The sequence below is a fragment of the Promicromonospora xylanilytica genome, from assembly GCF_054782895.1.
The window spans coordinates 1-55,580 of record NZ_BAAGRP010000012.1 but is presented as its reverse complement, the minus strand read 5'-3'; the positions used below and the strand labels follow the sequence as shown (position 1 = coordinate 55,580).

The following is a 55,580-nucleotide window of genomic DNA, read 5'->3' as shown; positions in this document are numbered from 1 at the left end:
CTGGATCCGCGACTACGAACGACTCTGGCGAACCCCCGGCACCGACGGCCTCACCCAGCTCTTCACCCCCCACACCACCTACCGCACCACACCCTGGGCACCACCCATCAACGGGCTCCCGGCGCTCGCGGCCTTCTGGGAGGAGGAGCGCGACGGGCCGGACGAGCCGTTCACGATGGACGCCGAGATCGTCGCGGTCCAGGGCCCGACGGCGGTCGTGCGGGTCAGCGTCGAGTACGGCGACTCCGGTGACCGGTGGCGCGACCTCTGGGTCCTCGAGCTCGACGACGACGGGCGCTGCACCGCCTTCGAGGAGTGGCCGTTCGCACCACGGCCGGGCGGTACCGGTCAGTAGCCGCGCTCGCGCGCGACCGCCGACGTCGGGCGTTCGCCGGCCTGGATCTGTGCGAGTGCGGCGTCCAGGGCCGTGACGACGTCGGACGGCAGCGTGAGCCCGGAGATGTGGGGCGTGATCGTGACGTCACGTCGTCGCCACAGGGGAGAGGCGGGGGAGAGGGGCTCCTGCTCGGTCACGTCGAGGGTGGCGTGCCGTACGCGGCCGGTGTCGAGCGCGTGCAGCAGGGTGTCCGTGCGGACGGCCGACCCGCGGCCGATGTTGATCAGGTGCACGCCTTCGAACGCTCGCAGCACCTCCGGCGTGATCAGCCCGGACGTCTGTGCGGTGTGGGGTAGCGCGAGCACGACGACGTCGGTGTGGGACCAGTCGAGTGCGGGGGTGGCGGTTCCCGGCGTGTCCCGTGCCGCCGTGTCGCGCACCTGTGGGTCGCGGGGGAGCAGCGCGTCAGCGAGCGGGAGCACCGCGTCGAAGGCGGCGTCGGGTCGTCCGCTTCTGTTCAACCCCGTGACACGGTGACCCACGGAGGCGAGCGCCCGGGCGATCCCTCGACCCATGGCGCCCGTGCCGATCACGACCGCCTCGCCGCGCCCGGTCGGTGCGGGCGGGTCGGTCGGGTCCCAGGTACCCGACGCGGAGTCGGCGAGATAGCGGGCCGTCTGCCACCGTTCCGCGAGGACCCAGGCAAGCACGTACTCGGCGATGCGTTGCGGCATCGCGCCGGTGGTGCGGGTCAGCAGCACGTCGTCCGGCAGTGCGGAGACCAAGTGCTCTATGCCTGCGAACGGTGAATGGACCCAGGCGGCGCCGGCAGCGTGGTCGGGACGGGTCGTGATCGCGAGCGTCGCGTCGCGTGAGGTGATCTCCAGGCGGTGGGTGTCCACCCAGGCGGTGAGGGCGTCACGCCAGTTCGGCTCGACGTCGTCGCCGAGCCGTACGGTGGGGTTGGTGCGTAGCGTGCTGGCAAGATCATGGACTGCGGGCTGTGCGGGCATCAGTGTGATTCTGCCTCGTGCTCGCCACCGCCGACCGCGTCTCCGCCCGTCCCGTGCCAGAGGCATCTCGAACCGATAATGCACATTATGTCATTTCGCATGGAAGAAGGCCCTGGATGCCCCGCCCCGGGCAGCGCGTCGCGCGCTCTGTGCTCGTCGGTTCTGCGCTCGCGCGCTCTGTGCTCGCACTAGAACACGAGCGTTCTGTGACGCCCCTGCCGCCGGGCGCTCCTGCGTGGACCTCCCTGCGGGACTGCCGTGCGCGCGGCTCGGGGCCGGAGTCGCGCCGGGTTGGTCCCTCGCACTGGGTTCGGTCACTTGTCGAGCTGGTTGTCAGTGACTTCGGTCCGTTGACCTGAGATCGGTCGGTTGATTGACCGATCTCAGGTCAACGGACCGAAGTCACCACTCGGTGCCGTGCAACAGACCGAACTCGCGACAACAGACCGACTCAGGCCGGGCTCACAAAGCCCCACGATGCGCATCACACCCGCGGGCAGCCACTGTGAGCCATCCAGCCAGCCACCCAGCACCACAGCACACCCCTACCCCGCTCGAGCCCTACCCACACCCCTAAAGCAGTGTGTATAGCGCAACACAACGGTTAGCCAACGACACGTAAGGCCGCCACGGTAGCAGGCGGAAAACCTGCGACCGTGGCGGGCCCAGGGGCATACGATCCGGGGATCATGAACCTCGCAGGACTCCTCGCCGCCTCCACGAGCACCGCCGTGCTGGTGGAGGGCGAGAGCGACCGGGTGGCCGTCGAGACCCTCGCTGCCCGGCGAGGCCTCCCCCTGGCCGATCTCGGCGTGCAGGTCCTCGCGATGGGCGGGATCACCAACGTCGGGCACCACCTCGTCGCGCTGCGCGACCAGGAGGTGCGCCTCGGCGGCCTGTACGACGCGGCGGAGGAACGCTTCGTCGTAGCCGGCCTGGACCGGGTGGGGCTGCGCCCCTTCGCGGCCACCACTCCCCTGGCCGACCTGGGTTTCTTCCGTTGCGACCGGGATCTCGAGGACGAGCTCATCCGGGCGGTCGGCGTCGACGGGTTCCTGGCCCTGATCGAGGCCGAGGGCGAGCTGCGCAGCTTCGAGCGCCTGCGAGGCCAGCCCGCACAGCGGGAGCGCACCACCACCCAGCAGCTGCACCGCTTCATCGGCTCCAAGGGTGGCCGCAAGGAACGTTACGGACGCCGGCTGGCGCAGGCACTACCCCTGGACCGGGTGCCCGCCCCGCTCGACGCGCTCCTGCGCTGGGCCGCCGGAACGTTCCGGGCCGCCGGAACAGCCTGAGCCGCAGCTCGCCCGGCCTGCGCCCCGGCCGCCCCAGACGCGTCGGGACCTCACGCCGTCCGCGGGTCCAGCACCACCATCCCGGCGCGTGGCGTGGAGTCCATCGTCGGCAGCAGTGCCGCCGCCTCCTCCAGACCGACCACGCGGTCCAACAGGTCCTGGGGCCGCAGGGCACCGGACGCGACCAGCTCGAGCATCTCGGGGTAGTCGGCGGCCGCCATGCCGTGGCTGCCCAGCACGTCGAGCTCCCAGGCGATCACACGGCCCATGGGTACGCGTGGGCCGCCGTCGACGGGCGCGAACAGACCCACCTGGACGTGTCGCCCTCGCCGGCGCAGGCTCTCGATCGCGTCGGCGCACGTCCGTTCGCTGCCGACGGCGTCCACCGTGACGTGCGCGCCGCCGTCGGTCAGCTGCCGCACGACCGCGGGCACGTCGAGACCGTCGGCCAGCACGGTGCGCTCGGCCCCCGCACGCCGGGCGGCCTCCAGCGACACCTGCGACCGGTCCACCGCGACGACCCGTGCCCCGCGCGCCACGGCGATCATGACCGCGCTGAGACCGACCCCGCCCGCCCCCACGACGACCACCCACTCCCCTGCCAGCACCCGGGCACGCCCTGCCACGGCCCGGTAAGCGGTGGCGAACCGGCAACCCAGGCTCGCGGCGGCATCGAAGGAGACGCCGTCGGGGATCGCGACGAGGTTCGCGTCGGCGGCGTGCAGCGCGACGAGCTCCGCGTACGAGCCCCAGTGCGTGAAGCCCGGCTGCGTCTGGTCGGGGCAGACCTGCGCCTGACCGCTCCGGCACCACGAGCAGACGCCGCAGCCGCTGACGAACGGCACCGTGACCCGGTCACCCACCTGCCAGCCGGTGACACCCGCACCGACCTGCGCAACGGTGCCGGCGAGCTCGTGACCGGGCACGTGCGGGAGGTCCGTGATGTCGGCGTCGTGCCCCGCCCACGCGTGCCAGTCGCTCAGGCACAGACCGGTGGCATGTACCCGCACCACCACTCCCCCGTCCGGCACGCCCGGATCGGGCACCTCGCGGACCTCGGCGGGGCTCTGGAACTGGTCGAAGACGATGGCACGCACCAGCGGATTCAACCACGCGCACCCTCGCCCGTTCGACCATGCCCGGGCCACCCCTGCCGACCTGTCGAGAGGTGCCGGTCGCGCCGCAGGTCAGGGACGCATTCCGGCATATCGGGAGTGTCAGTGGTGGCGCCTAGGGTGGCGGTCATGGTCGCTCCCCCGCGCCTCGAGCGCATCACCGTCGCCGAAGCCACCCGCCGCTACCTCGCGGCGGTCGAGGTCGAGACGATCCGCGGCGTGCTGTCACCCGCCACGGCACGCAGCTACACGCGCGACGTCACCGAGTTCGGCCGCCTGACCGGACGCGACCGCATCCTCGACGACGTGACCGGCGCGGACGTCGACAGCGTGCTCGTGCGCTACCAGTCCGCACCCGACGCCCGGTACACCGACCCGCACCGCAAACCCGGCCCCGGCCGCAGCACCGCCACCGTCAACCGGTTCCGGCAGTCCGTCACCCGGTTCTTCGCGTACGCAGCCCGCGAGTGCTGGGTACAGGCCGACCCCATGCAGTGGGCCGCCCCGCCCGCCAAGGTCCGCGGCACCCTGCGCACCGCCCGTACCGCCCTGTCCGCCGGCGCGGCCCGCAGCCTGCTGACCACACCGCCGTCCGACACACCCGCCCGCACCGACCAGGACCTCGCCCTGCGCGACCGGCTCGTCGTCGCCCTCCTGCTCGTCCTCGGCCCACGCGTCTCCGAGCTCGCCCGTACCGACGTCGACGACGTCGCGCGAGAACCCGAACGCACCACCTGGCGCATCCGCGGCAAGGGCGGCAACACCCGCACCGTGACCCTCTCCCCACCCCTGGCCAAGGCCCTCGAGGACTACCTCACCCACCTGCGCCCCACCCTCGCCACGAAGCGCCCCCAGGACACCGACGCACAACGCGCCCTCCTGCTGTCCTGGCGCGGCCGCCGCATCGACACCCAGGCCATCCGGGCACTGCTCACCCGCGCCGTCGCCCGCATGCCCGCCCCCTACCAGCGCGAGGCCACCCCCCACGCCCTGCGCCACACCACAGCGACCCTGCTCGTCGCCGACGGCTGGGACGTCAAGGTCGTCGCCGAGCTCCTCGGACACGCGTCGATCGCCACCACCGGCGTCTACCTCGACCGCATCGAGGGCGAGCTCACCGCCGCCATCAGATCCCACCCCCTGGCCACCGCGATCGACTGAGCGATCCACTGAGACGCCGTAGAAATCCGATGCCAAAACTGCGATACCGGGTACCGTGAGGCCCGTGGCGTCTCGCAAGGTCCCCAGCAACCTCCCCAAGCTCACCCTCGACATCCCCACCGACTTCATGGCGCGCGCCCGCACGCTCGCGACCCGGGCCGCCGTCGTCGCGGCTGCCGTACCCGTCGCAGCGGCGGTAGCACTCACCGTCACCGACATGGTCCGACGGCGCATGCACCCCCTCACCGCGAAGTTCCCCACGGAGAAGCCCCTCACCGAGCACATCGACCAGACCGCCACCACGGTCTACACCTACGGTGCCGACCTGTTCGACGCGATGCTCGAGGCGATCCGCGGCGCTCGCAGCACGGTGATGCTCGAGTCGTACATCTGGAAGAACGACCACGTGGGCCAGCAGTTCAAGCAGGCGCTCATCGACGCGTCCGCCCGCGGGGTCGAGGTCTACGTCATCGTCGACGGCTTCGCCAACCTCGTGGTCCCGTACTCGTTCTACCGCTTCCCGCCCGCCGTGCACGTGCTGCGCTTCCCCGTGCTGCGCCCCGGCATGGCGTACCTCAACATCCGCACCTCAGGACGCGACCACCGCAAGATCCTCGTGGTCGACGACGAGATCGGGTTCGTCGGCGGCTACAACATCGGCTCCCTGTACGCCACGCAGTGGCGCGACACCCACGTGCGCCTCGCCGGCCCGTCCGTCTGGGAGCTGCGCAACGCGTTCGTCGACTTCTGGAACCGGCACCGCAAGCCGCGCCACCCGATCCTGCCGGACGTCGGGTCCAAGTCCTGGCTGCCCCACCTCAGGGCCGCGCGCAACGCACCGTCCGAGCTCGTGTTCCCCATCCGCGGGCTCTACCTCGACGCGATCGACCGCGCCACGGACCACGTGTACATCACACAGGCATACTTCATCCCGGACCACGATATCCACGCCGCGCTCCTCGCCGCCTCCGCCCGCGGGGTCGACGTGCGTGTCCTGGTCCCCCACCGCTCCAACCACGTCGTGGCGGACTGGCTCGCCCGCGGCCAGTACGCGTCCCTGCTGCGCGGCGGCGTACGGATCTTCCTGTACCAAGGGGCCATGGTCCACGCGAAGACCGCGACCATAGACCGCCGCTGGACCACGATCGGCACCGCCAACATCGACCGGCTCAGCCTCACCGGCAACTACGAGGTCAACCTCGAGATCGTCGACCCCGGCCTCGCCGACCGCATGGAGGACATCTTCGACATGGACCTGTCCAACGCGCAGGAGCTCACGCTCGCCCAGTGGGAGGAACGCGGAGCGCTCGCCAAGATCGGGGAGTACCTCCTGATCCCGCTGCGCCCGCTGCTCTAGGACGCCGACAGCCGCTAGGGCGTCCCGCCCGTGCCCCGAGCCACCGCCGCCGGCACACCGGGCGTCACGGCCGCCGGCACCACCGCAGCGCTCGTCTCGTGCTCCCAGCGCGTGCGCGGCAGCGCGTCCGGCGCCTCGCGCTGCAACCACGTCACCAGCTCCTCACGCACCAGGCACTGCAGGTTCCACAGCGCGGAGCTGTCCGCCGCGCTGATCGTCGCCCGTGCCCGCACCACCCCGGAGAGCGCCGAAGTGACCTGCAGACTCACCACCCGCCCGTCCCACAGCGGCGACTCCACCACGACACGCCGCAGCTCCGCCCGCATCGCCTCCAGCGGAGCCCGGAAGTCCACATCGATCTCCACGATGCCCATCACCTCGGTCGACTGCCGCGTCCAGTTCTCGTACGGCGTCGACGTGAAATAGGTGCACGGCAGGATCAGCTTGCGCTCGTCCCAGATCGCGACCACCACGTACGCGAGAGTGATGTCCTCGATGGTGCCCCACTCACCCTCGACGACCACCACGTCACCCACCCGCACCGCGTCACTGAACGCGATCTGCAGGCCCGCGAACACGTTTCCCAGCGACGACTGCGCCGCCAGGGCCGCGACCACGGACAGCACGCCCGCCGACGCCAGCAGGCTGGCGCTCGCGGCCCGGGCCTCCGGGAACGTGAACAGGACCGCGGCGCACGCCACGACCGACACGAGGCCCATGGTCAGGCGGCGCACGACCAGGATCTGGGTGCGCAGCCGGCGTGCGTCCCGGCCCACCATGCTGTGCCCCACGCGGTGCAGCGCCCGGTCCTCGACGACGAGGGCGATCGTGGCGACCATCCAGGCCGAGCTGAGGATCACCGAGACGACCACGACGTGCTGCAGCACGGGGAACCAGTGGTCGCCGCGGTTCGCCGTCGCCCACACGGCGATCCACATGCCCACGACCATGAAGGTCGCGTGGGCGGGCTTGCGCAGCCGTACGGCGATCTCCCGGACCGTCTCGTTGCTGCGCGCGGCGTAGCGCACCACCTTGGAGGCGAGCAGCACGGCGAAGAAGGCGACGGTGACCGCGAGGACCACCCATCCGAGGGTGACGGCGAGGTTCGTTGCCTGTTCGATCTCTTCCTCTGCCACCCGCACAGCGTCGCCCACCCGAGCCACACGCCGCAAACTCCACAAGCCAGACAATGTGGTTTTCACCCGACTGGTGGGTCGGCAGGGTGACCCACCAGCCGGTCAGCCGGTCAGCCGGTCAGGCGGTCAGCGATTCTCCGGCGTGGAGGTGCGCGTACCGGTACCCGCCGCCCAGGCGGGCCGTGTCGAGCCAGCGTGCGGTCAGGGTGTGCCCTACCTCGGACAGCAGCGCGTCGTGGATCGGTACGACGACGGCCGCGGGGACCGACCGGGCGAGGTCGATGGCGTCGGCGAGCCTGGCCCAGGGCCCGGAGACGGGGACCAGGAGCACGTCCAGGCCGCCGTCGGGGACGTGCTGCGGCGCGGTGTAGGAGTCGCCGGGGTGGTAGAGGCTGCGTCCGGACGTCTCGATCCGGTAGGTGACGTTCATGGCCAGGCGGGGCGCGTCGGGGTGGATCTCGGCGTGGGTCCCGCCGCCGACGGTGACCTGGGCGCCCGCGACCTCCAGGACCTCGCCGGGCGCGACGGCGTGTACCCGGTCGGCGGGCGCGCCGGCGGAGGTCAGCTCGTCCAGGGCGGAGGGCGGCCCCCAGACGTGGGTGTCGGCGGACGAACCGAGGTGTTGGAGCACGGCTTCCGCGTCGAGGTGGTCGGCGTGGTCGTGCGTGATCAGCACGGCGTGGGCGCCGTTCAGTGCGGCGTGGGTGTCGGAGAACGTTCCGGGGTCGATGACGAGGCGTCCGCCGGGCACGTCGACGGACACGCACGAGTGTCCGTGGAAGGTGAGCTGCATGCTGGCACCTTACGCTCGCGCGGCGGGCGTGCTCAGACGGCGGAGCGGGCCGCTCTGCGTCGTGCGAGCTCGTCGCCCTCGACGACGGGGACGTCGTCCGGTTGGCCGGGGTCGAGGGTCTCGGTCGGCATCTGGGCGAGGGTGCCTTCGATCTCGCGCCATACCCGGCCGACGGCGATGCCGAAGACGCCCTGGCCGCCGGCGACGAGGTCGACGACCTCGTCGGGCGAGGTGCACTCGTAGACGCTCGCGCCGTCGGACATGAGGGTGATCTGCGCCAGGTCGTCGACGCCCCGCTCACGCAGCGCGGTGACGGCGGTGCGGATCTGCTGCAGGGAGACACCGGTGTCGAGGAGGCGCTTGACCACCTTGAGCACCAGGATGTCGCGGAAGCTGTACAGGCGGTGCGTGCCGGAGCCGGTCGCCGGTTTGATGCTGGGCTCGACGAGTCCGGTGCGGGCCCAGTAGTCGAGCTGACGGTAGGTGATGCCGGCGATGTGGCATGCCGTGGTGCCGCGATAGCCGGTCGTGGCGTCCTGCTCCGTCAGGTCCTCACCGAAGAGGAGACCCTGCGCGCCGTGCGGGACCGTAGCGCGTGTGGCTCTCTCACCGCTGGTGTTCACTGTGCCTCCTGGGGTGTCGTGACCACGCTATGGCGCGTCGAAGGTGATTTCAAAGATGCGCGCCGTGAAAGGTTCGGCGTGTCGCGAGTTGGTCCGTTTTCAGCCGGTTCGGCCACCGCCGCCCTGGCCGCCGCCGGGCGGTCCGAGGAAGTCCTCCGGGGTGACGTGGTCCAGGAAGTCGCGGAAGCGTTCGACCTCGGCCTGCTGGTCGACGTCGACGATCTCGACACCGGCCAGGGCCACGATCTCGGCGGAGCACAGGACGGGGCTGCCGGTGCGCACGGCGAGCGCGATGGCGTCGGAGGCCCGGGAGTCGAGGTGCACGCCGTTGCTCAGGACGAGCTCGGCGAAGTAGATGCCGCCTTCGAGGGCGACGATCTCCACCCGTTCGAGCGTGACGCCGACGGCGCCCAGCACGTCCCTCAGCAGGTCATGGGTCATGGGGCGCGGTGTGGCGAGGCCCGCCTGTGCCATGGCGATGGCGCTTGCCTCGCGGGCGCCGATGACGATCGGGATGGCCAGGTCGGCGGCACTGTCCAGCAGCAGCACGACGATCTCCTGATCGCGTTGCTGCTGTCGAACGCCGAGGATCTCCACCGGGACCATCGGCACGTCGTCCGGCCTCACGCTTTCACCGTACGGCTACTCGTGGCCGCTCGTCGCGCGCTCGGGACAAATTCCTGGTCACAGGGCGGTCGTCCAGGGGCAAAAAGCGGGTGAACTCTGTGCGCGCGGGTGGCGCGGGTGCGTGCGGGTGGCGCGGGTGCGTGCGGGTGCGCGGGTGACGGTGCAGGTCAGCCGAGGTCGTCGATGCCCTGTCGTACCCACGCGGCGTGCAGGCGGGTGAACAGCTCGCCCATGTCGCTCGCCATGCTGGCGGCGCGGCCGCGTGCCGCGCTGGCCTGCTGGCTGCGCAGTGGTGCGACGACCTGGTCGACGAGCGCGACCTGCCGGTCGGCGGACGTGCGGAAGGACCGCAGGTGGCGTGGTTCGACGCCGAACTCGGCCAGGGCCCCGGCGGTCCGGGCGACGTCGACGGCACCCGACCCGAAGGTGCTGCCCGACGCGGGCAGCAGGCCGGCGCGGGCCAGGTCGTGCACGAACTCCTCGGTGACGCCGGCAGCGTCGGCCACGGACTGCGCGGTCCAGCGACGTCGCGCGGGTGCGGCGACGCCGGCCAGGCGTGGTGCGGGGTGTTCCGCCGAGTCGGGGTCGGCGTCCATCGCGGCGAGGCGTTCCTTGATCACCTTCAGCGGCATGTAGCTGTCGCGCTGCTCGGTCAGGACGAACCGCAGGCGTTCGACGTCGGCCTGGCTGTACTGGCGGTACCCCGACGGCGTGCGCACGGGTTCGATCAGGCCCTGCTCCTCGAGGAAGCGGAGCTTGGAGTGCGAGACGGACGGGAACTCCTGGCCCAGGGCGCGCAGGACGTCGCTGATGCGCATCGTGGCCTGGCGGGAGATGCCGCGAGGCCAGGGCGCGCCGGTGTCGTCCTCGTCGTGGCCGTGCTGGTCGTGGCCGTGCTCGCTGTCCTGGGCACGGTCGTGGCGCGGTACGGCGGTGCCGTGGACCCCGCGATGGTCGCGCGCGGCGCCGGCCGTCACGGGGCGGGCGTCCCCGCGCCCCACTGCGCCGGCGACTGCGGGCTGGCGTGGAAGGTGAGGCGGAACTTGCCGATCTGCACCTCGTCGCCGGTGACCAGCGTGGCGGCGTCGATACGGCCGCGGTTGACGTAGGTGCCGTTCAGGGATCCGATGTCACGCACGACGAACGAGTCGCCCTCGCGCACGAACTCGGCGTGCTTGCGGGACACGGTGACATCGTCGAGAAAGATGTCCGCCTGCTCGCTGCGACCGGCGACGCTGCGACCGGTGTCCAGGAGGAAGCGTGCGCCGAACCCGGGCCCCCGCTGCACGATCAGCAGGGCGGAGTGCCGCGGCAGAGCGGCTACGGCGGCGGCTTCCTCCGGGCTGAGCGCCGTACGGGGCGCCTGCTCGTCGGAGGTCGGGAACGCGATGCGACCCAGGTTGGCCGTGGTATCGGGCCCGACCGGATGGGCGCTGGGGTCCGTCATCAGGTCTCCTCGGGTGCGGTGGTGATGTGCCGGGCAACTACGCTCGGACAACGGCTGGGACCGCGTCCGGGTTCCACTCAACCTACCCCGATCGCGACGGAGACGGGAACCAAAGTTGGGAACCAACCCGGATAAAACTACCCACGTCGCGACGGTTCCGCATGCCGGTTCCCCTACCTCGTCCCGCCGCGCCCCGGATCCGGGCCGAGAACGTGGCCGGGGTCACTCCTCGTCGACCGGTTCGGCGTGCTTCGGCTCACCCGGGATCCGCAGCGCATCCACCCTGACCTGGTCGGAGACCGTGATGGTCACCTCGCCGCCCTCCTCACGGATGCGCGGCAGCGCACCACCCGGGATCTCCAGCGCACGGTCGATCGTCTCGGGGTCACCGATCGCCGTCCACTCGTACGGGGAGCTGATCGCCGAACCGTCGAGCACCACACCACCACCGGCGTCGACGAAGTAGCTCGTCGTGACCAGCCGCACCCCGTTGACCTGGATCGCCTCCGCCCCCGCGTTGCGCAGCTCCTCGAGGAGGTTGAACAGGACCTGCGCCTCCAGCGGCCGGTCACCGTCCGCCACCTCGATCTGCACGCCCGGGCCGTGAGCGGGGAGCCTGCCCGACAGGATGCCCTCCTGCTCGGCGCGCTGCTGCGCGAGGTCCCGCGCCGCCTGGTCACGACCGTCCTCCGACCGCAGCTCGTCCCGGATGGCCTCCAGCTCGGCGACCTCCGCGTCGAGCTGGTCCGCACGCTGCGTCACCTCGTCCAGGAGCCGCACCAGCTCGTCCTGACGCAGGCTGCTGAGCTGGTCCCCCGTCGACTGCCCCACCTGGACCGCGAGGGCGAACCCCAGCAACAGGCACAGCAGGCCGGTCAGCAGCTCCGATCGCGTGCCACGAGGCCGCAGAAGCTGCGCGACCCGCCGCCAGCCGGACACCGCAGCCGGCCGCGCGGGCGCATCCTCCGCCCGGTCCTCGGTCTGGTCCTCGGTCTGGTCTCCCGGCTGGCCCTCGGTCTGGTCGTCCACCTGCTCGTCGCCCATGCTCACGCCTTGAAGATGTGCCGGCGGATCGAGGCAGCGTTCGAGAAGATCCGGATACCCAGCACCACCACCACTGCCGTCGACAGCTGCCCACCCACACCGAGCTGGTCACCCAGGAACACGATGAACGCGGCCACCACCACGTTCGACAGGAACGACACCAGGAAAACCTTGTCGTCGAACAACCCGTCGAGCATCGCCCGCAGCCCCCCGAACAACGCGTCCAGCGCCGCCACCACCGCGATCGGCAGGTACGGCTGCAGTATCAGCGGGACGGTCGGCTGCAGCACCAGGCCGGCCACCACCCCGATCACCAGCCCGACGATCGCGATCATCCGTTGCCCTCCTCCGATCGATCCTGCGTCGTATGCGCATAGCGCAGCGTCGGGGACCCCGCACCCGGCAGGAACATCCCCTCGCTCGTCGTCACCTCGTTCTCGATGCCGTACTCCGCGCTCAACAGCTGCAAGAACCCCAGCCCCGCGGACCGCGCGAACTCCACCTGCATGTCGTCCGCGTCCCCCACCGCCTCGATCGTGTACGTCGGCCCGTTCAACGGCTGCAGATCCACCAGGATCGCGTCACCCGCGTTCCTGATCGCCGACAACGACGTCAACCGCTCATCGTTCACCGCGACCGCCTCCGCGCCCGCCGCCCACAGCTCGTTCACGACGAACTGCACGTCCGCGTCCCGCACCCGCGACTCCGCCGGCGCATCACCCGGATCCACCAGCCCACCACCCGAACCATCGGTCAACGTCACCACCATGCCAGGCCCCCGCACCGGCACCGCACCACTGACCCACCGATCCAGCTGATTGACCTCCACCAACGCCGACGGCAACAACCCACCACCACGCAACCCGTCCACCTCCGAACGAAGCTCCACCGACCTGCGCGACAGCTCCTCCACCGCGGCACTGCGATCCTGGATCTGCTCCATCAGCACCGAACGCCCCTTCGCCACAGACGGCTGCGGCGCTCGCAGCTCCCGCACCGCGACCGTGGTCGCCGCACCGAGCAGCACCGCGAGCAGCACCCACGTCACCACGCTCGCCACACCCCGCCGCGGCGTCGACTCCCCCGCCTCCGCGCGTCGCTGGGCCATCTGCGCGTACCCCGGGTCCAGCGGACGCTCGGTGACCTCGCACAGCAGCGTCATCGACTCGTCCGGGCGGCGACCCGCGGCGTCCACCCCCGGACCCGGCACGGTCATGCCGCGGCCGCCAGCCGTCGTACCTGCGCCACGTACTGCAGCCCTGCCAGCCAGTACAGGCCCACACCCCACCACGTGAAGGCCCAGCCCACCACGTGCGCGGACGCACCCAGCCAGCCCGGCACCTCCGCCAGCAGCAGGAGCGGGAACGCGTACAACAGGGCGAACGTCGCGACCTTGCCCACCAGCGTCACGTTCAGCGTGCCGTACCCGAGACGCGCGAGCACCGGCACCGTCAGCGCCAGCAGCACGTCACGCGCCACGATCACCGCCACGAGCCACAGCGGCACCACCTCGCGCCACGCCAGACCGATCAGCGTCACGAAGATGAACAGACGATCCGCGAACGGGTCCAGCACCTGCCCCAGCCGGGTCACCTGGTTCAACCGACGGGCCAACACACCGTCGAGCCAGTCCGACACGCCCGAGACCGCGAGCACGAGCAACGCCCAACCGTCCTCGCCCACCACGATCAGCACGGCGAAGACCGGCACGAGCGCCAGCCGCACCAGACTGATCACGTTGGGCACGGTCAGGATCCGGGAGCTCATCTCCGCCCCAGTAGACACGCACACCGCCCTTGTTCACGCCGGTTCGTCTCGGCCGCCATCCTACGGCGCACCCGTTGCGTATCCGCACTGGCGCGCCGCCCGGCGCCGCGACCACACCCCTCACCACGCACGACACCACCCACAACATCACCCCCGTGCTGCACGTCACGCTCCCGCACTCTGTGCCGAAGCCCCCACCAGCCGATAGGGTGGTGCCACATCCCCTTGGAGTTCGTCGTCTTCCCGTGTGTGCACATAACGTGCGAGGCAGGCCCGCAGCCCTGGCTGCGGGGAAGGTGTTTCGGGAGCGAGCGACGCGAGGGCCCTCACCTCGGCCCTGACTCCGCCCGCGACGACGAACGGTGCATCACTGCATGTCTATCGACACCCATGACCTGATCGCGCCTGCCCAGCAGGAGACTGCCCAGCAGGACACCGAGCAGGCCACCGCCGACACCGGCGACCAGGCGACCCCCACGGCCGCCACCCACGAGGCCACCACCGAGGCCACCCACACCGAGGCCACCGCGCCCGAGCCCACCGGCCCGACCTTCGCGAGCCTCAACCTCCCCGCACCCCTCATGGCAGCGGTCAACGAGCTCGGCTTCGTCACCCCCTCCGCCATCCAGGCCCGCGCCATCCCCGAACTCCTCGCCGGCCGCGACATCACCGGCGTCGCCCAGACCGGCACCGGCAAGACCGCAGCCTTCGGCCTCCCGCTGCTCGCCGCCGTCGACCCCGCGCTCCGCAAGGTCCAGGCCCTCGTCCTTGCCCCCACCCGCGAGCTCGCCATGCAGGTCGCCGACGCCATCGAGTCCTTCGCGTCCAAGCTCGACGACGTCCGCGTCCTGCCCGTCTACGGCGGCGCCCCCTACATCCCCCAGCAGCGCGCCCTGCGCGACGGCGTCCACGTCGTCGTCGGCACCCCCGGCCGCATCAAGGACCACCTCGACCGCGGCGCCCTCAAGCTCGACGACATCCGCTTCCTCGTCCTCGACGAGGCCGACGAGATGCTCCGCATGGGCTTCGCCGAGGACGTCGAGGAGATCTTCGGCCAGGCACCCACCAAGCGCCAGGTCGCCCTCTTCTCCGCGACCATGCCCCCGGCCATCCGCAAGGTCGCCGACCACCACATGACCGACCCCGTGCAGATCGCCGTCACCCGACAGGCCTCCACCGTCACCTCGGTCCGCCAGACCTACGCCGTCGTACCCTTCCGCCACAAGGTCGGCTCCCTCGCCCGCGTCCTGGCCACCTCCGACGCCGACGCCGCCATCGTCTTCACCCGCACCCGCGGCGCAGCAGAAGACGTCGGCTCCGCCCTCATCGAGAAGGGCATCTCCGCCGCCACCATCTCCGGCGACGTCGCCCAGAAGGAACGCGAGAAGATCGTCGAGCGACTCCGCTCCGGCGCCCTCGACGTCCTCGTCGCCACCGACGTCGCCGCCCGCGGCCTCGACGTCGACCGCATCGGACTCGTCGTCAACTTCGACGTCCCCGGCGAACCCGAGGCCTACGTCCACCGCATCGGCCGCACCGGCCGCGCCGGACGCACCGGCGAAGCACTCACCTTCGTCACCCCCCACGAGCGCGGCAAGCTCCGCAGCATCGAACGCACCATCCGCGCCTCCCTCGAAGAGGTGGAGATCCCCTCCCCCAAGGACGTCTCCGCCCACCAGGTCAAGCGCACCCTCGGCAAGGTCGCCACCCGCCGCGAAGCCGGCCGCCTCGAGATGTACACCGACCTCATCCGCACGTACACCCAGGAGAACGACGTCGACCCCATCGACGTCGCAGCCGCCATCGCGGCGCTCGCGGTCGGCGACGACGGCCCCCGTGCCCGTGCGGAGCAGGAGGAGTACGAGCGCGAGCGGAGCGAGGCCAAGGCAGCGGCGGCCCGCCGCAACAACCGCGACGGCGACCGGCACGACCGCGCCCCGCGTGGCCGCTCCGAGGGCGAGCGCGGCATCCGTCGACCGGCCCGGGGTACCCGCTACCGCATCGCCGTCGGGCACACGCACGGCGTGCAGCCGGGCGGGATCGTCGGCGCGCTGACGGGCGAGGGCGGCATCACCGGCGCCGACGTCGGCAAGATCGACATCTTCGGCAGCTTCTCCCTGGTGGACATCATCGCGCCGCTGGACAACGACGCGCTCGACCGCCTCGCTCGCGCCCGGGTGGCGGGCAAGCCCCTGCGTATCACGCTCGACCGCGGTCCGGCCCGCCCCGGTGGCGACCGCGACCGGTCTCCCCGGACGGGCGGCGACCACCGCCGTCCCGACGGTGAGCGCGGCCCGCGTGGCCGCAGCACCGCCCACTGGGAGGCCCGCAGCAGCCGCTGACCCGGCTGACGCTCGACGAGCAGTCGCATGACGACGGCGGTCGGGTTTGCCGAGACCATGTCTCGGCAAACCCGACCGCCGTGCTCGTTGTCCGGTTACGTCCGAGCCGGCTACGTCCCAGCCGGCTACGTCCCAGCCGGCTACGTCTGGTCGGGCTCGTCCCGGTCGGGCTCCGCCGCCTCGCCCAGCTCGCTCACCAGGGCCACCAGGCGGCGGGCCTCGGCCATGCCGTGCTCGCCGTCCGCCCGCTGGATACCCATGACGGCGAGCACGTCGCCGTCGGCCAGGTCGAGGTGCACCCAGGGGTCGTTCGGCCCGAACCGCACGGTCACGATCTCGGCCCAGGCCAGCCGGCGACTCTTGGCGTAGTTCACCACGGTGAGCCCGGTCGGGTCCGGGAGGGCCCGCACGGCCCCGAACCGCCACGCGACGACGGCACCCAGCAGCCCGAACACGATGATGCCCACCCGGTTCGCCGCGTCGGCGGTGGTCGCCGCCAGCGCCACGAACGTGCATCCGCCGGCGACGAGCAGCGCCAGCCCGTACGCCGTCGGCGTGCCGAAACGGCCGCGGAAGGTTCGGAAGCGGTTCCCGCCCCCGCCGGCGTCGCTGCTACCTGTCTCCGCGGCCATGGGACCTACAGCCGGGAGGCGTGGATCGACGTCACGATGATGGCGCGCGCACCGACGTCGTACAGCGCGTCCATGATCTGGTTGGTCTGGCTGCGCGGGACCATGACGCGCACCGCGCGGGCGTCGCTGTGGTGCTGCGCCGAGACCGTCGGGGACTCCTTGCCCGGCGTGATCGCGACGGCCCGCTCGAGCTGGGCCTCGGGGACCACGTAGTCCATGAGCACGTACTCCCGGGCGGTGATCACACCCTCCAGCCGCCGCGTCAGGATGTTCAGGCCGGCCGGCTGCTCGGCGTCCGCCTGCCGGATCAGCACGGCCTCCGAGCGCAGGATCGGGTCGCCGAAGACCTCGAGCCCGGCGGCCCGCAGGGTGGTGCCGGTCTCCACGACGTCGGCGATGACGTCCGCGACGCCGAGCCGTACGCTCGACTCCACGGCACCGTCGAGGTGCACGATCGCGGCGGGCTCGACACCCTGCTTCGCGAGGTGCTGGGCCACGAGAGTCGTGTACGACGACGCCACGCGGCGCCCTGCGATGTCGCTCACCTGGGTCACCGGCGCGGCCTCACCGGGCCCGGCGGGCGCCGCGTACCGGAACGTCGACCGGGCGAAGCCGAGGCCGAGGTGCTCGACGGCATCGGCACCCGAGTCAAGCATCAGGTCCCGGCCGGTGATCCCGACGTCGACGGTCCCGGTACCCACGTAGACCGCGACGTCGCGCGGGCGCAGGAAGAAGAACTCGACGTCGTTGTCAGGGTCGGCGAGCACGAGCTCGCGGGTGTCCCTGCGCTGGCGGTAGCCCGCCTCGCGCAGCATCTCGGAGGCGGGGCCGGACAGGGCACCCTTGTTGGGGACGGCGATGCGCAGCATGTGTGTGGTTCCTCTCTGGGTGTACGTCGGATCCGGGTGCGAGGCAGGGCCTCGCTACAGATGCGCGTACACGTCCTCGAGGGTCAGTCCCTTGGCGACCATCAGGACCTGCAGGTGGTACAGGAGCTGGGAGATCTCCTCCGCCGTCTCGCCGTCCGACTGGTACTCGGCGGCCATCCACACCTCGGCGGCCTCCTCCACCACCTTCTTGCCGATCGCATGAACGCCTGCGTCCAGCTGGGCCACGGTGCCTGAACCCGCCGGGCGGGTCTCGGCCTTCTCGGTCAGCTCGGCGAACAGGGTCTCGAAGGTCTTCACGGGCCCAGCCTAGTCGGGCACCCGGGGCACCACCCGCCGCCGTCCCACGTTCTGGCCATGTCGCACCTATGGCGCCGGCCACTCCAGCGCCCGGGTCGAGCCCCCATCTTCTGGGCTGGGGTGCGGCGACCTCGGACTCTGGGGTGTCTTCAACACGCTTGGCACACTATTAATCTATGACCACACGGTTACCGCGACACCGGCGCCAGGTCCCGGAGCGTCACCGCCGTGGCGACAGCGGCCTCCGCCGCCTCGGCACCCTTGTCCTCGCGGGACCCCTCGAGGCCCGCGCGGTCGAGTGCCTGCGCCTCGTCGTCACACGTCAGCACACCGAACCCGACGGGCACGCCGGTGCGCACGCTCACCTCCGTCAGGCCGGTGGTGGCGGCGGAGCACACGTACTCGAAGTGCGGCGTGCCGCCCCGGATCACCACGCCCAGGGCGACCACGGCGTCCGCTCCCCCGGCAGCCGCCCGGGCCGCCGCCACCGGCAGCTCGAACGACCCGGGCACCCGAACCTCGGTCCAGTCGGCGCCCGACTCCTCCAGCGCCCTGCGCGCGCCGGCCAGCAGACCGCCCATCACCTGCTCGTGCCAGCTGGCCGCGACCACGACGACCCGCAGGCCGGTCCCGTCGACGGTCACCTTCGGTGCTCCGGCCCCGCTCATGCGCATGCTCCTTCGTCCTCGTTCACGACCGTGCTCATCGCCGGCCTCGTCTCAGTCCTTCTGCCGCGGTCCCAGCCCGTCAGGCCGTTCCCCGTCCCGTCCGGCCCGGTCAGCTCCACCTTCTCGATGCGGTGCCCCAGCAGGGCCCGCTTCGTCTCCAGGTAGCGGTGGTTGTGCACCCCGCGCCCCACCACGAGCGCACGCCGCCCGACGACGTCGGTACCCGCCTCCCGCAGGCCCGAGACCTTCTCCGGGTTGTTCGTCAGGAGGGTCACCCCGTCGATCCCGAGGTCCGCCAGCATGGCCGACGCCGCACCGTACTCCCGCGCGTCGACCGGCAGCCCGAGGTCCACGTTCGCCTCGACCGTGTCCCGGCCGCCGTCCTGCAGCGCGTAGGCCTGGATCTTCGCCGCCAGGCCGATCCCCCGGCCCTCGTGGCCCCGCAGGTACACCACGGCGCCGCCCTCCGCGGCCACAGCGGCCAGCGAGGCCTCCAGCTGCGGCCCGCAGTCGCACCGCAGGGAGCCCAGCGCGTCACCCGTCAGGCACTCCGAGTGCACCCGCACGAGGGTCCCCCGGCCCGGGGCCTCGCCCCGCGCACCGGACGGCGTGGCCGGGGTGAGCGCCAGGTGCTCGGCACCCGAGCGCTGGTCCCGGTACGCCACCACGCGGAAGTCGCCGTGCCGGGTCGGCAGCGCCGCCTCCGCGACCCGGACCACCCGGGCAGGTTCGGCGGCGTCGGGCACGGGTCGGTCGACGGGGTCGTGCACGCGGCGCCACGCCACGAGGTCCGCGACGGTCAGCAGCACGAGCCCGTGCTCCGCCGCCAGGACCTGCGCCTCGGGCAGGCGCAGCACGTCGCCGTCGTCCCGGACGAGCTCCGCGATCGCGCCCACCTCGCCCAGGTCCTTGCCCAGCTCCTTGCTCACACCGCCGGCGAGGCGCACCAGATCCACGGCCGCCTCCGTGTGCCCCGCGCGCTCCAGCACGCCACCCGGCCGCGCCCGCAGCGGCAGCACGTGCCCGGGCCGGATCAGGTCCCGGGCGCCCGACGCCGGGTCGCCCAGCACCCGCAGCGTGCGTGCCCGGTCCGCGCCGGAGATGCCCGTCGTCACGCCGACGGCAGCGTCCACCGAGACCGTGTACGCCGTGGAACGGGGGTCCTCGCTCCGCTCCACCATCAGGGGCAGCTCCAGCGCGTCGGCGCGGTGAGCGGGCATCGGTGCACACAGGTACCCCGAGGAGTGCCGCACCGTCCAGCCCACCCACTCGGCGGTCGCGGTGCTCGCGGCGAGCACCACGTCCACCTCGTTCTCCCGGCCTGCGTCGTCGGCCACCAGCACCGGACGGCCGGCGGCCAGCTCCGCGAGGGCGCGCTCCACCAGGCCCGCGCTCATCGTGCGACCTCGGGCTGTGCGGTCTCGGGCTGTCCTGCCTCGACCGGGGCGACGCCGGCCGCCGGCACCGCGGGAGCCCGCACGCCGGCCGCCATCAGGCGCTCGACGTACTTCGCGAGCACGTCCACCTCGACGTTGACCAGGTCGCCCGGCGCGAGCCGGCCGAGCGTGGTCGCGGCGAGCGTGGTCGGGATGAGCGACACGCCGAACCCCTCGTCCGACACCCAGGTCACGGTGAGCGAGACCCCCGCCAGCGCGACGGAGCCCTTCTCCGCGACGTACCGGGTGAGCGCGGGAGGCGCGGCGAAGGCCAGCTCGTCCCAGCGCGGCCCGGGCGTGCGCCGCACGAGCGTCGCGACGCCGTCGACGTGCCCCTGGACCACGTGCCCGCCCAGCCTGCCGTCGGCGGGCAGCGCACGCTCCAGGTTGACCGCCGCGCCGGGGACGAGGCCGCCGAGCGAGCTCCGGCGCAGCGTCTCCGGCATCACCTCGGCCACGAAGGCACCGTCGGCCACCGACGTGACGGTGAGGCACACACCGTCGACGGCGATCGAGTCGCCGGGGCGGGCGTCGGACGCGGCGAGCGGACCGGCCACGGTCAGGACGGCGTCGGACGCGTCGTCGCCGCCAGGGCGGGTGAGCGCGACGACGGAGCCGAGCTCCTCGATGATTCCGGTGAACATCAGATCTCCTCCTTGGCGGGCCGGGCGGACCGGCCGTCCTGGCGTGGCTGGGTGGTGGTGTCGGGCTGGGTCGTGTCGGGCTGGGTCGTGTCGGGCCGGGCGCGGCGCGCGACCAGGAGCGCGTCGTCCCCCAGCCGGGTCACGTCGTGGGTGGCGAAGCGCGCGGCGGCCCCGATGCTGGTGATACCCAGGTCGCCGACCACGGACGGTCCCGACCCGAGCAGCACGGGCGCCACGTAGGCGTGGATCTCGTCGACGGCGTCGGCGGCCAGCAGCGCGGTCGCCAGGGTGGGACCGCCCTCCACGAGCAGGTGCCGCACCTCGCGCTCGGCGAGCCGTTCGAGCACCACGGCGAGATCGTGCTCGGGCAGGTGCAGCAGCGTGCCCCCGGGTCCGTGCAGGCGAGCACCGCCAGGCACCGCACGGCGGCCCAGCACCACCCGGAGCGGCTGGTGCTCGAAGAGCCCGCCGTCGGTGGTCCGGGCGGTGAGCGTCGGGTCGTCCGACAGGGCGGTGCCCGTGCCCACCGCTATCGCGTCGACCTGCGCGCGGATCGTGTGGGCATGGGCGCGCGCCTGGGGCCCGGTGATCCAGCGGCTCGTCCCGTCCGCTGCCGCGACCCTGCCGTCCAGGCTGGTCGCGAGCTTCAGGGTCACGTACGGCCGGCCGGTGCGCACGGCGTGCAGCCAGTGCCGCAGCAGTTCCTCGCCCTCGTCCGCGAGGAGGCCTGTGGTCACGTCGATCCCGGCGGCACGCAGCCTGGCCGTTCCCCCGGTCGCGACCGGGTTCGGGTCACCGACCGCCACGTGCACGGCGGCGACGCCGGCGTCGATCAGGGCGTCGGCGCACGGGCCGGTGCGGCCGTGGTGGGCGCACGGCTCGAGCGTGACCACCGCCGTCGTGCCGCGCGGGTCGATGCCGCGCGAGCGGGCAGCGGCGAGGGCCGCGGCCTCCGCGTGCGGGGTACCGGCGCCGCGGTGGAAGCCCTCGGCGACCGGGCGACCGTCCGGGTCGAGGAGCACGCACCCGACGCGCGGGTTGGGACCGTGGGCGGGGCCCTGCGCGGCCAGCGTGAGAGCGCGGCGCATGGCGGCCTCGACGGTGGTCGCGGACGCCGGTACCGCCGTGTGCCGCACGGCGTTGCCCTGCGGTGCCTGGGTCATGCTGTCCTCCCCGAGCTTCGGCGCTCCGGGGGTGGACGACGGGGACGCGGACGGAACCTCACGGCCCAGCCCGCGCGCACGACGTCACGGCGCCACGCGCCCCAGGGGGCGCCGACGCCGCACGTGCTTCCTCCCATCCGGACTTTCACCGTCGGTCCTGGAGTTTCACCAGATCAACCGGCCCCCTTGCGGAGGACGCGGGTCGCGGACTGTCACCGCCGGCTCGGAATTACACCGACCCCGGAGCACGTGTGTGCGTACTGCTGCTTGCCAGCATGCCACATCTCGCGGGTTTGCCGGCATGGTGTGTGTCACACCCCGCGCCGGCCCTGCCACCGAACCCTGCCACCGGATCGGCCGGCCGGGCGACTGGCCCGGCCAGAAGGCCCGCAGTCACGCCAGACTCCCCCGGTCGAGGCTGTTGGCGAGGCGGCGGTCGAGCTGTGCGCGGTGAGCGAGAACGCTTGGCACACTTTTTCTAACCATCGACGCGTGGCTGGAGACCACACGGCAAAGGTCCGCCTCGAGCATGCAGTCTGGCTTGCTGCCGATCCCGGATCCAGGCCAGATCGCATGCTCGAAGCGGACCTTGCTCCTCGCTCCCTGCTCGATCGACGCCGGTCCCGTCAGTGGGCGTGCTTGCTCGCCAGCTCCCGGAGCGTCGCGATCTCGGCCGGGATGTCCTCCGCGCCGTACACCGCCGAACCGGCGACGAACACGTTCGCACCCGCGTCGGCCGCCCGCTCGATCGTGTCGCGCGACACTCCCCCGTCGACCTGGATCCACACGTCCAGGCCCGACTCGCTCACGGCCTCACGTGTACGGCGGATCTTCGGCAGGGTGCCCTCGATGAAGGACTGGCCGCCGAACCCCGGCTCGACGGTCATCACGAGGATCATGTCGATCTCGGCGAGCAGGTCGAGGTAGGGCTCCACCGGCGTCGCGGGCCGCAGGGCGACCCCCGCCCGCGCACCGAGCCTGCGCAGCTCCCTGGCGAGCCGCACCGGCGCCTGGGCCGCCTCCGCGTGGAAGGTGACCGACGCCGCCCCCGCCTCCGCGAACGCCGGTGCCCACCGGTCGGGGTTCTCGATCATGAGGTGCGCGTCGAGCGGGACGGGCGACACCTTCGCGAGCCGCTCGAAGATCGGCAGCCCCAGTGTCAGGTTCGGCACGAAGTGGTTGTCCATGACGTCGACGTGGGCGTAGTCGGCGTCGGCGATCCGGCCGAGGTCGCGCTCCAGGTTCGCGAAGTCGGCGGACAGGATGCTCGGGGCGATGAGGGCTGCCATGATGCCAGCCTAGAGCGCGATTCCGGGTGCCACTGAACGGCCCCACCGAACCGCGCAGGCGCAACGGACCGGGAGCGACGATGATCCCCGAGGTGAACTACTGGGCAGTGCTCGTGGCCACGCTGTCGACGATGATCGTCGGCTCCGTCTGGTACACGCCCAAGGTGTTCGGCACGCGCTGGATGCGGCTCGCGAAGGTGGACCCGAAGGCGGCCGAGGCGGCGGGCGTCTGGCCCATCGTCGTCACGGTGATCGTCAGCTTCCTGACCGCCTGGGTGCTCGCGGGCGCCGTCTACATCTCGTGGGAGTTCTACGAGGGCGGCTTCCTCACCGCCGCCGTGGTGACCGCAGTGCTGCTCTGGATCGGCTTCACGGCCGCACGGATGGTCACGCACGACGCCTTCGAGGGACGCCCGCCGGCGCTCACCGTCCTCAACCTGGCGCACGAGCTCGTCACGATCCTGGTGATGGCCGTGATCATCGGCGTCTGGCCGCCGGCGGGCGTCTGACCGCGAGCGCCGGAGGACCTACCGGGCCACTACCGAGGCCGTCAGGCCATCTTGCGCAGCAGCGTCAGGTGCATGGCGTCCGTCCCGTGCACGTGCGGCCAGAGCTGCACGTCGTCGCGGTCGGCCAGCGGGATCTCGGCGGCGGCCCCGCCGGCGCGCACGACCGCCCGTACGGCGGCGGGCGTGTCGAGCCGTTCGACGTCGTCGCGCTTCTTGAGCACGTCGGAGACCACGAGCTGGGTCTCGGCGAGGTGCGGGGAGCACGTCACGTAGGCCACCACTCCCCCGGGGCGTACGGCGTCGAGCGCCGAGGCGAGCAGCTCGCGCTGCAGCCCGGTGAGCGCGGCGAGGTCCGCCGGCGTCCGGCGCCACCGGCTCTCCGGTCGGCGGCGCAGTGCGCCCAGCCCGGTGCACGGTGCGTCGACGAGCACGCGGTCGTAGGCGTCCGGCTCGTCGGCGCCGACCTCACGTCCGTCGCCGGTCCGTACCTCCTCGACCACGCCGTCCGGCATCGCTGCCAGGGCGTTTCGCACCAGGCGGGCACGGTGCGGTGCCACCTCGTTGGCGACGAGGGTGGCGCCGCGTTGTGCGGCCAGCGCGGCGAGCAAGGCCGCCTTGCCGCCCGGTCCGGCGCACAGGTCGAGCCAGCGCTGGTCGCGGCCCTGTGCACCGTCCGCGAGGGGCGCACCGGCCAGGGCGAGGGTCACGAGCTGTGAGCCCTCGTCCTGGACACCGGCCAGCCCCTCCCGCACGGCGGGGATCCCCGACGGGTCGGAGCCCTCGAGGCGCAGCGCCGTGGACGCCCAGCGTCCGGCGACGAGGTCGGAGTCGCCCCACGCGGCCTCGTCCGAGACGTCGACCAGGCCGGGCCGGGCCACCAGGGTGACCCGGGGCGCGGCGTTGTCCGCGGCCAGGAGGTCGCCGATCTCGCCGACGTCGCGTCCGTTGCCCGCGAGCGCCTCGCGCAGGGCGCGCGCGATCCACAGGGGGTGCGACTCGGTGGCCGCGAGACCGGTCAGGGTGTCGGGTGCTTCCTGCTCGAGGGTCGAGAGCCATTCGTCGAGCGGGCGTTCGGACACGCGGCGCAGCACCGCGTTCACCATCTGTGCGGGGCCGGCGCCCACGCGGTTGCGGGCGAGGCCGACGGTCTCGGACACGGCGGCGTGCACCGGGACGCGCATGCCGAGCACCTGGTGGGCGCCGAGGCGCAGGACGTCGAGCAGTGCGGGGTCCAGGCCGGGCAGCGGGCGGTCAACCAGGGTCGCGAGGATCGCGTCGTACCGGCCGCGCAGGCGCAGGGTGCCGTAGGTCAGCTCGGTGGCGAACGCGGCGTCGCGTCCGCGGATGTGGCGCTCGCGCAGGAGCGGGGGCAGTACGAGGTTGGCGTAGGCGTCGGACTCGTCGACCTCGCGGAGCACGTCGAATGCTGCCGTGCGTGCGGGGTCGGTGCGCTTGCGGCGTTCCGAGGGCGCCTGCGACGTCCGGGTGCGTTCTCCGCCGCGGGTTCGCGACGCGGGCCGCTGGCGTCCGGACGCGTTGCGGCGGTCGTCGAACCCGCCGTCGCGCGAACCGCCGTTCCCGCGGTCTCCCTCGTGGCCGCTCATGCCGACACCTCCGTGGCGTCCGTCGCGTCCGTGGCAGGGCCGCCCAGCACGAGGCCTGCCTCGACGAGCGTGCGCCCACCGCCACGAGCCCAGTCGGGTGCGGGCATGGCCTTCTTGCCGACGGGACGCACCTCCCCCAGGGCGACGGCGTGCGTGGCGGTCCCGACCAGCACCTCGTGCTTCAGCGCCCGCACCTCGCCGGGGTGCAGGTCGGCGACCTCGGGGCGTGGCGAGACGGGGCCGAGCCCGAGGCGGGAGCCGTCGGGCAGCACGGTCCATGCGCCGGGTGCCGGTGTGCAGCCGCGCACGAGCCGGTCGACGGCGAGCGCCGGGGCGGTCCAGGTGACGCGGGCGTCGTCGGTGGTGAGCTTGGGGGCCACGGAGACGCCGTCGGCGGGCTGGGGCTGGGGCTGGAGGGTGCCGTCCTCCAGGGCGTCGAGGGTGGCGACGAGCAGCTCGGCGCCCGAGACGGCGAGGCGGCCGAGGAGGTCGCCGGACGTGTCGGTGGGACGGATGGTCTCGGTGGCCGTGCCGAGCACGGGTCCGGTGTCCATGCCCTCGTCGAGCAGGAACGTGGTGGCTCCGGTGACCTCGTCGCCTGCGATCACGGCGCGTTGCACGGGGGCGGCGCCGCGCCAGGCGGGTAGCACCGAGAAGTGGAGGTTGATCCAGCCGAGCCGTGGCACGTCGAGCACCGCTGGCCGCAGGATGTGCCCGTACGCGACCACGGGGGCCGCGTCGATCTCCAGCTCGCGCAGGCGCGCGACGAACTCGTCACCGCGCGGTACGTCCGTGAGGACGGGGATCCCGGCCTCCTCGGCTCGGGCGCGTACCGGGCTCGGGGTGAGCTTGCGGCCGCGGCCCGACGGCGCGTCGGCGCGGGTCAGGACGGCGACGACCTCGTGGCGCGAGGCGAGCAGCGCCTCGAGCGAGGCGACGGCGGGTTCGGGGGTTCCTGCGAAGAGAAGACGCACCTGGTCAGTTTAGGTGCGCGCCCGCGGTGCGCCCGCCGGTGCTACTCGGCGACGGGGATGCCCAGAGCGCGCAGATCCTTGCGGAGGGCCTCGGTGGTGGTGAAGACCACGCCGTGGAAGCCGACGCCGCGCGCTGCGTCCACGTTCACGTCCTTGTCGTCGATGAACACGGCGCGGGCGGGGTCGACGTCGAACCGTTCGGTGACGAGCTCGAAGATGCGGCGGTCGGGCTTGGCCATGCCCTCACGACCGGACACGATGACGTCCTCCATCAGGCCGATCGCGGGTGCGGCGGGCTCTGCGTTGTGGAAGGTCTCGGCCTGCCAGTTCGTGAGCCCGTAGAGCCGCAGGCCGAGGCCCTTGAGCTCGGCCACGAGCTCGGCGGACCCGTCGATCGGCCCGGTCAGCGACAGCTCGTAGTGCTCCACGTACCGGCGCAGGTCGTCGGCCAGGTCGGGGTGGGTGCGCTCGACGCGCTCGAGCAGCACCGTGTAGGGCGTCCCGGCGTCGGCGGCGTGGTTGATGGAGCCGAAGTCCACGGCGTCGAAGAACGCCTCGATCTCGGCCCGTGGCCTGCCCTCGTAGGGGCCGAACGGGTCCCAGCCGATCAGCACGTTGCCGAAGTCGTACACGACGGTGTCGATCGTCGGCCGGTCCTGCGCGGTGGTCGGGGTGCGGGGGCTGGTCGTCAAAGCATCTCCTTCGGGTCGAGCTGGACACGGACCGTGCCGCCCTCACGGCGTGCGGAGCGGACGGCGAGGCTCGCCTTGAGCCTACGGGCCAGCTCGTCGCCCTGGGCCAGCGGTACGCGCAGCACGGTCCGGACGGGCAGGTCGAGCGCCTGCACCGTGGTCCGGCCCGCGCCACCGCCCCTGCTGCCCGACGGCGCTCCCGTGCCTCTGCCGCCCGGTCCACGCCCCGTGGCGTCGGGGTCCACCTCGACGGGGCCCAGCACGCCGGATCCGGCCCCTGGGTCCTCGCGGAGGCCGACGCGCCCGACGACGGCGTCCACCGCCGTCCGGTCGCCCGTCACGGCGGCCACACGCACGGCCGGGGGCAGGTGGAGCTCGGCCCGCTCGTCGAGCTCGCGCGCCGCGAAGCCCGCCGGGTCCCAGCGCACCAGGGCCTGGGTGGGCCCGGGGGCGCCGTCGCCCACCAGGAGCACCTGCCCCCGTGGCCCCGGACGGACCAGCGACGCGGCCGCCAGCCAGCGGTGCAGTGCGTCCGTGCCGGCGGCGAGGCCCGTGCCGCCCGTCATCACGGCGGCGTCCAGGAGGAGCGCCGTGGCGTACCCGCTCTCGGCGACCGGCTCCGCGCCGGGGGTCGCCACGACCAGTGCCGGGGTGGCGGGGACGGCGTCGAGCACCCCGCCGGGGGCCGACGCCGAGGACAGCCGCACCGGCACGCCCGTGAACGCGCGCCCGAGCTCCTCCGCGGTGCGCGCCGACCCGACCCGGACGGACCGCAGGCCGGTCCAGCCGCACTCCTCGCAGTGCCAGCCGCCGGCGAGGCGCCCGCACCACGTGCACTGGGGTGCCCCGTCGGCGTGCGGCAGGCCCAGCGGACCGTGACAGTGCCCGCAGCGGGCCGCCACCCGGCATCGTGAGCACGCCACGACGGGCAGGTAGCCCGAACGTGGCACCTGCACGAGCACCGGGCCGTGCTCCAGGGCGTCCCTCGCGGCCTTCCGGGCGGTCGACGGCAGGCGGGCCGCCGCGGCGGCGCCGTCCCGCGCGAGCTCGACGGACGTCAGCGCCCGCACGCGCGGGGCACGAGCGCGCACCACGTCCCGCGCCGCCGCGAGCTCACGCGCCCAGCCCGAGGCCAGCAGCGCCTGCGCCTGCACCGTACGGCCCGGCGAGCCGAGGAGGAACGCGGCGCCCTCCCGCTCCGCGCGGAGCGCGAGCACGTCACGCGCGTGGGGGTACGGGGCGTGCGGCTCGGCGAGCGTCTCCTCGCCGTCGCCCCACAGGACCACCAGCCCGAGACCGGCCACGGGGGCGAACATCGCGGCCCGCGTGCCCACCACCACCCGCGCGTCGCCGCGCAGCGCCCGGAGGAAGGCGCGGTAGCGGGGTGCCGGCCCGTCGTCCGCGAGGAGTCGCACGACGTCCTGCGCCGGGAGGCCTGCGTCCCCCAGTGCCGTCGTCACGCGTGCCACGTCCCTGGCATCCGGCACGACCACGAGCACACCACGCCCGCCGGTGGTGCACGCCCGCACCGCCTCGGCGACCGCGGCCGTCCAGTGCGGGGTACCGGTGCTGTCCGTGTCGGTCCCCACGCCCGACAGTGCCGACCAGACCGCCCGCGGCGCCTCGCCCGCGTGGATACGGCGCAGGTAGGCCTCGCCACCGCGGTACGGGGCCCAGGCGGACGGCCCACGGGCCCCGGCAGCCCCGGTGGCTTCAGCAGGCTCAGCGGGCTCAGCGGGCTCAGCGGGCTCAGCGGGCGGCTCCTTCTCCACCCGGGCGTGCCGCGGCGGCAGGGCGAGCCGGAGCACGTCGGCGAGGGTACCCGCGTACCGGTCGGCGACGGCGCGGCACAGCCCCAGCACCTGCGGGGTCAGCACCCGCTCGCCGGACACCACCTTGCGCAGCGGGACCAGGCGGCCGTCATGGTCGGAGGTCTCCTCCCGGGCCACGACGTAGCCACCGACGTCCTGCCGACCGAACCGCGCCTTGACGCGGACCCCGGGCTGCGCCTCCTGGTCCATCGTGGCCGGGACCAGGTAGTCGTACGCCTGGTCGAGGTGCGCGGGCTGCAGATCGAGCACGACGCGCGCCACCGGCAGGGTCCCGGCGATCGGGACGCCGTTGGTGTCGGCACGCTCCAGCGGCCTCCCGGCACGGCCGCGCCCGCCGGCGGGCGCGGCACCGACCTCGTCCAGCCCGAGCAGCGCACCGTCGGACGGCTCGTCGTCCCGCACCGACCCGTCCGGCGACACCACCTGCCCCCTCTCCCCGTTCACGCTCCCTATCCCATCACGCGCCACCGACATCCCGGGGTGCGTGACCAGGCCGGCAGCCGGCCGACCGCCGGCGGGTCAGAACAGGCTCAGCAGGTCCTCGACGCGGTCGGTACGCTCCCACGTGAAGTTCGGCAGGTCCCGACCGAAGTGCCCGTAGGTCGACGTCGCGCGGTAGATCGGGCGCAGCAGGTCGAGGTCCCGCACGATGGCGGCCGGCCGCAGGTCGAACACGTCCTTGATCGCCGAGGTGATCATCTCGACGGGCACGGTCTCGGTGCCGAACGTCTCGACGTACAGGCCCACGGGGTGGGCCTTGCCGATCGCGTAGGCCACCTGGGCCTCGCAGCGCCGGGCCAGACCGGCCGCCACCACGTTCTTGGCGACCCACCGCATGGCGTACGCGGCGGAGCGGTCCACCTTGGACGGGTCCTTGCCGGAGAACGCACCACCGCCGTGCCGCGCCATGCCGCCGTACGTGTCGACGATGATCTTGCGGCCCGTCAGGCCGGCGTCGCCCTGCGGCCCACCGATGACGAACTTGCCGGTGGGGTTCACGAACTGCTTGGCGCCCGACCAGTCCAGGCCCGCGGCGTCCAGCACGGGCGCTATGACGGTCTCCGCCACCTCGACGTGCAGCTTCTCCTGCTGGACGTCGGCGTCGTGCTGCGTGGAGAGCACCACCGTGTCGACCGCGACGGGGCGGTCACCGTCGTAGCCGACGGTCACCTGCGTCTTGCCGTCGGGCCGCAGCCCCAGCAGCTCACCCGACTTTCGTACGGCGGCGAGCCGCTCCGAGAGGCGGTGCGCCAGCCAGCCCGCCACGGGCATGAGCGACGGCGTCTCGTCCGACGCGTAGCCGAACATGAGTCCCTGGTCCCCCGCGCCCTGCGCGTCCATGGGGTCGAGGTCGCCCGCGTCGTCCCGCATCTCCAGGGCCTTGTCGACGCCCTGCGCGATGTCGGGCGACTGCTGGCCGATCGACACCGACACACCGCACGAGTCGCCGTCGAACCCGATGGCGGAGGACGTGTAGCCGATCCCGCGCACCACGTCCCGCACGATCTGCGGGATCTCCACGTAGGCCTCGGTGGTGACCTCGCCCGCCACGTGCACCAGGCCGGTGGTGACCATGGTCTCGACGGCCACCCGCGACGCCGGGTCCTGCTCCAGGAGGGCGTCGAGGATCGCATCACTGATCTGATCGCACACCTTGTCCGGATGACCCTCAGTCACGGACTCGGACGTGAACAGACGCAGCTCGCTCATGCCCACCAGCCTACGGTCTCGCACAGCGAACAGTCGATCCTGAAAGGTGAGACGGGGATCACGACCGGGCCAGGACCTGCTGAACCGACGGCTACGGCAGCAGCTTGACGACGGCGTCCCACAGGGCGTCCGCCACCGCGCGCTTGGACCCGGCGGCCTGCCCGACCACGTCGCCGGCCCCGTCGAGGACCGTGACCTCGTTGCTGTCCGTACCGAACCCGCGACCGGAGCCGACGGCGTTGACCGCGATCAGGTCGGCGCCCTTGCGCCGCGCCTTGGCGCGACCGTGCTCCAGCACGCTCCCGGAGGCGTCGCCCGTCTCCGCGGCGAAGCCCACCACGACCTGGCCGGCCCGCAGCCGCTCGTGCGCGAGCTCGGCGAGGATGTCCGGGTTCTCGACCAGCTCGATCGGCGCGGGACCCTGCCCCGGCACCTTCTTGATCTTCGCGTCGGGCGTGGCGGCCGGCCGGAAGTCGGCGACCGCGGCGGCCATCACCACCACGTCCGCCTCCGCTCCGGCGGAACGCACTGCGTCACGCAGCTCGGCGGTGGACTCGACCTGCACGACGGCGCAGGGCCGCTCGCCGAACCGCACCTGGTCGGTCACGTCCTGTGCGAGGTTGGCCGCGACCAGGGTCACCTGCGCCCCGCGCGCCGCGGCCGCCTGCGCGAGCGCGACGCCCTGCCTGCCGCTCGACCGGTTGCCGATGTATCGCACCGGGTCGATCGGCTCCCTGGTGCCGCCGGCGGAGACCACCACGCGCCGCCCGGACAGGTCCTGCGGCGCCGGCGGGGTACCGACCGGACCCACCGGCGACGGACCGACCTGGGCGAGCGCCTCGCGCGCGATGTCCTCGGGCTCGGGTAGCCGGCCCGGCCCGGTGTCGACACCGGTCAGCCGGCCCGACGCCGGCTCGATCACGTGCACGCCCCGCTCCCGGAGCGTGGCCACGTTCGCCCGCGTCGCGGGGTGGTCCCACATCTCGGTGTGCATCGCCGGGGCGAGCACGACCGGGCAGCGCGCGGCGAGGAGCGTCGTGGTCAGCAGGTCGTCGGCGAGGCCGAGCGCCGCGCGTGCCATGAAGTCGGCGGTCGCCGGCGCGACGATCACCAGGTCGGCGCCCTTGCCCAGCGCCACGTGCTGCACACCGGGCACGTCGTCGAACACCTCGGTGCTGACGGGCTCGCCCGACAGCGCCTCGAACGTCGGGGCACCCACGAACTCGAGGGCCGCCCGCGTGGGGACGACCCGTACGGCGTGCCCCTGCTCACGCAGGAGGCGCAGCAGGAGCACCGCCTTGTACGCGGCGATCCCCCCGCTCACGCCGAGGAGGATCCTCATCGGTGGTCGCCCTCCGACCCTCAGGCCGGGAAGTCGGGCAGCGGCTGCTCTGCCTTCGCGGCCGCGGCGGCGTCGGCCTGCGCCTGCACCTCCGCCGGGTCGACCTCCTCGATCGTGAGGAGGCCCTGGGTGATCTCGCGCATCGCGATGGAGAGCGGCTTCTCCTGGTTGCGGGTCTCGACGAGCGGACCCACGTTCTCCAGCAGGCCCTCGTTGAGCTGCGAGTAGTAGGCGTTGATCTGACGGGCACGCATGGACGCGTACAGCACGAGGCCGTACTTCGAGTCGATGCGCTCGAGCAGCTCGTCGATCGGCGGGTCGGTGATGCCCTCGGGGGCTGCGACGGTTCCGGCCATGATGAAGCTCCAGAAGTCTTGGGTGGGTGGGAAAGTCCGAAGGAAGAGTCTACCTGCTCCGTCGCTCGGAGGCGTCGGGCGAGACGCCCGTCCTATCCGGCGACGGGCGTGGTGGAGCCCACACCCATGACGGAGACCAGCTCGTCGGTGGCACGGTGGACGTTGTCGTTCACGATCGTGACGTCGAACTCCTTCTCCGCCGCGAGCTCGACCCGGGCGGTGGCGAGCCGGCGCTCGCGCTCCTCGGAGTCCTCCGTGCCGCGCCCCACGAGCCGGCGCACCAGCTCGTCGAAGCTCGGCGGCGCGAGGAAGACGAACCGGGCCTCCAGACCCGAGGCCGCCACCGCGTCACGCACCTGGCGCGCGCCCTGGAGGTCGATCTCCAGGAGGACGGGCACCCCGGCGGCGAGCTTCTCCTCGACGGGCCGGCGTGGCGTTCCATAGCGGTTGCGACCGTGCACCACTGCCCATTCGAGCATCTCACCGGCGGCGACCATACGGTCGAACTCCTCCGGCGAGACGAACAGGTAGTGCACTCCGTCCACCTCGCCCGGGCGCGGCGACCGGGTGGTCGCCGACACGGACAGCCAGACTTGCGGATAACGGTCCCGCACATCGGCGGAGACCGTGCCCTTGCCCACTGCTGTGGGGCCTGCGAGCACGGTCAGCCGTGCAGGTTGTGTCGTACTGATCTCAGCCAAACCTCTCGATGAGCGCCGCCGACTGGTGCGGTCCGAGGCCTCGGACGCGGCGGGTCTCGGCGATCCCTATCTCTTCCATGATCACCTTGGCCTTAACCTTACCGACCCCCGGCAGCGACTCGAGCATGTCGACGACCTTGAGCTTGCCCACGACGTCGTCCTGCTGCCCCTGCTCGATGACCTCCTTGACGGACCCCTGCGAGTGCTTGAGCTTGTTCTTGATCTCTGCCCGCGCGCGCCGTGCCTCGGCTGCCTTCTCGAGTGCTGCCGCACGCTGCTCGGGTGTGAGGGGAGGTAGTGCCACGCAAGTCACCTACTCGTGTCTCGACCGGTCTCCTGGCTCGGACGTCCGGTCCTCGCTCGAGCCCGATGCCCGAGTCCGTGACCTGGTCCGCGACCGGTCTGGTGTGAACTGCTGCATCGAAAGTAGCCATCGGGTCAGTGGTCGGCAATCGCAGAACGCCACTTCGTGAAAATTCATGCAGACGTTCGATTAGTCATTTAGTACATATCGCACGAAAAGGCCCTCATGAGCGACGGTGAAGGACACGCTGGGCCGGAACCGGGCCGGAGATCTTCGGACGGCCCGCCCGTCTTCATGGCCCTCACCAGGGGGCACGTCCTGGCTCCGTCCTGGCTCCGTCGTGGGTCCGTCGTGGGTCCGTCGTGCCGCCGTCGCAGCCCGCACCTGACGCACGACGAGCCGGTCGCCATGACCGACCATTGACGCCGCGTCGACCCTGACCGTAATGTCCATCGACTGACACCGATGTCATGGCCAGAGGAGCGCCGCGTGCCCCGAAGCAGCAGCCCGACGAACCGCCTCGCCTCGCTCACCGCGACCCTGACCGCCGTGGTCGCCGCGTCCGCCGCCCTCGCCGCCGGGGTGCTCGCCGGCCCGCCACCCGCCATGGCCCAGGACCCACCGGGGCCGGGCGACCGCTCGACCTGGGTCGGTACCTGGTCGGCCGCGCCCAACGGCGGCGCCGGTAGCGACGGGTACGCGGGGTTCACGATCCGCAACCTCGTGCACACCAGCGTCGGCGGCGACCGCGTCCGGGTGAAGCTGTCCAACGCGTTCGGCACCGAGCCGGTCCTGGTGGAGCACACCACCGTCGGTCTGCAGCGGCTGCCCGGGTCGGCGGACGTCGCGGAGGGCACGCTGCGCGACGTCACCTTCGACGGCGCGGAGGAGGTCACCATCCCCGCGGGGGCCGAGATCTACAGCGACTCGGTCGCGCTGCGCCTCGGCGCGGCGGCCGACCTCTTCGTGACCACGTTCACGCCGGAGCCCTCGGGGCCGGTGACCTACCACGCGGAAGGCCTCGCCACGTCGTACTTCGCCACCGACGGGACGGACCATGCCGCCGCCCTGGACGGGAGCGCGCTGACGGAGACCACGACGGCGCTGCACTACGTGACGGAGGTCGACGTCGAGCCGGGCCGGAGCCCCGGTGCCGTGGTCACCCTCGGGGACTCGATCACCGACGGGGTGGGCTCCCGGCGCGACATGAACCGCCGCTACCCCGACGTGCTCGCCGAACGGCTCCGGGCGGAGGGCGGCGACCTCGCACGGATCGGCGTGCTCAACGCGGGCATCAGCGGGAACCGGGTGCTGCTCGACGGTGCGGGGGTGCGCGCGACCGAACGCGTCGAGCGTGACGTGCTCCGGCGGGCCGGCGCCGGCAGCGTGATCGTCCTGCTGGGGATCAACGACATCCAGCAGGACCCGCACCAGCTCGACCCCGACAAGATCATCGCGGGACTGCGCCAGATCGCACGGGACTCCCGTGCCGCGGGGCTGACGGTGATCGGCGGGACCATCACGCCGTTCAAGGGCTGGTACAGCTACAGCCCGGAGCAGGAGGCCACCCGGCAGGCCGTCAACGAGTGGATCCGGACCAGCGACGAGCTGGACGCCGTGGTCGACTTCGACGAGACGATCCGTGATCCCGAGGACCCCCAGCGGATGCTGCCGCGCTACGACAGCGGCGACCACCTCCACCCGGGCGAGGCGGGCCTGGCGGCGATGGCGGGGGCCGTGGACCTCTCGCTGCTGGGCACACCGGGCACGGTGCTGCCCGGCGAGCCCGCGCCGGTGGAGCGCTCGACCAGCGTCGCGAGCACCCCGGAGTCCGCCGTGGCCGTCGCCGGACGGCCCGCGGAGGTCGGCTTCCGCGTCCGGGCGGTCGTCCAGAAGCCGGGTGCCGTCGAGGGCACGCTGACCACCGTCGTCGACGGCGACCGCACCGTGACCCCGTTCGAGACGACGAGCGAGGGCCGCCTGACCCAGGTGGACCTCGAGCCGACGGTCCGGCTGCCCGGCGACGCGGGGCCCGGCACCCGGACGGTCCGGTTCGAGGTCGCGGTGGACGGGGCAGGCCGCGCCGCCACGACCTCGAGGATCGAGGTCGTCGCCGTCGGCTGCGCGCAGGACGACGACGTCTGCCCGGTCGGTCTCGACCACGACCACGACTCGATCGCGAGCGCCGCCGACGACAGCGACGGGAACTTCGACGGGCAGGGCTGGAGCTACGCGGCGGAGACGCTGCCGTCCCCCGGGCCCGCTCTGCTGGCCGGGACGGCCTACGAGTTCCCGAGCGGCGCCGACGGTGACGACAACACCGTCACGGCGGACGGCCGGACGGTCGACCTCCCCGACCTGAGGTCGGACCGCCTGCACGTGCTGGCGGCGGCAGCGAACGGCTCGGTGGACGAGATCGCGACCGTGACGTACACCGACGGCAGCACGGAGACGGTCTCGTTCGCCTTCAGCGACTGGGCCCAGGCCGCCGGGAGCGGCGAGCGGGTCGCCGTGCACGCCCCCTACCGGCTGCGCGCCGGTGCGGGACCTGACGGCCCCGCCGTCAGCATCTTCAGCCGCGCGAGCGACCTCGACCCGTCCCGGACGGCCGCCACCCTCACCCTGCCGGACGAGTCGAGGCTGAAGATCTTCGCCGTCACCCTGGAGCAGGCCCCCGGGTAGGGGAGGTCGCGCGCGAGGCGCGGTCGGCGCTCAGGACCGCAGCGCCGCCAGCGCCTCGCGCGCCGCGGCATGCGCCGCGCGCAGCAGCGCGTCCGGGTCCGGCCCGGCGGCGAGCACCGCGCGGGACGACGACGCGAGCACGTTGTGCCGCGCGGCGCCGAACGTCGTGGCGAGCTCGCGCTCCCCCGCGCCCTGGGCGCCGACCCCCGGGGCGAGCAGCGGACCGTTCACCGCGGCCAGGTCGGTCCCCGTGGCTCGGACGGCGTCGCCGATCGTCGCGCCCACCACGAGCCCTACCGAGCCCATGGGCTCGGCCCCCGCGTTGAGCACCGCGGCACGTGCGGCCATGAGTGCCGCAACGGTGCCGGCCCCCGCGTCGCCCGGGGCGGCCTCGGGGACACCGGCGCGCGCGTGCTGCACCTCGAAGCCCTCCTTGTTGGAGGTGAGGCAGAGCACGAACAGCCCACGGCCGGTGGCGGCAGCCAGCTCGACCGCGGGCTGCAGGGAGCCGAAGCCGAGGTACGGCGAGACCGTGAGGGCGTCCCCGGCGAGCGGCGAGCCGTCCGCGAGGAACGCCTCGGCGTAGGCGCCCATCGTCGAGCCGATATCGCCGCGCTTGGCGTCCACGATCGTCAGCGTGCCCGTGCCGCCCGTGCCGCCCGTGCCTCCGGGACCACCCGTGCCGCCGGGACCCGAGGCCCCGGCGGCCGCGATGACCTCCTCCAGCACCGCGAGACCCCGCGAGCCGTGCCGCTCGAAGAACGCCGACTGCGGCTTGAACGCCGCGACCTTGCCGCCGAGCGCGTCGACCACCCGCAGGGAGAACTCCCGCAGACCGTTGACGTCGTCGGGCAGGCCCCAGGCCCGCAGGAGCGACGCGTGCGGGTCGATGCCCACGCACAGGGGGCCGTGGTCGTCCATCGCCGCGGCGAGCCGTGCGCCGAAGGGCGGCCTCGGGGCAGGCGACGGCGCCGCAGGCTCACCGCCGCTCATGCGTGCGCCGCCGCCGGCGTCCCCGTGGCGGACGCTTCCGCGGCCACCTCGGCCTGCGCCAGCCGGACCGCCGTCGCCACCTGGTGCTCCTGCAGGCTCGCGACCTCGAACGGTCCTGCGAGCACCGCCTCGATGCCCTGCACGGCCGCGGCGAGCTGGTCCACCGTGGTCGCGATGGGCTTGTCCGCCGCCGTCGTGGCCGCCCGGATCTCGTAGCCGTCCGCGCGGGCGCCCTGGCCGGACGGCGAGTTCACCACGAGGTCGATCTGCCCCTCGGTGATGAGCCCCACGACCGTGAGCTCGCCGTCCGGCCCGCGGCCCTCGGTGTGCTTGCGTACCACCGTGGCCTCGATGCCGTTGCGACGCAGCACCGTGGCCGTGCCCTCGGTCGCCAGGACCTTGAACCCGAGCTCCACGAGGCGCTTGACCGGGAAGACGACGTGGCGCTTGTCGCTGTCCGCCACCGACACGAACACCGTGCCGGACGTGGGCAGCCCGCCGAACGCCGCCGCCTGCGACTTCGCGAACGCGTGGGGGAAGTCCTTGTCGAAGCCCATGACCTCGCCCGTGGAACGCATCTCCGGGCCGAGCACCGAGTCGACGACCAGGCCCTCACGCGTGCGGAACCGCTTGAACGGCAGCACCGCCTCCTTGACCGCGAGCGGCGCGCCCAGGTCGAGCGTCGCGCCGTCGTGCTCGGGGAGCAGGCCCTCGGCCCGCAGGTCGGCGATGGAGTCGCCCACCATCACGCGCGCCGCGGCCTTGGCCAGGGGCGTACCCGTCGCCTTGGAGACGAACGGCACGGTCCGCGACGCGCGGGGGTTGGCCTCCAGGACGTACAGCACGTCGCTCACGAGCGCGTACTGCACGTTGAGCAGGCCGCGCACACCCACGCCGCGCGCGATGGCCTCGGTCGACCGGCGGATGCGGGCGATCTCGCTCTCGCTCAGCGACACCGGGGGCAGCACGCACGCCGAGTCGCCCGAGTGGATGCCCGCCTCCTCGATGTGCTCCATGACGCCGCCGAGGAACATCTCCTCGCCGTCGAACAGGGCGTCGACGTCGATCTCCATCGCGTCGTCGAGGAAGCGGTCGATGAGCAGCGGCGCGGCCAGCGTGCCGTGCGTGCCGTTCCGGGCGGCGCTCTCCGCGCCATCGGCGAGCGCGCGCTCGACGTACCCCGTGAGCTGGTCCTCGCTGTAGACGATCTCCATGCCGCGGCCGCCCAGCACGTACGACGGCCGCACGAGCACCGGGTAGCCGATGCGGTCGGCGATCTCACGCGCCTGGCCCAGGGAGCGGGCCGTGCCGAAGGCCGGTGCGGGCAGGCCCGCGTCCATCAGGACCTGGCCGAAGATGCCCCGGTCCTCCGCCGCGTCGATCGCCTCGGGGCTGGTGCCGAGGATCGGCAGCCCCGCCTCGGCGAGGCGGCGCGCGAGGCCCAGCGGCGTCTGCCCGCCGAGCTGCACGATGATGCCCTTGACAGGCCCCGCCGCGAGCTCCGCCTGGTAGACCTCGAGGACGTCCTCGAAGGTCAGCGGCTCGAAGTACAGCCGGTCGGCGGTGTCGTAGTCCGTCGACACGGTCTCCGGGTTGCAGTTGACCATGACGGTCTCGTACGTGTCCTTCAGCGCCAGGGTGGCGTGGACGCACGAGTAGTCGAACTCGATGCCCTGACCGATGCGGTTGGGTCCGGAGCCGAGGATGATCACGGCCTCGCGCTCGCGGGGCGCCACCTCCGTCTCGGAGTCGTAGCTCGAGTAGTGGTACGGCGTCCTGGCCTCGAACTCGGCCGCGCAGGTGTCCACGGTCTTGTAGACCGGGCGGACGCCCAGGGCGTGCCGCACCTCGCGGACCGTGACCTCGCCCGAGGAGCCCATGCCGCGCAGGCGGGCGATCTGGGCGTCGGACAGGCCGTGCCGCTTGGCGTGCCGCAGGACGTCCTGCGTGAGGGTCGGTGACGCGGCCACCTCGGCCGCCACCTCGTTGACGAGCTGGATCTGGTCGAGGTACCAGGGATCGATCTTGGTCGCGTCGAAGACTCGCTCGAGGGTGGTGTCGCCCGTCGCCACGGCGCGCAGCGCCTGCTGCACCTGGACGAGCCGCTGCTCGGTCGGGCGCTCGATCTCCTTCAGGAGAGTCGCCAGCTCGTCGCCCGACGGGACATCGCCGTCCCAGTGGAACTGCACACCGCCCTTGTCGATCGAGCGCAGGGCCTTGCCGAGCGCCTCGGTGAAGTTGCGGCCCAGCGCCATCGCCTCGCCCACGGACTTCATGGTGGTGGTCAGCGTGTCGTCGGCGGCGGGGAACTTCTCGAACGCGAACCGCGGGACCTTGACCACCACGTAGTCGAGCGTGGGCTCGAAGCTGGCCGGGGTGACCTTGGTGATGTCGTTCGGGATCTCGTCCAGCGTGTAGCCGACGGCGAGCTTGGCGGCGATCTTCGCGATCGGGAAGCCGGTCGCCTTCGAGGCCAGCGCCGAGGAACGGGACACGCGAGGGTTCATCTCGATGACGATGACGCGCCCGTCGTCCGGGTCGATGGCGAACTGGATGTTGCAGCCGCCCGTGTCGACGCCGACCTCGCGGATCACGGCGATGCCGATGTCACGCAGCTTCTGGTACTCGCGGTCGGTGAGCGTCATGGCGGGCGCCACGGTGACGGAGTCGCCGGTGTGCACACCCACGGGGTCGACGTTCTCGATGGAGCACACGACCACGACGTTGTCGTCCTTGTCGCGCATGAGCTCCAGCTCGTACTCCTTCCACCCCAGGATGGACTCCTCCAGGAGCACCTCCGTGGTGGGCGAGTAGTGCAGGCCCTGGCCGACGATGCGGCGCAGGTCCGCCTCGTCGTAGGCGAGGCCGGAGCCGAGCCCGCCCATGGTGAACGACGGGCGCACGACCATGGGGTAGCCGAGGATCTCCGCGGCCTTCAGGGCCTCGTCGATGGTGTGCACGATCTCGGAGCGGGCGGACTCGCCGCCGCACTTCTCGACGACGTCCTTGAACTGCTGGCGGTCCTCGCCCTTCTGGATGGCGGGGATGTTGGCGCCGATCAGCTCGACGCCGTACTTCTCCAGCACTCCCGCCTCGTCGAGCGCGATGGCGGCGTTGAGCGCCGTCTGACCGCCCAGGGTGGGCAGCAGCGCGTCGGGGCGCTCCTTGGCGATGATCGTGGTGAGGACCTCGGTCGTGATGGGCTCCACGTACGTGGCGTCCGCGAACTCGGGGTCGGTCATGATCGTGGCCGGGTTGGAGTTGACCAGGATGACCCGCAGGCCCTCCTCGCGCAGCACGCGGCAGGCCTGGGTGCCGGAGTAGTCGAACTCGCAGGCCTGGCCGATGACGATCGGGCCGGACCCGATGACGAGGACCGAGGAGAGGTCGGAACGGCGAGGCATCAGTGGTTCTCCTCGGTGTTGATCTGAGCGGTGGTGCTCTGAGCGGTGGTGCTCTGAGGGGTGGCGGTCTGGGTCTTGAGGGCGGGCGGCCACGCCGACGGGTCGGTCAGCAGGCCGACGAAGCGGTCGAACAGGTAGGCGGCGTCGTGCGGGCCGGCAGCCGCCTCCGGGTGGTACTGGACCGAGAAGGCGGGCAGGTCGAGGCAGGTCAGTCCCTCGACCACGCGGTCGTTCAGGCCGACGTGGGAGACGATGACGCGGCCGTAGCGGCCGCCGTCGTGGGGCGCGGCCGAGCCGGACTCGTCCAGCGGCGCGTCGACGGCGAAGCCGTGGTTGTGCGCGGTGACCTCCACCTTCGCGGTGGTGCGGTCGAGCACCGGCTGGTTGATGCCGCGGTGCCCGTAGCCGAGCTTGTAGGTGCCGTAGCCCAGCGCCCGCCCCAGGAGCTGGTTGCCGAAGCAGATGCCGAAGAACGGGATCCTGCGGTCCAGGACGGCGCGCAGGAGCTCGACCTCGTGGCCGGCGGCACCCGGGTCACCCGGGCCGTTGGAGAAGAACACTCCGCCGGGGGTCCCGTCGGTGGGCAGGGCCGCCTCGAGGTCGGCGATGGTCGAGGACTGCGGCACGACGACGACGCGCACCCCGCGCTCGGCCAGACGCACCGGCGTCATGGTCTTGATGCCGAGGTCGACCGCGACGACGGTGGCGACCGGGGGCTTGCCCTCGAACGCTCCCCTCGGCTCGACCGTGTACGGCTCGGTCGTGGAGACCTCCCTGGCCAGGTCGGCGCCGGCCATCTGCGGGGACGCCTGCACCTGGGCGACGAGCTCCTCGACGGGCCGCGGGTAGCCGCCGCGGACCAGGTCGTCACCGGAGAAGATGCCCGCGCGCATCACGCCCTCCTCGCGCAGGCGACGGGTCAGGGCACGGGTGTCGACGTCGGAGATGCCGACGATCCCCTGCTGGGCGAGCTCCTCGCCGAGCGAGTGCTGCGCGCGCCAGCTCGACACGCGCCGCGCGGGGTCGCGGACCACGTAGCCGGAGACCCAGATCTGCCCGGACTCCGGATCCTCGTCGTTGACGCCGGTGTTACCGATGTGCGGGGCCGTCATGACGACGATCTGCCGGTGGTACGACGGGTCGGTCAGCGTCTCCTGGTAGCCGGTCATACCGGTGGAGAACACGATCTCGCCGAACGTGGTGCCGGTGGCTCCGTACGCCCGGCCGCGGTACGTGGTGCCGTCCTCGAGGACCAGTGCTGCGGACGTTTCTGCGGACGTCTGTGCCGACGTCTGTGCGGGTGTCATCGGGATGGTCACCGGGCCTCCTGCTGGTGCGGGTCCTGCTGGTGCGGATGCTGCGGGTCCTGCTGGAACTGCTGGGCGTGCTGGTCGTGCTGGGCGTGCTGGTCCTGCTGGGCGTGCGGCCGCGACGGGGTGGGCTGCTGGGCGGCGAGGAGGTGCCGGACGGCGTCGACGAGGCCGCCGCGGTCCTGGGCACGGCGCGTGCGCAGTCCGGTGTCGACGAGGGCCGGCGCGACGTCGTCGGCCTCCGGTACCGCCCAGGTGACGACGACGAGGCCGTCCGTGCCGACGTACTTGCCCGCCATGCCGGGGGCGAGGCTCGCGCTGCGGATCGCGTGCACGGGGACCCACAGGTCCTCGGTGCCGTCGCGCTCGACCAGGACGCCGCCGTCGTGCACGGACACGAGCGCCGCCGACCGGTCGCCCAGGCCGTGCGCGCCGACGCGCGCGAGCCAGTCGCCGTGCAGCGTCGTGGACACGTAGACCGCCTCGAGAGGGCCGAACCGCACGGGGCCCACGGCGTCGGGACCGGGGACCCCGGGCGGCCGGGGTACCAGGGTGGTGGTGCGCTGGGCGAGCCGGCGCCTGCCGATGAGGGTCACGTACAGCACCAGGAAGATCGCGAGGGCGACCAGCAGGGCGACGGCGAGGATCTTCATCGGGCGGCCCCTTCGAGGGGTGCGCCGGCTGCGGTGCCGTCGAGACCCGTGCCGTCGAGACCCGTGCCGTCCACGACCGCGCCGTCGAGAACCGTGGCCCGGCCGCGCAGGAACGTCGCGACCACGCGACCCGGCAGCTCCATGCCGGCGAACGGCGTGTTGTCGCTGGCCGTGACCTGGGTGCGGCCCTCGATCGTGCGGGTGGCGCCCGGGTCGACCAGCGTGACGTTGGCGGGCTCCCCCACCGCCAGGGGGCGGCCCTGGCTCCCCGTGATCCGGCCGATGCGTGCCGGGTTCTCCGACAGCACGCGGGCGACGTCGGCCCAGGTCATGCGACCCGTGTCGACCATGGTCTGCTGCACGACGGACAGCGCGGTCTCCAGGCCGGTCATGCCGAAAGCGGCCGACGACCACTCGCAGTCCTTGTCCTCGACCGGGTGGGGCGCGTGGTCGGTCGCCACGATGTCGATGGTGCCGTCGGCCAGGCCCTCGCGGACCGCCTCGACGTCCTTCGCGGTACGCAGCGGCGGGTTCACCTTGAACACCGGGTCGTAGTCGCGGGCGAGATCGTCCGTGAGGACCAGGTGGTGCGGCGTCACCTCGGCGGTGACGTCGATCCCTCGGCCCTTGGCCCAGCGGATGATCTCCACCGAGCCGGCGGTGGACAGGTGGCACACGTGCAGACGCGAGCCGACGTGCTCGGCCAGCAGCACGTCACGCGCGATGATCGACTCCTCGGCCACGGCGGGCCAGCCCGTCAGGCCGATCTGCGCGGAGACGACGCCCTCGTTCATCTGGGCGCCCTCGGTCAGGCGCGGCTCCTGCGCGTGCTGGGCCACGACGCCGTCGAACGCCTTGACGTACTCCAGCGCGCGGCGCATCAGCACCGGGTCGTGCACACACTTGCCGTCGTCGGAGAACACCCGGACACGGGCGCCGGAGTCCGCCATGGCGCCCAGCTCCGCGAGCTTCTCGCCGCCCAGGCCGACGGTCACGGCGCCGACCGGGTGCACGTCCACCCAGCCGGCCTCCTGGCCGAGGCGGTACACCTGCTCGACGACACCCGCGGTGTCCTGCGTCGGCGTGGTGTTCGCCATGGCGTGCACGGCGGTGAAGCCGCCGGCCGCGGCGGCCCGCGTGCCGGAGAACACCGTCTCGGCGTCCTCCCGGCCGGGCTCGCGCAGGTGCGTGTGCAGGTCGACCAGCCCGGGCAGCAGCACGAGGCCGTCCCCGTCGACCGTCCCGTCGCCCGCCGAGACCTCGACGGCCCCCTCGGGCACCTCGACCGTCCCGGCCGCGCCCAGGGCGGCGATCACGCCGTCCGCGAGCACGACGTCGACCGGGTCCTTGCCGTAGGGACGTACCCCACGCAGGACATAGGCCGCAGGTTCTGGGGTGCTCACAGGGCATTCCTCTCGTCGGTGCTGGTCTTGCCGGTGCTGGTCTTGCCGGTGCTGGTCTTCTCGGTGCTCGCGCTGTCGTCGCCGGAGAGCAGCAGGTACAGGGCGGCCATCCGCACGGCCACGCCGTTCGCCACCTGCTCCACGATCACGGAGCGGGGGTGGTCGGCCGCCGCGGCCGAGATCTCCAGGCCGCGGTTCATGGGCCCGGGGTGCATCACGATCGCGTGGTCGGGCAGCACGGCGAGACGACGGGCGTCGAACCCGAACTTCCGGCTGTACTCCATCGGGCTCGGGAAGAACGACCCCGATCCCCCGGACATCCGCTCACGCTGCACCCGCAGCATCATGACCCCATCGGGCTGCCACTGCTCGAGCGTCTCGTCCAGGTGGTACGAGACCCGGCACGGCCAGGCCTCGACCCCCACCGGGACCAGCGTGGGCGGCGCGACCAGCGTCACCTCGGCGCCGAGGGTGTGCAACAGGTACACGTTCGAGCGAGCCACGCGCGAGTGCAGCACGTCGCCCACGATCGCGATCCGCAGCCCCGACAGGTCGGCACCCACCGAGGTGTCGGTGCCCTGCCTGCCCCCGGGGCCGGGGGTGCCGACGTTGCCTACCAGGTGGCGGCGGATCGTGAACGCGTCCAGCAGGGCCTGCGTGGGGTGCTGGTGCATGCCGTCACCGGCGTTCAGCACCCCCGCGTCGAGCCAGCCCGCGTGCGCCAGCTGGTGCGCGGCACCCGAGGCCGAGTGGCGCACCACCACGGCGTCGGCGCCCATGGCGTGCAGCGTGAGGGCCGTGTCCTTCAGGGACTCGCCCTTGGAGACGCTCGACCCCTTGGCCGAGAAGTTGATGACGTCGGCCGACAGCCGCTTGGCCGCCGTCTCGAACGAGATCCGGGTACGCGTGGAGTCCTCGTAGAACAGGTTCACCACGGTGCGCCCGCGCAGCGTGGGCAGCTTCTTGTTCTCCCGGGACTGCGTGGCGGCCATCTGCGCCGAGGTGTCCAGCAGCAGGATCGCGTCGTCCTTGGACAGGCCCTGGGTGGTCAGCAGGTGCTTCACCGCGCACCCCCGCTCTCGCCGGCTGTGCCTGTCGGAGCTGTGCCTGTCGGGGCTGTGCCCGTCGGGGTCGCGCTGATCACCACGGCGTCCACACCGCCGTCGACGTCCGCCAGCCGGACCCGCACACGCTCGCTGCGCGACGTGGGCAGGTTCTTGCCCACGTAGTCCGCGCGGATAGGGAGCTCGCGGTGACCACGGTCCACCAGGGCTGCGAGCTGCACCACCCGTGGGCGGCCCAGGTCGTTCAGGGCGTCGAGCGCGGCGCGGATGGTGCGGCCGGAGAACAGGACGTCATCCACCAGGACCACGACCTTGTCGTCGATGGTGCCGTCGAGGCTGCCCGGCAGGACCGTCTGCCCGACGGCGCGCGTGGGCTGGCGGCGCAGGTCGTCGCGGTACATCGTCACGTCGAGCGTGCCGTACTCGCCGCCGAAGGAGGGCTCGATCTGCGCCAGGCGCTCGGCCAGCCTGTCGGCCAGCTGCACGCCGCGCGTCGGGATGCCCAGCAGGAGGACGTCGGCGGCACCCTTGTTCCGCTCCACGATCTCGTGGGCGATGCGGGTCAGCGCCCGGGCGATATCGGCCTCACCGAGCACCGTCCGTTCGGCGACGACGCCGGGGTGGGCACTGGATTCGGGCATGCGGCTGCCAGGATTCATCTGGCGACCTCCTTCTCCGCCTCACCGGACGGGTTTAAAGGGAGTCTGACAGCCACCACCTTAACGCGCCGGACCTGTGCCCGACGCCGGTGCGGGCACCCGCCGGAGCGGCGTTGCTCACACCGGCGCGGGCACGGTCAGCCGCGCTCCAGGTCCTCGGCGATGCGCGCGAGGCGACCCAGCCGGGCCTCCCACGCGTCCCCGATGCGCTCCAGCCGCCGGCCCAGCGCCGTCAGCTCCGCGCCGAGAGCGCTGTAGCGGCGCTCGCGGCCCACCGTCCGGGATGCGACCAGCCCGGCCGCCTCCAGCACGGCGAGATGCTTCGCGATCGCCTGCCGGGTGACGGGCAGGCGATCCGCGAGGGCCGACGCGGTCAGGCCATCGTCTTCCTGCGCCAGCGTCTCCAGCACCGTCCAGCGGGTCTCGTCGGCAAGGGCCGCGAACGCGGCGACGGGCGAGCCCGCCACGCTCACCATGCCCGCGACTCGACGTACTCGACCAGCTCGTCGAGCTCGCCGTCCCAGCCCTCGCGGTTGCCGTCCAGGGCGGCGCGCACCGCGTCGTCGGTGTCTCCGCCGAAGCCGGACTCGTACACGGTGAGGTACGTCGCGTCGCCGTCGGGGCGCACCGTGAACTCGGCCTCGGTCATGCGCTCGGGTTCCTCGGCGGACTGCCCCCACCGGTAGGCGAGCAGGCGGCCGGGCTCGACGCGGGTGACCTCGAAGGGGAACCAGCCGTAGCCCTCGAAGTGCAGGCGGCCGCGGGTGCCGGCGGCGAGCGGGCCGCCGTCGTCGGTCTCGCACCCGTCGCCGAACCAGCCCGCGATGTGCTCGGGCTCGGAGATCGCACGCCAGACCGCGGCGGGTCCGGCGGCCACGCGGACGGTACGGGTGACGGTTCGCGCGTCGAGGTCGACGGTCGCGCGAGGCTGGGTGGTGGTCATGGCGTTCCTCCGGGTCGATGCGCAATTAACAGGTTGCACTTTGATCATGCACCCCCGGACGATGTTATGCAACCCAGTAGTTGCACCGCGGCTCACTCCCGGAGCACCGCAGCCGCCAGGCCTGCCGCGACGGCCACCAGGACGAGCACCATCGCCACGGTGCCCGGCCACCCCCCGAGCGCGAAGCCGACACCGCCGAGCCAGCCGAACACGCTGGATCCCGCGTAGTACGCCAGGTTGTAGACGGCGGCCGCCTGGGTCCTCGCCTGCGGGGCGGCGACCGGCGTCCACCCGCTCGCCACCGCGTGCGCGCCGAAGAACCCCGCGGTCAGCACCACCAGGCCCGTCAGGACGATCGGCAGCCGGCCGGACAGCGTGGCCAGCACACCGGCCGCCATCACCCCGGTCGAGACGATCAGCACCCGGCGCCGTCCGTGCCGGACCACGAGCCGCCCCGTCCGCGCCGACGACCACGTCCCCGCCAGGTACGCGAGGAAGACGAGGCTCACCGCCCCGGCCGACAGGCCGAACGGCGCGTCGGTGAGGCGAAAGCCGAGGTAGTTGTAGACCGCCACGAAGCCGCCCATGAGCAGCAGGCCCTGCGCGTCGAGCGCGAGCAGCCGCGGGGTGAGCAGCACCCGCAGCCCCCCGGCCGCCGCACCGCCGTCGTCGTGCACCTCGCGCTCCTGCCGCCTGCTCGCCACGCGGTCCCGCGGCGCCAGCCAGACGAAGACGCCGGCCGCGACCAGGCAGGCGAGGGCGACGGCACCCACACCCGCGCGCCACCCGAACAGCTCCGCGACACCGCCGGACACCAGGCGCCCCAGGAGCCCGCCCATCGACGTGCCCGCCACGTACGTGCCGGCGGCGCGCGGCACCGCTGACGCCCCGCCGCTCTCGGTGAGCATCTCGGTCAGGTACGCCATGGCGACGGCGGGCACGCCCGCGACGAGCAGCCCTTCGACGGCTCGTCCCGCGACGATCAGCCCGAACGAGGGCGCGAACGGGACGGCCAGGCCGACGGCGGTCGCCCCCAGCATCGCGATGGTCATCGACCGGACCCGTCCGACCCGGTCGGCCACCCAGGCCCAGGGCAGGACGCCCACCGCCAGACCGAGCGTCGCGGCGGAGACGAGCAGCGCCGTCGCGGAGGCCGACGTCGCGAGCTCGCGGGCGGCGTCGGGCAGGACGGACTGCGGCGCGTAGAGCTGCGCGAACGCAGCGGTCCCGGCGCCGAACAGGGCGACGAGCAGACGTCTCTCGTCGAACCGTTCAGCGCCGGGACCGGTACTCACGCGCGCCGCGGGCTTATGCCAGCAGGGTCGGCTTCAGGTCCTTGACCCGACCGAGGAGGCCGTTCACGAAGGCGGGCGAGTCGTCGGTGGACAGGTCGCCGGCGAGGTCGACCGCCTCGTCCAGCGCGACGGCGTCGGGCACCTCGTCGTTGAAGAGGACCTCCCAGGAACCGATCCGGAGCAACGCGCGGTCGACCGCCGGCATGCGCTGGAGCGTCCAGCCCTGCGAGTACGTCTCCAGCACCTCGTCGATGCGGTCGCGGTTGGCGACCACACCCTCGACGATGTCGACCGTGTACTCCGGCACTGCCGCCTCGGTGTGCGGGACGGCCACGCGGTCGGCGAGGAGCGTCAGCGGGTCGATGCCCCGCTGCTCCGCCTCGAAGAGGATGTCGGCGGCGCGCTTGCGCGCCTTGGTGCGTGCGCCCATGGTCTCTCTCTGCTCCGAAAACTCTGCTACGAAACCTGCTGGGGCTGCTGCCCGTCAGTCAGTGACGCGACCGAGGTAGTCGCCCGTGCGCGTGTCGACCTTCACCTTGACACCCTGCTCGAGGAACAGGGGGACCTGGATCTCCGCGCCCGTCTCGAGGGTGGCCGGCTTGGTGCCACCGGTGGAGCGGTCGCCCTGCAGGCCCGGCTCCGTGTACGTGATCTCCAGGACCACGGACGTCGGGAGCTCGATGTACAGCGGCGTGCCGTCGTTCGAGGCCAGCATGACGTTCATGCCCTCGAGCATGTAGTCCTTCGCGTCGCCGACGATCGCGGCGGACACGTTCACCTGGTCGTACGTGTCGGTGTCCATGAAGACGAAGTCCTCGCCGTCCATGTACAGGTACTGGAAGTCGCGGCGGTCGACGTTCGCGGTCTCGACCTTGACACCCGCGTTGAACGTCTTGTCGACGACCTTGCCGGACAGCACGTTCTTCATCTTCGTGCGGACGAACGCTCCACCTTTGCCCGGCTTGACATGCTGGAATTCGATGACCGACCACAGGTTGCCGTCGATCCGGAGCACGGTGCCGTTCTTGATGTCGTTGGAGGTAGCCACGTTCGTCTTCCTGTGTCGGTGAAGGTGTACCCGGCGCACGCCGACGCTGAGCCGGCGGCCGGGGGATCATGCGGGGGTGTCAAGCAGCAGCGGTCAAGTCTAACGGACGGGGGCGAGCACACTCGCCTACCCGGCGCCGGTACGGACGACCACGCCGATGGCCGCCGCGACGACCATCAGGATTACTGAAACCGGGTAGAAGGCCAGTGCCCGTCGAATATGCGCGTGCTTCTGCGCTGAGATGTCCGCGAGGTTCTTCACCTGGACCCACGCCTCGCGCCGATCCTTCTCAGGACCGGTCGCCACCAGGTCGTCAACGGACGCCGCGGCGATGTCCGGCAGGGAGTAGCGGGAGAACTCACGGTGCTTCATGCGAGGGCGGAGCGACAACACCAGGTACAGGCCCGCGACACCGCACAGGACGATCGCGACGACCCCGATCCCGGCGCCGACCACGGCCAGCCAGGCTCCGGGCTCCAACGCCTGGGAGAACGGGAGCGCCGGCGTCCCGACGCCAAAGGTCAGCGCGATCGCGCCCACGAGCACGCTCGTCTTGAGGTCGGCGTTGGTGATCGTCAACTGGAGCATCGACTGGACAAACTGTGCGTCGGCGGCATCGCCACCGGCGTCCGGCATCCGGGTCAGCCGCGCCGAATCACGCCGCGCACGCCCCATGGCCCACCGGCTCATATCGCCCCCTGACCTCGCTCGACGCCGCCGCTCGGGCGAGCCTACCCGCGCGAGCGCCACCTGCCGCACGTCTAGGCTGAAGGACAGTCATATTAAGTCATATCCTTACCTGAACACCAATTAAGGTATAGGCTTGATTGGTGTTCACTCTTATCGGCGACATCGTCGGCTCCCGCGCACTCAAGGACCGGGCACGGGCGCAGCAGGCGGTCGTCACGACCCTCCTCAGGGTCAGCAGTGTCGTGCAGCTCGCACAGCGGCTCGAGCCGACGTTCGGCGATGAGATACAAGGCGGGTTCGAGACCGTCGCCGACGCGACGCTCGCGACCTTGCTCATCCGGCTCGAGCTCAACCGACTTGCCCACCCGCCGACCCCGCCCGACCCTTCCGCAGAACCGACACCTGAGCTGGTCACGATGCGTTTCGGGATAGGCATGGGCGATGTCAGGGTGTTCGAGCTCGAGACCCAGCCGATTCGCCAGGACGGCCCGGGATGGCATACGGCTCGCGATGCGATCGATTCGCTCGGCAAGAGATCTGGTACGAGGTACGTGGGACCCTCGGACCTCGAATGGCCCCGGCCCGCAGCCGTCAACGCTTTCCTCGTTGCACGTGACGGCCTCGTCGATACACTCAACCACCGCCAGCGGCGGATGCTTCTCCTCACACTCCACGGCGAGTCCCAGAAGGACATCGCCGAGCGGGAGAGCATCTCTCCCTCGGCCGTGAGCCAGGCGTTCGCGAAGGGTGTGAGCGCCCTTCGCGACGCGCAGACCCTGTTCGGAAAGGCGTGATGCACGGATGGCAGTCCTCGGAGCATTCCTCGCGGCACTGGGTGTGACCGACGCGATCCGCGACACCAGCCAGGGGCGGGTCTCTCCCGCCCGCCGTTACGCCGCACTGACCGCTGGACTTGTCACACTGGGCGCCTTACTGGCAGCCGGTGGCGTCCCAGCGGTGACCGGATCAGCCGTTGGTATACCGCTCGCGATCCTTCTTGCCGTGTGGGTGCACGACGGCGTCATCGCACGTGCGATCGGCGAGGCACCCGGGCTCGCCATCGCCTTCTCGGCAGTCAGCCTGGGCATCGTCACCGCCCTCCTCTTCGGAGACGCCGCGCGCACGACGTGGCCGAGCTGGGTGCCAGGCCCGCTGTCAGAGCTTCCCGTCGCACGCGTCATCCTCGTCGGCGGCATCGCGCTCTTCCAGGTCGCTACCGCGAACCTGCTCGTACGGCTCATCCTCGAGGCCGTCAAGGTGCCCAGCAAGGAAGGCTCTGCGCGCCTGCGAAGCGGGCGCGTGCTCGGGCCGATGGAGCGGCTCTTCATCGTCGGGCTCGGGCTTGCCGGAAACCTGACGGCCGCGGCGGTCGTGGTGGGAGCCAAGGGCCTGCTCCGCTTCCCCGAACTGGCTGCCAGTGAATCGAGAGGCGCCAGCGGTCCCCCGCCCATCATCATTCAGACCGCAGGCACCGAAGGCTCTGGAAAAGGCGCCGACACGGAACCCACCGCCGTACCGGTCGACCACGGCCCCAACCCCGTCACCGAGTACTTTCTCATCGGCAGCTTTGCCAGCTGGCTCCTGGCCCTCGGCGGGCTCGGCCTGGCGATGCTCGTCTGGGAATAGTTGAGCGATGCACTTAATTTTCGGATAATGAAGGCACCCGCTTCTACTGGCCCAGCTTCCCCGCGATCGCCGACAGCGCCAGCCGGTAGGAGTCGAACCCGAACCCCGCCACCGTGCCGGTCGCGACCCCTGCCACCACCGAGTAGTGCCTGAACGACTCCCTGGTCGCAGGGTTGGAGAGGTGCACCTCGACGAGCAGGAGGTCCGCCGTGGCGACCTGGGCGGCGGCGTCGCGCAGCGCGTAGGAGTAGTGCGTGAACGCCGCCGGGTTGAGCACGACGTGGGCGCCGGTGTCGACGGCCTCATGAAGCCAGCCGACGATCTCCGACTCGCCGTCCGTCTGCCGCACCTCGACCTCGAGCCCCAGCTCCGCACCCCACTTCGCGGCCGCGGTCCTGAGATCCGCCATCGAGGCGTGCCCGTAGATCTCAGGCTCGCGAACACCGAGCCGACCAAGATTGGGTCCGTTGAGCACCAGGACACGGGGCAGTGCAGAAGCCATGGCCGTGAGCCTAGTAGCCCTGGTGCACTGTCGCCGTCGTGTCTCGGGCGTGCCGTCCCGTCAGACCTTGCCGCTCCGGGCCGCGACGCGGTGCCCGCCGGTCGCCTCGGCGATCCAGCGCGCCACGTCCTCCTTGAGCTCGCCCCAGCCCCAGAAGACGAAGCCCAGGTGGGCGAGCGCCGCACCGTCGATCTGCCACTCGGTGACCGGCGCAGCCGCACCGCACGCCCGGCACGCCAGGTCGGCCTCGCCGCCGTCGCGCCGGGCCGCTGCCGCGTCGTAGAACCAGCGCAGCCCTTCGTCATCGGTGCACGTCGGGCCGAACTCCTCCGGTGGGCCGAAGAATCCCCTCCGGACCGAGCAACTCGGGCAGGTCACGGAGTCGACGCCGTACTGCCCGCCGCTGTGCAGGTCCCGGCCCACCCGGACCTCGACGCCCCACGGCGGCTCCCCCGACGCCGACTGCGCCACGGTCTGCGCCCACGCCGGACCCGCGGGATGACCGTCAGCACCGAGGGCCGCATGGGGAGACAGTTCCGGGAGCAGGACCTCGCGCTCCACCAGAGCCTCCACGACCCGCCGGCCCAGCCGGGCCGCATCGGCCTCGGTCGCGTCCAGATCGGCTACCCACTCGTAGTACGTGCCCACAGCTCTCCTCGGTCCCGGCGCTGCCGCCGCCGGTGTCATCGCCGGTGATGGCCGGCGTTCGCGCACGCTACCGCTGGTCACAGACACTCACGTCTGATCCGGGTCGAGCCTCTCCACCAGCAGCGTCCGCGGACCGGGGCCGGCCTCGGCGAGCTCGTCGTGCGGGTTGGTCAGTGCACACCGGCGCAGGGAGAGGCAGCCGCATCCGATGCAGTCGGTGAGATGGTCGCGCAGCCGTGACAGCTGCTCGATCCGTGCGTCGAGGTCGTCGTGCCACGCCTGCGAGATGCGGCGCCAGTCCTTCGCGGTGGGCGTGCGGTCGCCGGGCAGCGTGTCGAGCGCCGCACCGATGTCCGCGAGCGGGATGCCGACCCGTTGCGACACCCGGATGAACGCCACGCGCCGCAGCGTCTCGCGCCGGTACCGTCGCTGGTTGCCCGACGTACGGCGGCTCGCGATGAGCCCCTTGCGCTCGTAGAAGTGCAACGCCGACACCGATACGCCGCTCCGCGCCGCGAGGTCTCCGACCGTGAGCTCGTCACGGTCCCACGGGACCTGGGGACTGACTGCGTCCATCTGCTACCTCCGGTTGCTCTGCGCGACAAGTTCTGCGCGACGGGCTCTCCACGACGCGCTCTCCACGACTCCGGCCGGCCGCGTCTCCGATCACGGTTGACCTCAACTTTGGTTCAGGTTAAAGGATGACGGCATGGACGCCATCAGACACCACTCCTTCGGGCCGCCCGAGGTCCTCACGCTCGAGCAGATCCCTGACCCCGTCCCCGGTCCCGGCCAGGTGCTCGTCGACGCGGTCGCGCACGGCGTGCACCTCCTCGACACCACCGTCCGCCGGGGCGAGAGCGGCCCCCCGCTCCCCCTGCCGAGCCTCCCGACGGTGCCGGGGCGCGAGGTCGCCGGCACGGTCGCCGCTGTCGGCACCGGCGTCGACGCCTCGTGGGTGGGACGGCGCGTGGCGGCCCATCTCGGCCGGGTCCCGGACGGCGGCGGGTACGCCCGGCGGGTGGCCGTCGCCGCAGAGAACCTGCACATGATCCCCGAGCACCTCGACCCGGCTGACGCGACAGCCATGATCGGCACCGGCCGCATGGCGGTCTACACACTCGACATCGCCGCGGTGACGGCTGACGACGTGGTTGTGGTGACCGCTGCCGCGGGCGGGCTCGGCACGCTTTTTGTCCAGGAGGCGCTGAGCTCCGGCGCACGCGTCATCGCGCTGGCAGGCGGCGAGACCAAGCTGCGGAGTCTTCGCGAGCTGCTGCCCGACGCTCTGTCCGACGGGGCGTCCGACGGCGCGTCCGGCCGTCTCACGCTCGTCGACTACACGGCCACCGACTGGGTCGACGCCGCACGTGCCGCCCTGGCGGGCGTCGGCGCGACCCTCGTGCTCGACGGCGTGGGCGGCGACGTCGGCACCGCCGCCACGACCCTGCTGAGCGGACCCGACGGCGCCGCCGGTCCGGCAACGCCACGGCTCGTCGCGTACGGCTGGGCCTCCGGAGCTCCCAACCGCTACACATCCTGGGCAGACGCTGACCGGATCGAGTCGGCGGTCGAGGTGCGTTACGCGGTCGGACCCGACGCTCCCCCGATGCTGGACCAGCGCCCGTACCAGGAGCGGGCACTCGCGCGGGCGGCGTCGGGCCGGTGGCGTGTGCTGACGCACCGCGTGCCGTTCGCCGACGCCGCACGCGCCCACCGGGAGCTCGAGGAGCGCCGCACCACCGGCAAGGTGGTGCTGGTGTGACCGCGACCGTCCGGCCCGTCTCACCGGACACACCGGCGCCCGACACGGAGGCGCCGTCCGCCACGACGACGCCGGCTGGACCGGTAGCGCCGTCGGACCGGCTCGGCGAGGGCGCGCGGCGTCTGGTCGTCGCGGGAATGATCGCGCTCTGCTCGCTCGGGGCTTTCGAGTCGCTCGCGGTGTCCACGGCGATGCCGACGGTAGCCGTGGACCTGGACGGCCTACGGCACTACACGCTCGCGTTCGCGGTGACGTTCGCGACGAGCGTGGCGGGGATGCTCGCCGCCGGGCGCTGGTGCGATCGCAGCGGCCCGACGCCGGCGATGTGGACCGGCGTGGCACTCTTCGTGGCCGGGCTCGTCGTCGCGGGAACCGCGTCCGGCATGGGCGCCCTCGTCGCCGGACGTGCCGTGCAGGGCGTTGGCAACGGTCTCTACGGTGTCGCCCTGTACGTGCTGGTCGCCCGCGTGTTCGCGCCCGAGCGGCGGGCCGGCGTGTTCTCGGCGTTCGCCGCCGCATGGGTGGTGCCGGCGATCGTGGGTCCCGGGCTGGCCGGCCTCGTCGTGGAGCACCTGGGCTGGCGCTGGGTGTTTCTCGGTGCGGCCGTGCTCACCGTCCCCGCCGCGCTCCTGATGCGGCCGGGGCTCACGGCGGCCCGCGGCACCCGGCCTGGACCGGACTGGGGCCTTGCCACGGACGGGCCTGTCGCGGACGGGCCTGTCGCGGACGGACCTGTCGCGGACGGACCTGTCGCGGACGGACCTGTCGGGGACGGGCCTGTCGCGGGCGGACCTGTCGCGGACGGGCCTGTCGGGGACGGGCCTGTCGGGGACGGACCTGTCGCGGACGAACGCGGCGCCGTCGCGCGGCCGGGGCCTGCCGCGCCGCGGGCACTGCATCTTGCCCTGGACGTGCTGCGGGCCGGGCGCGGACTGCCTGCCGTCATCTCGGTGCGGGCCCTGGTGTCGGCGGCGTTCGTGGGCGCTGAGGTGCTGCTTCCGCTGCTCCTGGTGCACGAGCGCCAGCTGAGTCCCGCGGGCGCCGGCCTGATCCTGACGGTGGGGGCGCTCGGCTGGTCCGCGGCGTCGTGGGTGCGGGGCCGCGACGTACTGCGTCTGAGCCATGCGGGGTATGTGCGCCTCGGTGGAATCCTGCTGGCTCTCGGGATGGCGGGAGCGGCGGTCCTCGTGCTCCAGGACGTGCCTGCGGGATTGGGGATGGCGTTCTGGGTGCTGTCCGGCAGCGGGATGGGCCTGGTCTACCCGACCCTGTCGGTCCTCACGCTGGAGCTGGCAGAGCCGCACGAGCAGGGCTCGGCGTCGTCGGCGCTGCAGGTGGCCGACGCGGTCGCCGCCGCCGCCGCGTCCTCGGCGACCGGCGCGTTGCTGTGGACACTGCACGACGTCGTGGGCCTGCCGGCATACGCGGCGGTGCTCGGGGTGACGGCCTTGCTGGCGTTGACGAGCGCGCTGCTGGCAGGCCGGACCCGGCTGGTCCGGACCATGGCAGGCCGGCCTCGTGCGATCCGCGCGTCGTGATCCTCCCTTGCCGTCTCCGCGCGATCCCCCTGTGCTTCGTCCCCACTATCCGTCCCTTGCGATTCGGAGATGACCGTCGCGGAGGCGGCCTGGCTCACGGACAGGTGGCTTCGGCCGTGTACGTCGCGGTGTTGCCGGGCGTCTGGTGGTCAGGCAGCTTCGGCATCTGGGGGTGGTAGGGGTTCGAGGGCTTCGGGTAGTCGGATGCGGTGGCCGCGGGCGTCGGTGAAGGCCCATCCGGTCTCGAGCAGTGCTCC

56 protein-coding genes and 1 riboswitch (1 of these 57 running past the window's edge) are annotated in these 55,580 nt (G+C 72.4%); of the genes, 11 read left to right on the top strand and 45 right to left on the bottom strand.

The window, feature by feature from the left end; translation table 11 throughout:
- Nucleotides 1-355 carry the 3' portion of a nuclear transport factor 2 family protein gene (locus tag ACYVK7_RS13810; RefSeq protein WP_460888293.1) on the top strand. The gene continues 26 nt to the left of window position 1, outside the view, so 355 of the gene's 381 nt are visible here — the last part of the coding sequence; its start codon lies off the left edge, out of view; the stop codon is at nucleotides 353-355.
- Here the strand turns inward: ACYVK7_RS13810 and ACYVK7_RS13805 are convergent.
- Nucleotides 349-1,350: an NAD(P)-dependent oxidoreductase gene (locus ACYVK7_RS13805; RefSeq protein WP_460888292.1), complete on the bottom strand. Its 1,002-nt coding sequence runs from the start codon at nucleotides 1,348-1,350 to the stop codon at nucleotides 349-351. The genes ACYVK7_RS13810 and ACYVK7_RS13805 overlap by 7 nt on opposite strands.
- Nucleotides 1,351-2,039: 689 nt before the next feature.
- On the opposite strand from ACYVK7_RS13805, the gene ACYVK7_RS13800 reads away from it, so the two are divergent.
- Nucleotides 2,040-2,645 (top strand): TOPRIM nucleotidyl transferase/hydrolase domain-containing protein, encoded by a 606-nt coding sequence (locus ACYVK7_RS13800; RefSeq protein ID WP_460888291.1) that lies wholly within the window; start codon nucleotides 2,040-2,042, stop codon nucleotides 2,643-2,645.
- 50 nt (nucleotides 2,646-2,695) lie between these two features.
- On the opposite strand, the gene ACYVK7_RS13795 is transcribed toward ACYVK7_RS13800, so the two are convergent.
- Complete coding sequence (locus ACYVK7_RS13795; protein ID WP_460888290.1) at nucleotides 2,696-3,742, bottom strand: zinc-binding dehydrogenase; 1,047 nt, start codon at nucleotides 3,740-3,742, stop codon at nucleotides 2,696-2,698.
- 147 nt (nucleotides 3,743-3,889) lie between these two features.
- Between ACYVK7_RS13795 and ACYVK7_RS13790 the strand changes: the two genes are divergently transcribed.
- Nucleotides 3,890-4,921, top strand: coding sequence for a tyrosine-type recombinase/integrase (locus tag ACYVK7_RS13790; protein ID WP_460888289.1), 1,032 nt, complete (start codon nucleotides 3,890-3,892; stop codon nucleotides 4,919-4,921).
- A gap of 127 nt (nucleotides 4,922-5,048) precedes the next feature.
- Nucleotides 5,049-6,278 carry a phospholipase D-like domain-containing protein gene (locus tag ACYVK7_RS13785; RefSeq protein WP_460888371.1) on the top strand — a complete coding sequence of 410 codons (1,230 nt, stop codon included), beginning with the start codon at nucleotides 5,049-5,051 and terminating at the stop codon, nucleotides 6,276-6,278.
- Between the two features lie 14 nt (nucleotides 6,279-6,292).
- Here ACYVK7_RS13785 and ACYVK7_RS13780 read toward each other — a convergent pair whose 3' ends face one another.
- The 10 genes from ACYVK7_RS13780 to ACYVK7_RS13735 form a co-directional block, all read right to left on the bottom strand.
- Nucleotides 6,293-7,414, bottom strand: coding sequence for a mechanosensitive ion channel family protein (locus tag ACYVK7_RS13780; RefSeq protein ID WP_460888288.1), 1,122 nt, complete (start codon nucleotides 7,412-7,414; stop codon nucleotides 6,293-6,295).
- Nucleotides 7,415-7,532: 118 nt separating this feature from the next.
- Nucleotides 7,533-8,207: an MBL fold metallo-hydrolase gene (locus tag ACYVK7_RS13775; protein ID WP_460888287.1), complete on the bottom strand. Its 675-nt coding sequence runs from the start codon at nucleotides 8,205-8,207 to the stop codon at nucleotides 7,533-7,535.
- 32 nt (nucleotides 8,208-8,239) lie between these two features.
- Complete coding sequence (locus ACYVK7_RS13770; RefSeq protein ID WP_460888286.1) at nucleotides 8,240-8,830, bottom strand: MerR family transcriptional regulator; 591 nt, start codon at nucleotides 8,828-8,830, stop codon at nucleotides 8,240-8,242.
- A 99-nt stretch (nucleotides 8,831-8,929) separates the two neighbouring features.
- Nucleotides 8,930-9,436 carry a bifunctional nuclease family protein gene (locus ACYVK7_RS13765; protein WP_460888370.1) on the bottom strand — a complete coding sequence of 169 codons (507 nt, stop codon included), beginning with the start codon at nucleotides 9,434-9,436 and terminating at the stop codon, nucleotides 8,930-8,932.
- 188 nt (nucleotides 9,437-9,624) lie between these two features.
- Nucleotides 9,625-10,434, bottom strand: a complete 810-nt coding sequence (gene ftsR / locus ACYVK7_RS13760; RefSeq protein ID WP_460888285.1) for a transcriptional regulator FtsR — start codon at nucleotides 10,432-10,434, stop codon at nucleotides 9,625-9,627.
- Nucleotides 10,431-10,904, bottom strand: coding sequence for an FHA domain-containing protein (locus ACYVK7_RS13755; protein WP_116675148.1), 474 nt, complete (start codon nucleotides 10,902-10,904; stop codon nucleotides 10,431-10,433). Before ACYVK7_RS13755 ends, ftsR begins: the two co-directional genes overlap by 4 nt.
- Before the next feature lie 222 nt (nucleotides 10,905-11,126).
- Complete coding sequence (locus tag ACYVK7_RS13750; RefSeq protein WP_460888284.1) at nucleotides 11,127-11,948, bottom strand: DUF881 domain-containing protein; 822 nt, start codon at nucleotides 11,946-11,948, stop codon at nucleotides 11,127-11,129.
- A 2-nt stretch (nucleotides 11,949-11,950) separates the two neighbouring features.
- A complete protein-coding gene (locus ACYVK7_RS13745) occupies nucleotides 11,951-12,283 on the bottom strand; it encodes a small basic family protein (RefSeq protein ID WP_108494149.1) in 333 nt (110 codons plus the stop codon).
- A complete protein-coding gene (locus tag ACYVK7_RS13740; RefSeq protein ID WP_460888283.1) occupies nucleotides 12,280-12,987 on the bottom strand; it encodes a DUF881 domain-containing protein in 708 nt (235 codons plus the stop codon). Before ACYVK7_RS13740 ends, ACYVK7_RS13745 begins: the two co-directional genes overlap by 4 nt.
- Before the next feature lie 173 nt (nucleotides 12,988-13,160).
- Complete coding sequence (locus ACYVK7_RS13735) at nucleotides 13,161-13,715, bottom strand: CDP-alcohol phosphatidyltransferase family protein (RefSeq protein ID WP_460888282.1); 555 nt, start codon at nucleotides 13,713-13,715, stop codon at nucleotides 13,161-13,163.
- 374 nt (nucleotides 13,716-14,089) lie between these two features.
- On the opposite strand from ACYVK7_RS13735, the gene ACYVK7_RS13730 reads away from it, so the two are divergent.
- The gene (locus ACYVK7_RS13730) at nucleotides 14,090-16,057 is read left to right on the top strand and encodes a DEAD/DEAH box helicase (protein ID WP_460888281.1); all 1,968 of its coding nucleotides are present in this window, start codon (nucleotides 14,090-14,092) and stop codon (nucleotides 16,055-16,057) included.
- Between the two features lie 140 nt (nucleotides 16,058-16,197).
- On the opposite strand, the gene ACYVK7_RS13725 is transcribed toward ACYVK7_RS13730, so the two are convergent.
- The 8 genes from ACYVK7_RS13725 to rpe all read right to left on the bottom strand — a co-directional run bounded on the left by ACYVK7_RS13725 (nucleotide 16,198) and on the right by rpe (nucleotide 23,076).
- Nucleotides 16,198-16,689, bottom strand: a complete 492-nt coding sequence (locus ACYVK7_RS13725) for a PH domain-containing protein (RefSeq protein WP_460888280.1) — start codon at nucleotides 16,687-16,689, stop codon at nucleotides 16,198-16,200.
- 5 nt (nucleotides 16,690-16,694) lie between these two features.
- Nucleotides 16,695-17,558 carry an ATP phosphoribosyltransferase gene (gene hisG, locus ACYVK7_RS13720; protein ID WP_460888279.1) on the bottom strand — a complete coding sequence of 288 codons (864 nt, stop codon included), beginning with the start codon at nucleotides 17,556-17,558 and terminating at the stop codon, nucleotides 16,695-16,697.
- Nucleotides 17,559-17,612: 54 nt separating this feature from the next.
- On the bottom strand, nucleotides 17,613-17,876 hold the full coding sequence (locus tag ACYVK7_RS13715; RefSeq protein ID WP_460888278.1) for a phosphoribosyl-ATP diphosphatase: 264 nt from the start codon (nucleotides 17,874-17,876) through the stop codon (nucleotides 17,613-17,615).
- Nucleotides 17,877-18,064: 188 nt separating this feature from the next.
- Nucleotides 18,065-18,544 (bottom strand): 6,7-dimethyl-8-ribityllumazine synthase, encoded by a 480-nt coding sequence (ribH, locus tag ACYVK7_RS13710; RefSeq protein WP_460888277.1) that lies wholly within the window; start codon nucleotides 18,542-18,544, stop codon nucleotides 18,065-18,067.
- Entirely contained in the window at nucleotides 18,541-19,941 is a 1,401-nt protein-coding gene (ribA, locus tag ACYVK7_RS13705; protein WP_460888276.1) for a GTP cyclohydrolase II, read from the bottom strand. Before ribA ends, ribH begins: the two co-directional genes overlap by 4 nt.
- Nucleotides 19,938-20,624 carry a riboflavin synthase gene (locus ACYVK7_RS13700; protein ID WP_460888275.1) on the bottom strand — a complete coding sequence of 229 codons (687 nt, stop codon included), beginning with the start codon at nucleotides 20,622-20,624 and terminating at the stop codon, nucleotides 19,938-19,940. Before ACYVK7_RS13700 ends, ribA begins: the two co-directional genes overlap by 4 nt.
- A complete protein-coding gene (ribD, locus tag ACYVK7_RS13695) occupies nucleotides 20,624-21,787 on the bottom strand; it encodes a bifunctional diaminohydroxyphosphoribosylaminopyrimidine deaminase/5-amino-6-(5-phosphoribosylamino)uracil reductase RibD (protein ID WP_460888274.1) in 1,164 nt (387 codons plus the stop codon). Before ribD ends, ACYVK7_RS13700 begins: the two co-directional genes overlap by 1 nt.
- A 119-nt stretch (nucleotides 21,788-21,906) precedes the next feature.
- A riboswitch (FMN riboswitch) is annotated at nucleotides 21,907-22,040 on the bottom strand.
- A 373-nt stretch (nucleotides 22,041-22,413) separates the two neighbouring features.
- A complete protein-coding gene (gene rpe / locus ACYVK7_RS13690) occupies nucleotides 22,414-23,076 on the bottom strand; it encodes a ribulose-phosphate 3-epimerase (RefSeq protein ID WP_460888273.1) in 663 nt (220 codons plus the stop codon).
- Nucleotides 23,077-23,156: 80 nt separating this feature from the next.
- On the opposite strand from rpe, the gene ACYVK7_RS13685 reads away from it, so the two are divergent.
- Nucleotides 23,157-23,585, top strand: a complete 429-nt coding sequence (locus ACYVK7_RS13685) for a DUF1761 domain-containing protein (RefSeq protein WP_460888272.1) — start codon at nucleotides 23,157-23,159, stop codon at nucleotides 23,583-23,585.
- A 41-nt stretch (nucleotides 23,586-23,626) separates the two neighbouring features.
- On the opposite strand, the gene ACYVK7_RS13680 is transcribed toward ACYVK7_RS13685, so the two are convergent.
- The 9 genes from ACYVK7_RS13680 to mihF form a co-directional block, all read right to left on the bottom strand.
- Nucleotides 23,627-25,189: an RsmB/NOP family class I SAM-dependent RNA methyltransferase gene (locus tag ACYVK7_RS13680; protein WP_460888271.1), complete on the bottom strand. Its 1,563-nt coding sequence runs from the start codon at nucleotides 25,187-25,189 to the stop codon at nucleotides 23,627-23,629.
- On the bottom strand, nucleotides 25,186-26,163 hold the full coding sequence (fmt, locus tag ACYVK7_RS13675; protein WP_460888270.1) for a methionyl-tRNA formyltransferase: 978 nt from the start codon (nucleotides 26,161-26,163) through the stop codon (nucleotides 25,186-25,188). The genes ACYVK7_RS13680 and fmt overlap by 4 nt, the downstream gene beginning before the upstream one ends.
- Nucleotides 26,164-26,204: 41 nt before the next feature.
- A complete protein-coding gene (locus ACYVK7_RS13670) occupies nucleotides 26,205-26,855 on the bottom strand; it encodes an HAD family hydrolase (protein ID WP_460888269.1) in 651 nt (216 codons plus the stop codon).
- Nucleotides 26,852-29,131, bottom strand: coding sequence for a primosomal protein N' (locus ACYVK7_RS13665; protein WP_460888268.1), 2,280 nt, complete (start codon nucleotides 29,129-29,131; stop codon nucleotides 26,852-26,854). The genes ACYVK7_RS13670 and ACYVK7_RS13665 overlap by 4 nt, the downstream gene beginning before the upstream one ends.
- A gap of 75 nt (nucleotides 29,132-29,206) precedes the next feature.
- Nucleotides 29,207-30,397, bottom strand: a complete 1,191-nt coding sequence (metK, locus tag ACYVK7_RS13660; RefSeq protein ID WP_460888267.1) for a methionine adenosyltransferase — start codon at nucleotides 30,395-30,397, stop codon at nucleotides 29,207-29,209.
- A gap of 91 nt (nucleotides 30,398-30,488) precedes the next feature.
- Nucleotides 30,489-31,739 (bottom strand): bifunctional phosphopantothenoylcysteine decarboxylase/phosphopantothenate--cysteine ligase CoaBC, encoded by a 1,251-nt coding sequence (coaBC, locus tag ACYVK7_RS13655; RefSeq protein WP_460888266.1) that lies wholly within the window; start codon nucleotides 31,737-31,739, stop codon nucleotides 30,489-30,491.
- Nucleotides 31,740-31,759: 20 nt separating this feature from the next.
- Nucleotides 31,760-32,095 carry a DNA-directed RNA polymerase subunit omega gene (gene rpoZ / locus ACYVK7_RS13650; protein WP_357508611.1) on the bottom strand — a complete coding sequence of 112 codons (336 nt, stop codon included), beginning with the start codon at nucleotides 32,093-32,095 and terminating at the stop codon, nucleotides 31,760-31,762.
- 92 nt (nucleotides 32,096-32,187) lie between these two features.
- Complete coding sequence (gene gmk, locus ACYVK7_RS13645) at nucleotides 32,188-32,787, bottom strand: guanylate kinase (RefSeq protein ID WP_460888369.1); 600 nt, start codon at nucleotides 32,785-32,787, stop codon at nucleotides 32,188-32,190.
- Between the two features lies 1 nt (nucleotide 32,788).
- On the bottom strand, nucleotides 32,789-33,100 hold the full coding sequence (mihF, locus tag ACYVK7_RS13640; RefSeq protein WP_460888265.1) for an integration host factor, actinobacterial type: 312 nt from the start codon (nucleotides 33,098-33,100) through the stop codon (nucleotides 32,789-32,791).
- A gap of 489 nt (nucleotides 33,101-33,589) precedes the next feature.
- Here mihF and ACYVK7_RS13635 point away from each other — a divergent pair, with 489 nt between their 5' ends.
- Entirely contained in the window at nucleotides 33,590-35,782 is a 2,193-nt protein-coding gene (locus tag ACYVK7_RS13635) for an SGNH/GDSL hydrolase family protein (RefSeq protein WP_460888264.1), read from the top strand.
- A 30-nt stretch (nucleotides 35,783-35,812) separates the two neighbouring features.
- On the opposite strand, the gene pyrF is transcribed toward ACYVK7_RS13635, so the two are convergent.
- The 13 genes from pyrF to ACYVK7_RS13570 all read right to left on the bottom strand — a co-directional run bounded on the left by pyrF (nucleotide 35,813) and on the right by ACYVK7_RS13570 (nucleotide 49,304).
- A complete protein-coding gene (gene pyrF / locus ACYVK7_RS13630) occupies nucleotides 35,813-36,775 on the bottom strand; it encodes an orotidine-5'-phosphate decarboxylase (RefSeq protein ID WP_460888263.1) in 963 nt (320 codons plus the stop codon).
- Nucleotides 36,772-40,179 (bottom strand): carbamoyl-phosphate synthase large subunit, encoded by a 3,408-nt coding sequence (gene carB / locus ACYVK7_RS13625; RefSeq protein WP_460888262.1) that lies wholly within the window; start codon nucleotides 40,177-40,179, stop codon nucleotides 36,772-36,774. The genes pyrF and carB overlap by 4 nt, the downstream gene beginning before the upstream one ends.
- Nucleotides 40,179-41,486 (bottom strand): glutamine-hydrolyzing carbamoyl-phosphate synthase small subunit, encoded by a 1,308-nt coding sequence (gene carA, locus ACYVK7_RS13620; RefSeq protein ID WP_460888368.1) that lies wholly within the window; start codon nucleotides 41,484-41,486, stop codon nucleotides 40,179-40,181. Before carA ends, carB begins: the two co-directional genes overlap by 1 nt.
- Nucleotides 41,487-41,494: 8 nt before the next feature.
- Nucleotides 41,495-42,142 carry a PH-like domain-containing protein gene (locus ACYVK7_RS13615; protein WP_460888261.1) on the bottom strand — a complete coding sequence of 216 codons (648 nt, stop codon included), beginning with the start codon at nucleotides 42,140-42,142 and terminating at the stop codon, nucleotides 41,495-41,497.
- Nucleotides 42,139-43,545, bottom strand: coding sequence for a dihydroorotase (locus ACYVK7_RS13610; protein ID WP_460888260.1), 1,407 nt, complete (start codon nucleotides 43,543-43,545; stop codon nucleotides 42,139-42,141). The genes ACYVK7_RS13615 and ACYVK7_RS13610 overlap by 4 nt, the downstream gene beginning before the upstream one ends.
- Nucleotides 43,542-44,609, bottom strand: a complete 1,068-nt coding sequence (locus tag ACYVK7_RS13605; protein ID WP_460888259.1) for an aspartate carbamoyltransferase catalytic subunit — start codon at nucleotides 44,607-44,609, stop codon at nucleotides 43,542-43,544. The genes ACYVK7_RS13610 and ACYVK7_RS13605 overlap by 4 nt, the downstream gene beginning before the upstream one ends.
- Nucleotides 44,606-45,250 carry a bifunctional pyr operon transcriptional regulator/uracil phosphoribosyltransferase PyrR gene (gene pyrR / locus ACYVK7_RS13600; protein ID WP_460888258.1) on the bottom strand — a complete coding sequence of 215 codons (645 nt, stop codon included), beginning with the start codon at nucleotides 45,248-45,250 and terminating at the stop codon, nucleotides 44,606-44,608. The genes ACYVK7_RS13605 and pyrR overlap by 4 nt, the downstream gene beginning before the upstream one ends.
- A gap of 155 nt (nucleotides 45,251-45,405) precedes the next feature.
- Complete coding sequence (locus ACYVK7_RS13595; RefSeq protein WP_460888257.1) at nucleotides 45,406-45,744, bottom strand: ArsR/SmtB family transcription factor; 339 nt, start codon at nucleotides 45,742-45,744, stop codon at nucleotides 45,406-45,408.
- On the bottom strand, nucleotides 45,738-46,211 hold the full coding sequence (locus tag ACYVK7_RS13590; RefSeq protein ID WP_460888256.1) for an SRPBCC domain-containing protein: 474 nt from the start codon (nucleotides 46,209-46,211) through the stop codon (nucleotides 45,738-45,740). The genes ACYVK7_RS13595 and ACYVK7_RS13590 overlap by 7 nt, the downstream gene beginning before the upstream one ends.
- Nucleotides 46,212-46,303: 92 nt before the next feature.
- Entirely contained in the window at nucleotides 46,304-47,506 is a 1,203-nt protein-coding gene (locus tag ACYVK7_RS13585; protein ID WP_460888255.1) for an MFS transporter, read from the bottom strand.
- 13 nt (nucleotides 47,507-47,519) lie between these two features.
- Complete coding sequence (gene nusB / locus ACYVK7_RS13580) at nucleotides 47,520-47,936, bottom strand: transcription antitermination factor NusB (RefSeq protein ID WP_460888254.1); 417 nt, start codon at nucleotides 47,934-47,936, stop codon at nucleotides 47,520-47,522.
- A 54-nt stretch (nucleotides 47,937-47,990) separates the two neighbouring features.
- The gene (gene efp / locus ACYVK7_RS13575; protein ID WP_460888253.1) at nucleotides 47,991-48,554 is read right to left on the bottom strand and encodes an elongation factor P; all 564 of its coding nucleotides are present in this window, start codon (nucleotides 48,552-48,554) and stop codon (nucleotides 47,991-47,993) included.
- Nucleotides 48,555-48,680: 126 nt separating this feature from the next.
- Complete coding sequence (locus ACYVK7_RS13570) at nucleotides 48,681-49,304, bottom strand: hypothetical protein (RefSeq protein WP_460888252.1); 624 nt, start codon at nucleotides 49,302-49,304, stop codon at nucleotides 48,681-48,683.
- Nucleotides 49,305-49,384: 80 nt separating this feature from the next.
- Between ACYVK7_RS13570 and ACYVK7_RS13565 the strand changes: the two genes are divergently transcribed.
- Together ACYVK7_RS13565 and ACYVK7_RS13560 are read left to right on the top strand one after the other, a co-directional pair.
- Nucleotides 49,385-50,038, top strand: coding sequence for a sigma factor-like helix-turn-helix DNA-binding protein (locus tag ACYVK7_RS13565; protein WP_460888251.1), 654 nt, complete (start codon nucleotides 49,385-49,387; stop codon nucleotides 50,036-50,038).
- A 7-nt stretch (nucleotides 50,039-50,045) separates the two neighbouring features.
- The gene (locus tag ACYVK7_RS13560) at nucleotides 50,046-50,870 is read left to right on the top strand and encodes a hypothetical protein (RefSeq protein WP_460888250.1); all 825 of its coding nucleotides are present in this window, start codon (nucleotides 50,046-50,048) and stop codon (nucleotides 50,868-50,870) included.
- A 43-nt stretch (nucleotides 50,871-50,913) separates the two neighbouring features.
- Here the strand turns inward: ACYVK7_RS13560 and ACYVK7_RS13555 are convergent, their stop codons facing one another.
- From ACYVK7_RS13555 to soxR, 3 genes are all read right to left on the bottom strand, one after another.
- Nucleotides 50,914-51,372, bottom strand: a complete 459-nt coding sequence (locus ACYVK7_RS13555; RefSeq protein ID WP_460888249.1) for a type II 3-dehydroquinate dehydratase — start codon at nucleotides 51,370-51,372, stop codon at nucleotides 50,914-50,916.
- Nucleotides 51,373-51,432: 60 nt separating this feature from the next.
- Complete coding sequence (locus ACYVK7_RS13550) at nucleotides 51,433-52,020, bottom strand: hypothetical protein (protein WP_460888248.1); 588 nt, start codon at nucleotides 52,018-52,020, stop codon at nucleotides 51,433-51,435.
- A gap of 87 nt (nucleotides 52,021-52,107) precedes the next feature.
- Entirely contained in the window at nucleotides 52,108-52,596 is a 489-nt protein-coding gene (gene soxR, locus ACYVK7_RS13545) for a redox-sensitive transcriptional activator SoxR (RefSeq protein WP_460888247.1), read from the bottom strand.
- A gap of 133 nt (nucleotides 52,597-52,729) precedes the next feature.
- Here soxR and ACYVK7_RS13540 point away from each other — a divergent pair, with 133 nt between their 5' ends.
- Nucleotides 52,730-53,785, top strand: a complete 1,056-nt coding sequence (locus ACYVK7_RS13540; protein ID WP_460888246.1) for an alcohol dehydrogenase catalytic domain-containing protein — start codon at nucleotides 52,730-52,732, stop codon at nucleotides 53,783-53,785.
- Nucleotides 53,782-55,323: an MFS transporter gene (locus tag ACYVK7_RS13535; protein ID WP_460888245.1), complete on the top strand. Its 1,542-nt coding sequence runs from the start codon at nucleotides 53,782-53,784 to the stop codon at nucleotides 55,321-55,323. The genes ACYVK7_RS13540 and ACYVK7_RS13535 overlap by 4 nt, the downstream gene beginning before the upstream one ends.
- Nucleotides 55,324-55,580 lie beyond the last annotated feature (257 nt).

What these genes read in the sequence shown, in the direction of transcription:
- ACYVK7_RS13805 (WP_460888292.1), bottom strand. Translation starts at nt 1,350, where the DNA reads ATGCCCGCACAGCCCGCAGTCCATGATCTTGCCAGCACGCTACGCACC.
- ACYVK7_RS13800 (WP_460888291.1), top strand. Translation starts at nt 2,040, where the DNA reads ATGAACCTCGCAGGACTCCTCGCCGCCTCCACGAGCACCGCCGTGCTG.
- ACYVK7_RS13790 (WP_460888289.1), top strand. Translation starts at nt 3,890, where the DNA reads ATGGTCGCTCCCCCGCGCCTCGAGCGCATCACCGTCGCCGAAGCCACC.
- ACYVK7_RS13785 (WP_460888371.1), top strand. Translation starts at nt 5,049, where the DNA reads ATGGCGCGCGCCCGCACGCTCGCGACCCGGGCCGCCGTCGTCGCGGCT.
- ACYVK7_RS13775 (WP_460888287.1), bottom strand. Translation starts at nt 8,207, where the DNA reads ATGCAGCTCACCTTCCACGGACACTCGTGCGTGTCCGTCGACGTGCCC.
- ACYVK7_RS13765 (WP_460888370.1), bottom strand. Translation starts at nt 9,436, where the DNA reads ATGGTCCCGGTGGAGATCCTCGGCGTTCGACAGCAGCAACGCGATCAG.
- ACYVK7_RS13755 (WP_116675148.1), bottom strand. Translation starts at nt 10,904, where the DNA reads ATGACGGACCCCAGCGCCCATCCGGTCGGGCCCGATACCACGGCCAAC.
- ACYVK7_RS13750 (WP_460888284.1), bottom strand. Translation starts at nt 11,948, where the DNA reads ATGGGCGACGAGCAGGTGGACGACCAGACCGAGGGCCAGCCGGGAGAC.
- ACYVK7_RS13745 (WP_108494149.1), bottom strand. Translation starts at nt 12,283, where the DNA reads ATGATCGCGATCGTCGGGCTGGTGATCGGGGTGGTGGCCGGCCTGGTG.
- ACYVK7_RS13735 (WP_460888282.1), bottom strand. Translation starts at nt 13,715, where the DNA reads ATGAGCTCCCGGATCCTGACCGTGCCCAACGTGATCAGTCTGGTGCGG.
- ACYVK7_RS13730 (WP_460888281.1), top strand. Translation starts at nt 14,090, where the DNA reads ATGTCTATCGACACCCATGACCTGATCGCGCCTGCCCAGCAGGAGACT.
- ACYVK7_RS13725 (WP_460888280.1), bottom strand. Translation starts at nt 16,689, where the DNA reads ATGGCCGCGGAGACAGGTAGCAGCGACGCCGGCGGGGGCGGGAACCGC.
- hisG (WP_460888279.1), bottom strand. Translation starts at nt 17,558, where the DNA reads ATGCTGCGCATCGCCGTCCCCAACAAGGGTGCCCTGTCCGGCCCCGCC.
- ribH (WP_460888277.1), bottom strand. Translation starts at nt 18,544, where the DNA reads ATGAGCGGGGCCGGAGCACCGAAGGTGACCGTCGACGGGACCGGCCTG.
- ribA (WP_460888276.1), bottom strand. Translation starts at nt 19,941, where the DNA reads ATGAGCGCGGGCCTGGTGGAGCGCGCCCTCGCGGAGCTGGCCGCCGGC.
- ACYVK7_RS13700 (WP_460888275.1), bottom strand. Translation starts at nt 20,624, where the DNA reads ATGTTCACCGGAATCATCGAGGAGCTCGGCTCCGTCGTCGCGCTCACC.
- ribD (WP_460888274.1), bottom strand. Translation starts at nt 21,787, where the DNA reads ATGACCCAGGCACCGCAGGGCAACGCCGTGCGGCACACGGCGGTACCG.
- rpe (WP_460888273.1), bottom strand. Translation starts at nt 23,076, where the DNA reads ATGGCAGCCCTCATCGCCCCGAGCATCCTGTCCGCCGACTTCGCGAAC.
- ACYVK7_RS13685 (WP_460888272.1), top strand. Translation starts at nt 23,157, where the DNA reads ATGATCCCCGAGGTGAACTACTGGGCAGTGCTCGTGGCCACGCTGTCG.
- ACYVK7_RS13680 (WP_460888271.1), bottom strand. Translation starts at nt 25,189, where the DNA reads ATGAGCGGCCACGAGGGAGACCGCGGGAACGGCGGTTCGCGCGACGGC.
- metK (WP_460888267.1), bottom strand. Translation starts at nt 30,397, where the DNA reads ATGAGCGAGCTGCGTCTGTTCACGTCCGAGTCCGTGACTGAGGGTCAT.
- coaBC (WP_460888266.1), bottom strand. Translation starts at nt 31,739, where the DNA reads ATGAGGATCCTCCTCGGCGTGAGCGGGGGGATCGCCGCGTACAAGGCG.
- rpoZ (WP_357508611.1), bottom strand. Translation starts at nt 32,095, where the DNA reads ATGGCCGGAACCGTCGCAGCCCCCGAGGGCATCACCGACCCGCCGATC.
- pyrF (WP_460888263.1), bottom strand. Translation starts at nt 36,775, where the DNA reads ATGAGCGGCGGTGAGCCTGCGGCGCCGTCGCCTGCCCCGAGGCCGCCC.
- carB (WP_460888262.1), bottom strand. Translation starts at nt 40,179, where the DNA reads ATGCCTCGCCGTTCCGACCTCTCCTCGGTCCTCGTCATCGGGTCCGGC.
- carA (WP_460888368.1), bottom strand. Translation starts at nt 41,486, where the DNA reads ATGACACCCGCACAGACGTCGGCACAGACGTCCGCAGAAACGTCCGCA.
- ACYVK7_RS13615 (WP_460888261.1), bottom strand. Translation starts at nt 42,142, where the DNA reads ATGAAGATCCTCGCCGTCGCCCTGCTGGTCGCCCTCGCGATCTTCCTG.
- pyrR (WP_460888258.1), bottom strand. Translation starts at nt 45,250, where the DNA reads ATGCCCGAATCCAGTGCCCACCCCGGCGTCGTCGCCGAACGGACGGTG.
- ACYVK7_RS13595 (WP_460888257.1), bottom strand. Translation starts at nt 45,744, where the DNA reads ATGGTGAGCGTGGCGGGCTCGCCCGTCGCCGCGTTCGCGGCCCTTGCC.
- ACYVK7_RS13590 (WP_460888256.1), bottom strand. Translation starts at nt 46,211, where the DNA reads ATGACCACCACCCAGCCTCGCGCGACCGTCGACCTCGACGCGCGAACC.
- nusB (WP_460888254.1), bottom strand. Translation starts at nt 47,936, where the DNA reads ATGGGCGCACGCACCAAGGCGCGCAAGCGCGCCGCCGACATCCTCTTC.
- ACYVK7_RS13560 (WP_460888250.1), top strand. Translation starts at nt 50,046, where the DNA reads ATGGCAGTCCTCGGAGCATTCCTCGCGGCACTGGGTGTGACCGACGCG.
- ACYVK7_RS13555 (WP_460888249.1), bottom strand. Translation starts at nt 51,372, where the DNA reads ATGGCTTCTGCACTGCCCCGTGTCCTGGTGCTCAACGGACCCAATCTT.
- soxR (WP_460888247.1), bottom strand. Translation starts at nt 52,596, where the DNA reads ATGGACGCAGTCAGTCCCCAGGTCCCGTGGGACCGTGACGAGCTCACG.
- ACYVK7_RS13540 (WP_460888246.1), top strand. Translation starts at nt 52,730, where the DNA reads ATGGACGCCATCAGACACCACTCCTTCGGGCCGCCCGAGGTCCTCACG.